We start from the raw sequence: 57,077 nt of genomic DNA, 5'->3' as shown, positions 1-57,077 counted from the left end.
TGTCGGTGTGAGCTCGATCCGCGAAATCGCGGACGCGGCCGGTGTGAAACCAAACACTTTCGTACGCATGGCCCGCTCCGTCGGGTTCGAAGGCTATGAAGACTTCCGGCACCCGTTTCGCGAAGCCATCCGCAGCCGCGGCACGGATTTTCCCGATCGGGCACGCTGGTTGCAGTCGCTCGCCAAAGGGGGGCAGCTTGGCAGCCTGTTTGCGGAAATGGCAGCTTGCGCAATTTCGAATATCGAAAACACGTTCGCCACCACCACCGCGGACGACATGAAGGCTGCGGCCGATGCGATCGTTAATGCGCGTCACACCTACGTGCTCGGTGTCGGCGTCAACAACTCGAACGCTCGCAACTTCACCTATCTGGCAGATATGGCCGTCGATACGATCTGGACCATTCCTCGCATGGGGTCTGTCGCCACGGATGACCTGGCACGGGCAGACGAGCGCGACGTGATCGTTGCAATGACCTGCAAGCCCTATCGGACAGACGTGATCAAGGCAGTAGAAGTTGCGCGTGAACAGGGCCTGACGGTCATCGCCATCTCGGACAGCCCCGCCTCACCCATCGTTGTCGGCAGCAAGCACTCCTTCATCGTCGATGCGGAAACACCTCAATTCTTTCCATCCTCCGTATCAACCATTGCCCTGCTGGAAACACTGCTTGCCTTCGTAATCGCCGACGCGCCGGAAGAGGTGATCTCAAGCATCGAACGCTTCCACACACGCCGTCACACCATGGGGCTCTATCAGGAAGAGTGGAAGGACCGCTCATGAACGTTCACAGCCAGCTCATTCATTCCCTCGAAGCCCGGTACTACACCGACCCGGATCACTACGAGCTTGAAAAAAGTGGCTTGCTGGCGCGAACGTGGCAATTTGCCGGACACTCCTCGCTTCTCGAAAAACCAGGAGACTACTTCACGATCGAAATCGCCGGCGAAAGTCTCATCTGCCTGCGCGACAAGGACAGCACCCTCAGAGCCTATTACAACGTTTGCCAGCACAGGGCTCACCAACTTGTGCAAGGCGAAGGCAATACCAAGTTGCTGGTCTGCCCCTATCACAGCTGGACATACGAGCTGACGGGCGGATTGCGGTCTGGCCCGAATGTGCGTTCAGTTCCCGGGTTCGATCGCAACAAGATCTGCCTCACATCCGTTCAGATTGAAGACTTCTGCGGTTTCCTGTTCGTCAATCTCGACCCGAACGCAAAACCGATGGATGACTGGTTCCCAAGTGTTCGTGAAGAGCTGCGTTCCTTCGTCCCGCACATCGACCGGCTGAAGCCGCTTGAGTGGGTGGAAATAGAAGAAAACTGCAATTGGAAAGTCTCGGTCGAAAACTACTCCGAGTGCTACCACTGCCCCATCAACCACCCAACCTTTGCAACCGGCGTCATAAGACCGGAAACCTACGATATTCAGCCCCAGGGATATTGCCTCCGGCACACAACAGAATGCCAGAACCTGGATCGGATGACCTACGACGTCGACCTTGCCTCGAATGAACATGCAGGCGATTACTCGTCATGGTTTCTCTGGCCCTTGTTTTCCTTCCAGGTCTATCCGGGAAACATTCTGAACACGTACCATTGGCGTCCGGTAGACGTTGACCACGTTGTGGTCTGGCGCGGCTGGTACACGGTGGATGGCGTCGATAGCGAAGTCATACGGCGGCTTGCAGTTCAGGACCGTTCGACCACCGTCGAGGAAGACATCTATCTCGTGGAATCCGTCCACAAGGGACTCAAGAGCCGCGGGTATACGCCCGGCCCCCTGGTCCTGGACCCTGCTTGTGGCGTGCATTCAGAGCATTCGATCAAGGCCCTTCAGAGCTGGATGAGAGAGGCCTGATGGCCGCACCGGCACCGAAGAAAAGCAGCATGCCGTTGCATTGGACAACGGATCAGAAGCTGTTCCCGCATCAGGTCGGGTTTACATGTCCGCCACATGATTGGGATGCCGCCCCAAGTGATTTTCTGCGCATCGCACCGCGCAGCGTTGGCGTTCACGGCTGGATGTTGCATGTGCCAGACTACGCACATCAATTGGATCAACGGGCGCAGAACTTCCAGATGCTGGAAGAATTTGCTGCGGTCATGGCCAACAACGGTGCAAATGCCTGCGGTCAGGTTGGCTCAAACTGGGTCCATGCTTCGGGTCTTGGTGTGCAGGGTATTGCAGATTTTTGCAAGAAGCTGAGCGACCGTCATGGCCTGGCTTTTCACATGGCCGGTTTTGCAATGGTGGAAGCGTTGCGCGCCATGAATGTTGAAAAGGTCGCACTGAACGCTGTCTATCATTGGCCAGATTGGTGGCAGGGCACCGTCGCCTTTTTGAAAGAAGCCGGGTTCGATGTGGTCTGGGCAGGCAATTTTGTCGATCAGGGCTGGTTTTCATCACAGGAAGATGTGAACGCAAAGAGGTGGATATTTGACGGCGACCTCGCCGCCAAGAGTTTTGCCTATGTCGCAGAGCAGGCACCAGGTGCGGATGCCTATCTGGCCAACGGAATGGTCAATTTCCGCAGCGGGGCGGACCATCTCCCGGAACGTATGCTGCATCTCACCCCAGAACTCGAAGCCATGCTCGGGAAACCGGTCATCGCCCACGACACTGCGCTTTACTGGCGGATTTTCAAATCATTGGAGCTTGCACCGGTCGGCCGGCATGGAATGTTGTTGGAGACGCTTCATGCATAAGATCATCGCGCTATGGGCCATCCCGCGGTCCACCTCAACGGCCTTTGAATGGATGATGCGCCAACGGGGCGATCTGGATTGCCTGCATGAACCGTTCGGTGAAGCCTGGTATCAGGGCGAGATACCGTTCTGGCCCCGCTGGCAACCTCACGAAAAGACGACGCCCGGGCTGACGCTTGAAAGCGTATGGGATGATATCCAGGCACGTGCTGAGAAGGCCCCGGTCTTCTTGAAGGACTTCCCGCACTACATCTGCCATATGTGGGATGAGCAGTTTTTGTCCAACTTCACACATGCCTTTCTGATCCGCGATCCAGCGCTGACCATCACATCTATGTATCACAAATGGCCAGACTTCGATGCCGCCGAAGTCGGCTTTCCCGAGCAGCGTGCACTCTTTGATCTGCTCACCGCGCTGAATGGCACCACGCCCCCTGTGATCGACAGCAACGACCTTTTGGAAAACCCGCATGGCACTGTCGATGCATTCTGCGCAGCCGTCGGCATCCCATTTTTGGAAAGCGCCCTGAGCTGGCAACCTAGCGCGGATACTGGTCAATACAGCTGGTGGGACGGCGGCTCTTTTCACGCCAATCTGAAAAACTCGACAGGCCTCGAACCGCAACCCCGCAAGTATGTCGAGATCTCGGAAGCACCGTTCAGGGTTCAACACGTCTATCGGCGCATGAAACCCCACTATGATCGTCTTCATGCTCACAGGATCAAGGTTCAGTGACAGACATTCCAGGCCTTTGGCAGAACTTCATTGGTGGCAATTTCGTAGGTGGTGGCGCAGGCCGTCTTGACGTTCTTGACCCGGCGACCGGCGAAAAGCTTGCTGAACAGGCATTGGCCGATGCAACCGATGTCGACCGCGCCGTAAGTGCAGCAAAAGCGCTAAGTGAGCATCGAGCCTGGTCCGGATTGCGCCCGGTCGAACGGGGGCGGATTGTGCGCCGAATGGGCGACTATCTTCTGGACCGGATTGATGAAATCGCCCCGATCCTGACAAGAGAAGCAGGAAAACCCTTGTGGGAAGCCAAACTGGAGATCGAAGGGGCTGCAAGGTATTTCGAGTATTACGGCAATCAGGCCGAAACCATGGAAGGCCGCTCGATCCCTCTGGGGGACGGATACTTCGATTTCACCACTCATATTCCTTTTGGTGTTTCTGCACAGATCATCCCGTGGAACTATCCGATGGAGATGACCGCCAGGTCTGTGTCCGCCGCTCTTGCCGTCGGTTGCTCCGTGGTTGTGAAAACGCCCGAACTCGATCCGCTCACCAACAGGTTTTTCGCCGACGCAGCTATCGCCTGCGATTTGCCTAGCGGTGCTCTCAACATCATTTGCGGGCTGGGCAAAGACGCAGGCGCAGCCCTTGCGGCCCATCCCGAAGTCAATCAGATCGTTTTCACCGGGTCTGTCCCGACCGGCGCAGCAATCGCCACCGCTGCCGCGCAGAACGTCGTGCCGTGTGTTCTCGAACTGGGCGGTAAATCGGCTGCGATCGTCCACGACGACGCTGACCTGGACTCCTTTCTGTCCGATGTCCGTTGGGGCATCTATTTCAACGCGGGTCAGGTTTGTTCGGCAATGTCCAGGGTCATTGTTCAGGAAACGATACATGACAAGCTTGTCGACGGGATCGTCGCAATGGCAGAGACGCTGCAGGTCGGGAACGGCATGGACTTTCCAGACTTCGGTTCGAACATGGGCGCGATGATTTCCGAAAACCAGTGTCAACGCGCCTGCGGCATGGTGTCTGAGGCTGAACGGGAAGGAGCGCGCGCTGCCACAGGCGGCAGGCGCTTGAACCGGCCTGGCTACTTTCTGGAGCCAACCGTCCTGACGGATGTGACGCCACAAATGGCCATTGCCCGAGACGAGGTTTTCGGGCCCGTGCTCTCTGTTCTGAAGTTCAGCACTGAAGACGAAGCTATTAACATTGCCAACGCCACGCCTTATGGGCTGGTAGGAGGGGTCTTTACTGCCGACATCGATCGCGCAATGCGAGCAGCCGATCGCCTGCGTGCCGGTCAGGTCTTCGTGAATGAATGGTACGCAGGAGGCGTCGAGACACCTTTCGGCGGCTTCGGTCAATCCGGATATGGCCGCGAAAAGGGCCGCGAGGCGTTGCTCAACTATGTTCAGACAAAAAACGTCGCCATCAAGCTGAGGTAAATCATGGATTGGGAACTGTTTGAAAAGGGTCTTGCCCAACGCAAGGCGACGCTCGGCGATGCCTATGTTGAAAAAAACCTGGCTGCGGCTGATGAGCTTACGAAGCCCTTCCAGGAAGCCATGACAGCCTGGTGCTGGGGCTTTGGCTGGGGCGATGACGTGATTGATGCCAAGACACGATCCATGATGAACCTGGCAATGATCGGCGCGCTCGGCAAAATGACCGAGTGGGAAATCCATTGCAAGGGCGCGATCAACAACGGCGTTTCAATGGAAGAAATTCGCGCAATCATCCACGTCGTTGGCATCTATTGCGGAGTGCCCCAAGCGCTTGAGTGTTTCCGCGTGGCCAGGAAGGTTCTGGAGACGCACGCTCCCGAACAAAGCCTTCACACATCCAATCAGGAGCCGTGATCAACATCCGAGCGACTGATTTTTGAAAGCGTCGTGGAAATTATTTTCGGCTCAAACGGACTTTGAGTTGGTTTTTTATGCATTCTACGTTATTTTTTCCCGAAGACTGGGAGGAATAGCACAAGAATGGACAGTTTCTGGGGTGCACTTGCTGGGGCATTCGGCCTTGTTTTCGCACTTGATCCGGACCTGATGGAGATAATCGGCCTGTCAATGCGGGTCACTCTGACGGCTGTTTTCTTTTCCTGCCTGATCGGACTGCCGCTTGGAGCTGCCGTCGGCACATTCAATTTCCCAGGACGCACCCTGATTGCCGTTGTCCTCAATGCACTGATGGGATTGCCCCCGGTGGTCGTCGGACTGATGGTTTACCTGATGCTTTCGGCCTCCGGACCGCTGGCCCCCCTCAGACTGCTTTATACGCCCACTGCAATGATCATTGCTCAAATGATCCTGGTAACACCGATTGTTGCCGCGCTCACCCGGCAGGTCGTTGAAGATCTGAACCGCGAATATGCAGAGCAATTCGCTTCCATGGGTGTTGGCGCTTTCGATCGCCTGACCGCAATGCTTTGGGATGCTCGATACAGCCTGATGACAGTCGCACTGGCGGGCTTTGGCCGGGCGGTAGCCGAAGTCGGTGCCGTGATCATTGTTGGCGGAAATATCAACCACGTCACCCGTGTGATGACAACAACGATTGCGCTGGAAACATCGCGAGGCAATTTGCAACTCGCTCTGGCGCTCGGTGTCATACTGCTTGTGATTGCCTTTGCCGTGAACGCAGGTGTCATGGCATTGCGCGCATCCGCAGTGAGGGCCGCCTATGCGTGATCTGGAGTTTCATTCCGCAGTCGGCAGCATTGCACCCCCGCGCCCGCAAGAGCCGTTGTTGGAAACGAAAGGCTTGAGTTTTTCTGCCGGAGGAGATCGGCTGCTCAGAGATATCAGCCTTGAAATTCGACCAGGCTCGCGCACCTTGATCATGGGGCCGAACGGAGCCGGAAAGAGCCTCCTCTTGAGGCTCATGCACGGGTTGCTGCGCCCGGAGACCGGCAACATCCTGTGGAACGGCGCTAAGCTCACTGCAGAAGCACGGCGCTCTCAGGCGATGGTATTCCAGCGCCCTGTGCTCTTGCGCAGATCGGTCTTCGCAAACCTGAAGTTTGCCCTCTCCGTGCGGGGGCTGAACGGCCGCATAAGATCGGAAAAGATCGAGCAAGCCTTGGCAATTGCCGGTCTCAGCCATCTTGCAAAACGGCCCGCCCGCGTCCTGTCCGGCGGTGAACAGCAACGCCTGGCGGTCGTGCGTGCACTTGCCTGCGAACCCGACCTGTTGTTCCTGGATGAACCCACTGCGAATCTCGACCCTGCGTCGACTGCCGCAATCGAACAGCTCGTTTTGGAAGCCAACACACGCGGCGTGACCATTGTCATGGTCACTCATGATGCCGGTCAGGCGAAGCGTGTCGGTGAGGATCTCATTTTCCTTCAAGACGGAAAGATTGCCGAGACCGGCGACGTTCAACAGGTCCTGAGCGCACCGAAAAGCGAACCGGTTCGCGCCTGGCGCGACGGGCGGATCTATCTCGGTGCCAACATCGAAACCATGTCGGAAAAATCCGGGAGAAAAGCGTGATTAAAAGGATCTTTCAGAGCACCTTGGCATCTTTGGTTGCTGGCATGCTTACGGTTCTACCGGCTGCTGCCGACGAGAATTTCATCATTGTGCAGTCAACGACGTCGACACAGAATTCAGGTCTTTTCGATCAGCTCCTGCCAGAATTTCAGAAAAAGACCGGCATTGAAGTCCGCGTTGTCGCGGTCGGTACGGGTCAGGCCATCAAGAATGCGGCCAATGGTGATGGCGATGTCCTGCTGGTGCATTCAAAACCATCAGAAGAAAAATTCGTGGCGGACGGCTTCGGTGTTGCACGAGCTGATGTGATGTACAACGACTTCGTCATCGTCGGCCCAAGCAATGACCCTGCAGGCATTGCCGGATCCCGGGATGTGGTGTCAGCGCTTTCGAAGATTTCCGAAAGCAAAGCACTCTTTGCCTCACGCGGCGATGACAGTGGAACCCACAAGGCCGAACTAAGACTTTGGAAAGCTGCCGGGATAGATCCTTCCGAGGATTCCGGAAGCTGGTATCGTGAGATCGGGTCCGGTATGGGCGCAACACTGAACACCGGCACCGGTATGAACGCCTATGTGTTGACTGACCGCGCGACCTGGATCGCCTTCGGCAACAAGGGCGACCACAAGATCACCGTGGAAGGAGATGCCAGACTGTTCAATCAGTATGGCGTCATCCTCGTAAACCCGAAGAAGCACCCGCATGTGAAAGCGGAATCGGGGCAAATCTTCATCGACTGGCTTCTGTCCCGGGAAGGTCAGCGGTCAATCGCCGACTTCGAAATTGACGGTCAGCAATTGTTCTTTCCAAATGCCAATGACGGTTCGAGCTGACAAGCTCGAACCACGACATCCCCCTTACATTTTTCGCAACCTGAGCTAGACTTCAGTCAAGGATGCGACAGCTTCAAACAGCCTGAAAGCTGCACCGGCCAACATCCCGGTGCGCAAGGATGAGACGAACTTGTGTGGTAGTCCGCCCGGTCTGACAACGAACGCGCAAGGATAAGTGCGGTGCTTTGGTTTCGCTCACTGATAACCGGATTGTCGATTCCGTGCCTGATGCTCGGCCTGTTGTTTTTTGCCGCGTCATTGACGCCGTCCCTGATCCCCCGCGATGCTCTTGTGCAAGGCATTCTCGGCGGCATCGTTGTCGCACTCGGGTACCTTCTTGGGAAAACAGTTGGACTGATCTGGTGGGCGGCGGACATGCCGCGACTGCCCCGGCAATTCGCCCGACTGCGCAACATTGTTTTGATCATCGTCGCCGTTGGCCTCACAGTCTGGATCTTGACCTTCAGCCTGGAATGGCAAAACGGCCTTCGGAGCAAGATGGGGCTGGAGCCGGCCGAAGCACAGCACATTGCGACAATTCTGATCTCCGCAACTCTGACCTTTGCAGGGGCCTATGTCATTGGTGCAATTGTTGCGACACTGTTTCGATGGATCAGAGGCCGCTTCTACCGGTTTATGCCTCCACGACGCGCAAATGTACTTGGCGCAGTCACCGTTGTTGTGATCCTGTTCGTTGTCACCCGTGACGGCATTCTTGATGGTGTCGTTCGCGGACTTGATGAGAGTTATGAAGCTGCACAGAACCTCTTCGACACAGCCCCGCCTCCACCGGACAAACCGAACCAGGCGGGATCTGCAGCATCCTTGATTGACTGGGCGGCCATGGGTCAACCAGGTCGGGATTTCATTACCAGCGGTCCGGATGCTGCCGCAATTTCTGCCTTTACCGGCAAACCGGCTCTGGACCCCATCAGGGTCTATGTTGGCCGGGCCGATGGCGAGACCCCGGAAGAGCGCGCGAAGCTTGCGCTCGCGGAACTCAAACGGCTCAAGGCTTTCGAACGCAAAGTGCTGGTAGTCACCAGCCCTACGGGCACAGGCTGGATGGATCCAGGGTCTCATGACCCTGTGGAGTACATGCACAATGGCGATATAGCCACCGTAAGCGCCCAGTATTCCTATTTGCAGTCCCCTCTTGCACTGATCCTCGAAACCCGCACCGGGCTGGATCAGGCAACGGCGCTACTGGAAGTGGTTCACAGCTACTGGAAAACGCTGCCCAAAGACCAGCGTCCAAGGCTCTACGCACACGGCCTCAGCCTTGGTGCCTGGTCATCCATGTATGCAACCAATCTGTTTCGTCTAATCGATGATCCGATTGACGGGGCCTTTTGGGCCGGGCCTCCCTTTCCGTCCGATCTTTGGCACTACGTTCAAACGTCCCGACAACCAGGCAGCCCCTGGGTTCTGCCAACCATTGGCGACGGGTCTGTTGTCAGATATGCCTCCCACTACGCCGATGCCTCCAAGGCCGAAGCCGACTGGAACGGAATGCGCATTGTTTTCCTGCAGTATTCCAGTGATCCAATCGTATTCTACGATCCACTTTCCCTTTGGCGTGCACCACCCTGGATGAATGACCCACCGGCCGAGGACGTGTCGGATCATCTGACCTTCATCCCGATCGTCACACAGTTTCAGCTTGCATTGGACATGGCCTTGTCATTCGGAGCTCCTCCCGGCCATGGCCACGCCTACTACGCACAAGACTATGTTGCCCCCTGGGCCGAAGTTACCGCGCCGGGGGACTGGTCTGCAGACGAGACAGAACGCCTGAAAGCTCACTGTAACCTCGGCCTGCAACTTGGTTGCGCCAATGGTGATCGATAAGGCTCAGGCACGACTGTCATGTGGCTCAATGGCAGGATAGTTTCACTCCAGCACTACCCTCGCGGCCAGATTGGATGATGGTCGTCTATGATGAAAACGTGCTTGTGTTTTATTCGCCGATGACGATGCAAAGACCCGGCAACTGCCATGCCGGCGTCGTGGTGAAGCCCGTCCTGCAAGTCGTGGCTGTGCTCAAGCTCGTCGTGTTCGTGCTCAAGGTCGCGTGGGTCGCGTGCCGGCCAAAGCGCCAACGCCAGCCCGAATGAAACAACAGACAGTGCACCCATTAGCGCAAACGCAGCCGAAAGACCCAGCCAGGCACCGACAAAGCCGGCCAATGGATAAGCAATCAACCAGGTGGAATGCGACAGAGCAAATTGCGCAGCGAAGACAGCTGGGCGATCCTGATCGTGGCAGGAACGCGTGATGACAAGACCAGAAGGTGTCTGGATCATTGATGCACCTGCTCCCAGCACGAACCACAGAAAGAGGGCCGCGGCGGGTGCGACCCCAATTGCGGACAGCATCAAGGCAACGCCTAGCAAAAGTGCCCCGGTCAGCATGATCGGTCGCGGCGCTTGATTTTCCAGAAACCGTGGCAATAGCACAGCGACAAGCATTGAACCGGCCCCGCTGGCTGCAAAGAAGATCGCAACCGTGCCGTCGCCGAAACCGAAGTCGGATTTGACCAGCACAACAGTGTTGACGATCACCATCGAGGTTGCTGAAGCCACTGCAATATAGAGCGCCAGCATTCCGCGCAACCGCGGCGTGGCAAGATAGATCCAAAGACCACGCGTAACACGTTTGGCAAATGGCGCGGCATTGGCGCTTGCAGTTCGTGACGGCAGGGATGCACCGGCCACCAGCAAGGCTGACGCGAGAAACCCCAGACCGGTTCCGGCAAACAGGCTGTGAAATGTGGCAACCGACAGCAGAAGGCCCGCCAGCATCGGGCTGATGAGGGCTTCAATATCGTAGGTCAACCGCGACAGGGAAAGTGCCTGCGTATAGGCTTTTTCATCTTTCAGAACATCAGGAATGAGAGCCTGAAAACTAGGTGTAAAGGCGGCTGACAATGCCTGAAATGCAAAAATCAGAACGTAGATCTGCCAGATCTGTGTGACAAATGGCAGCGTCAACACGAGCGCAGCGCGCGCGCAATCCAGTGAAATCAGAAAGGGCTTGCGGGGCAGTTTTACCGCCAAAGCAGCAGCGACTGGTGCCAATCCGACATAAGCAACCATCTTGAGCGCGAGTGCCGTACCCAGCACGGCCCCGGCATTTTCGCCAGCAAGATCGTAAGCCAACAACCCCAGAGCTATTGTCGCCAGGCCAGACCCAAGAACAGACAGCACCTGCGCCAGCAAGAGACTGCGATAGGTTGTGTTTGAAAGAGCAAGCAGCATGGCACGATCTTAACCGCTTCAACCTAAGGAACAATGGGTATAGTGTCGCAATTCTTGCTATGCTAAAGGTCGCCGGGTGTTTAGGAGACGGATGCCAATGAAACGGATGCCAAAGGCGATTTTGGGGACGCTGATTGCGTTCTCGTTGCTTTTTGCTTCTGTCGCGCGTGCGCCTGGAACGATGCTATCGTTCGATGGCGACAGCATCACGATCGAGATATGTACCGGCGCTGGTGTCAAAACCGTCATATTGTCGGCGGATGGCACTCCGGTCGAACCATCTGATGTCGACTGCGATTTCTTTGCGACGCAAATCGCTGCGTTGCTAAGCGGCGCACCGCCAGCTTCATTGAGTCTTGCGGACACAGGACCGACCCAGCTATTCAACATTTCCAACGTAGCCGTCAAACGACTGACACAGCAGTCCCATCTTATCCGGGGCCCACCCCTGGCGAGCTGATTTCACACCTTGAAAATCAACTCAGATGGAACACTTCAATGTCCAAATCCAAGATCTTGGCCACCTTCGCCGCGCTGGGGCTGCTCGCGCTGCCAACCACAACGCATGCCGTTGCCGAAACACATTTAACGGTCGCGGTCAAAGCGGACCGCTATAGTGTCAAGCCTGACAAGTTCACCTTTACGACCAGGCGGCCTGCTGCCCAGATCGCTGAAACTGCAGTCAAGCCGGACGCGAATTTCAACCCCTCACCGCTTCTGTTCAAGGCTTGGGACTACGAAGACGGCACGTACAAAGTGACCCTGCAAGAGGGTGTTACATTTTCAGATGGCACACCCTTCAATGCCGACAGCGCAATTGCCTCTCTCAAGCTGTACGATCAGAACAAATCCGATTTTCTGCAACTCGATCAAAGCAGCTTCAAAAAGCTGGATGACTATCAGATCTCGTTCAGATCAGAAGTTGAATCAGCCCTGGTGATCGAGAACATGACCCATCGGGGAGCATCATTGTTTCTGCCGACGGACGCCATGGCCGAATATCCGGTTGGTACCGGCCCATATGTTTTGGAGAGTTACGAACCCAAAAAGCAGATCACCGTAACCCGGAACCCCAACTACTGGGGACAAGCACCCAAGATAGACAAGATCACCTTTCTTTTCATCGGCGATGACAATGCCCGGCTGTTGGCACTGCAAAATGGCGAAGTTGATGTCATAGGCGAAGTAACCCCGCAAATGATGTTGTCCATGCCACAAGATGGTTCCGTCGTTTTGAATGAGAGCCGCCCAATCCGCTATGCAGCGCTTATGTTCAATATGCTCGGCAAAGCCCCCTTCGACATCACGACTGATATCAGCGTTCGACAGGCTCTGGCTTTGGCGATCGACCGCGAAACGTTGGCCCAGGTGCTTTATGGCGGACGCGGTCAGGCTGCCAAGACAATCCTGCCTGGCTGGATGTTTGATCTTGGGGACGATCATGCCAATGGCTTTGCATATGACCCGTCGAAAGCTGGCAAGATGCTCGACGAGGCCGGTTGGGTCATAGGCGAAGACGGCATTCGCGAAAAGGACGGTCGCAAGCTCAAGCTTCGCATGGTTGCCGCCTATCCGAACGTTTCAACGGTAAAACCGATGCCGGAAATGCTGGAGCAGATGTTTGCCGCCATCGGTGTCGGCACCGAAATCGTCGAAGTAACCGACAGTGGCGTATACAACGACACGTATTTCGGGCCCGGTCAGGCGGACATGTATCTGGAGTTTGCCTCCAACAACAACACCGACCCCACCTATCTTCTCTACAATGTCTTCACAACCATGAGTCCTTGGGGTTATGCCGTCACGTCGCCTGGAGGCAATGTGGATGAGCTGGCCAAAGCCTCTCGGGTGGCATCAAGCCGCGAAGAGGCCATCGATCTGGTGCGGCAGGCGTATAAGTCCATCGTAGACGAACATACATCCAGCATTCCGATCCTTCTGGTACCGAATTTCACCCTGTCACGTCCGGGTGTATCGGTACCGATCTCGGAATATGCTGACTGGATCGGCTATGGCGATGTCAGCTTCGACAACTGAAGAACGAAAGGGCGGTCAGTCGGCCGCCCTCTTTTGACATGCTCAAATTTCTGCTGACACGCCTGGCGATGACACTGCCCACATTGCTGGGCATGTCGTTTGTCGCCTTCGCAATCGTGGCGCTTGCACCGGGAGACCCGGTGCAAATGGAGCTGCGTGCCATGGGCATTGTACCCAAACCGGAAGACATAGCAGCGATCAAGGCCGAATATGGCCTCGATAAACCATTTTTCATTCGTTACGCACATTGGCTGGTGCGGGCTCTGCAATTCGATTTCGGCACCTCTGTTGCAACTGGACGGAGCGTGATCGCCGAGATCGGACTTTACTTGCCTGCCACCCTGATGCTCTCGCTAACCTCGCTTGTTGGCGCCATAGGCATCTCGCTTGCGCTTGGAACGCTGGCCGTCATGGCCGACCGCTATACAGCAAACTGTGTACGTGCGGTTTCGATTGTGCTGGTTTCCATCCCTTCGTTTTGGCTTGCTCTCTTGTTGATCCACGTCTTTGTCCTCAATCTCGGGTGGTCAAGACTGGTTGGCAACGGTTCGGCAATCGATCTGATCCTCCCGGCATTGACGCTCAGCATTGGCGCAGGCGCTGCGATGGGGCGCTTTGTATATGAACGTGTACGCGCCGAGGCCTGTGAGGACTACGTTCGCCTCGCGATAGCCAAAGGCGTCAGCCCTCTGGGCATCCTGTTGGGTCATGTCGGCCCGAGGATTATTGGTTCAATGACCACGGTCTGGTCCAATACACTGGGCGGGCTTTTGGGAGGCGCGGTGATCGTTGAAAGCATCTTCGGCTGGCCGGGGCTTGGACAGCTGATCCTGCAAGCCATCGGCCAGCGGGATTTTCCGATCATTCAAGGATATCTCGTACTTATGGGACTGGTCTTTTTCGTGACGTCCTTCTTGGCCGACATTGTTTTGGTGACCGCTGATCCGCAGCTCAGACGCGGGTTAGCCGATGAGTGATACAGTTCTTGGCAAACCCGGTTTCTCACGCAAATTCGTGCCTGCACATGTCGGATTGATCATCGGTCTTGTCCTGCTCTCCGGTTTCGCACTGCTCGCTCTGGTACACGGTGCTTTGAATTTGCCGGCTCCTGAAAAAATGGATCTTCTCTCGCGGCTCGCAGGCCCGTCCGAAAAACATCTCCTCGGCACAGATCATCTCGGACGCGATCTGCTGGCACGATTGCTTGCAGCGATTTCGATTTCACTCGGTGCTGCCCTCAAAACGATGGGAGCAATCCTGGCCATAGCGCTTCCCTGGGGATTGATCGCAGGTCTTGCAGGTGGCCGCACCGACATGCTGCTGATGCGGCTCGCCGATATTGTGATGGCCTTTCCGACACTTGTGCTGGCATTGGCTGTCATCGGCTTCATGGGGGCATCTCTGGAAGCATCGATCATCGGCGTTGCCGTTGCCTGGTGGCCCTCAAATGCGCGTCTAATTCGTGCACTTGTGTTGTCGGCGAATGAAAGAGACTTTGTAAAAGCGTCATATCTCGCCGGAGCGTCCCGTTCCAGGGTGATTTTTAGACATGTTCTGCCACAGATACTGCCACCGCTTGCCGTAATCGTCTCGCTGGAGACAGCATCGGTTCTGTTGGCATTGTCCTCACTCAGTTTTTTGGGCATCGGCGCGCAACCGCCCATGCCCGAATGGGGCGCCATGTTGAATGAAGCTCGACCCTTTTTTGCACAAGCTCCTCATATGTTGATCGCACCTGGTCTTGCGGTCGTCTGCGCGGTTCTCGCGTTCAATCTGGTCGGCGAAGGTTTGCGTGACCTTCTGGACAAGAGGAGGCCTTACCAGTGGTGAGCGCGATCTCAACGCGAGACCTGACTGTCACAGCACCGCACGGACAACGCCTTTTGAACAAGCTCAGTTTCGATTTGGCCAAGGGTGAACGCGTTGGCTTGATCGGCGAAAGCGGTTCGGGAAAGTCTTTGACCGCCGCTGCGCTGTGCGGTTTGTTGCGTCCGCCGCTGTCCATGACGTCTGGCGATCTCATTCTCAATGGCATCAGTATGCGTGGCGCGCCTCCCAGCCTTTGGCGATCTCATCGTGGACGGAATGTCTTCCAGATCTTTCAAAGCCCGGCGTCGGCGCTGACGCCCGCAAGACGCGTCGGTCCGCAACTGGAAGAAGCTGCAAGGATTGCCGGTGCGCGCGCCAGGGACGTGATCCCGAATGTGCTGGACAAGGTGGCCTTGCCTTCTGGCGTGGCGCGGCAGTTTCCCTACCAGCTCTCAGGTGGAATGAAACAGCGTGTGTTGATCGCGATGGCGCTGATCCTCCGCCCCGCGGTGCTGATCGCGGACGAACCGACGACGGGACTGGATATACTGACGGAACTGGACATTTTGACCGCGCTGAGCAGTGCGGTCACCGAGACCGGTGCGACCTTGCTCTTCATAAGTCATGACCTGCATGCGGTGCAGGAAGTTGCCGATAGGGTTCTGGTCATGCAGTCAGGTGAAATAGTTGAAGACGGTTCGATCAAGATGCTCGGTCAGTCAGGCGCGTCAGCTGCACGGCAACTGACGGAGGCAGCAGACAGATTGCGAACAAAACCGTGCTAAGCGTCACCAAGTTTTCCAAACGGTATTATGGACGCACAATACTGCGAGACATCAGTCTGACCATCGGCCAAGGCGAGGTCGTCGGACTGATCGGCCGATCCGGAGCGGGCAAATCAACGCTTGCCCGATGCCTTGTCGGCCTTGAAAAGCCTTCAACCGGCGACATCAGATTGAACGGTGCCTCCATCGTCCCGGGCAAAGGATCAGCGCGCAGGAAGTTGCAATACCTTTGGCAGGATCCAGTCCAGTCACTCAGTCCTTATCTTTCTGCACATGGCGCCGTTATGGAGGCACTGAACGGCTTTGCCATCGGCGCGCCGAATTCACGCAAGTCCAACGCATCAGCCTATCTGAATGATCTGGGCGTCACACCGGACATGCAGGCCCGTCGGCCTCATGCGTTGTCAGGCGGGCAATGTCAGCGCGTTGCCTTGGCACGGGCAATAGCTGCCGATCCTCAGGTCCTGATCCTTGACGAGCCACTTTCGGCGTTGGATTTTTCAACCCGGGTTCAAGCGATCGAGATGTTGCAGAAGCTTCATCAGGACACGGGCCTGGCCATGCTGATTGTCAGCCATGACCTCGCACCTTTACAGCATCTGGCGAGCCGCATTCTGGTGCTGGACGACGCGCAAATCGTTGAAGATATTCCGATGAAACACTTTGCGGAACGTGCTGCGCACAAGCTTTCACGCGCCTATATCAGGACACTGGCCACGGATCCGGCGACAGAGCACATTGACGGCAACCTGCCGTCAGACTAAATGTCTAATTATAGACATTATGTATAGAAGTCGAATGACTGAGCTGCACGCACTAACTCCGATCTGCAAGGCAATTTCCGCCCTTTTCCCTGGGCAGGTCGAGGTCGTTTTGCACGATCTCAAAACAGGCAGAATTTCTGCAATCGAAAATGGATTTTCACCAAGAAAGCAAGGTGACGACAGCCTGGTCGAAACGGCGGATTTCCAGTCAGAGCTCCGTCCGGACGACACGATCGGACCTTATCTGAAGTCGAATTCGGACGGTGCAAGACTGCGCTCGGTTTCAGCATTGCTTCGGGACGAGGCAGGTCGGCCGAGTGCTCTATTATGCCTCAATCTGCGCCTGACCGAACTGGAAGCTGCGCGCGATGTGCTTGCAGCTCTCACTTCGTTTCAAATGGACACTGGCTCCAACATGCTCAGGAACGACTGGCGCGAAGTCACAAATTCAATCGTGGCCTCCACGCTGAAAGAATTGAAACTCTCGTTCAATCAGCTGCGTCGTCCCAATCGGCTGATAATAGTCGAGCGCCTTGTCAGTGCAGACATCTTCGCCGCCCGCGGTTCCACTGACTATGTCGCCGAAGTCTTGGGGATTTCCCGCGCCAGTCTCTACGAACTGATCAGACAGGCAAAACAGTCACCAGATACGAAAGTCAAAAGGTGAGTTTGAATTCATGACGCAACCAAAACCCATGCGCGATTTCGGTTTGGAAGTCTTTTTCTCCGAATGGGAATTCAAGGCGCAGCACCACATGACCGCTTCGGATTTGGAAAGCATGCGGGTTTCCGACCTTTTGTCACTGGCAGCGCCCGAAGATCGCGAGGGTTTTGAAACTCTCTGGTTGGGTTATACGGAAACCTGGGGAGCCCCAGCACTTCGTGCTGAAATTGCGCGAACCTACGAGCAGATGAAGCCGGAAAACATTCTTTGCCTCGCAGGCGCTGGCGAAGGACTTTACGCGGTTTCAAAAGTGCTGCTCGAAGCAGAAGACCACGCCATCGTACCAACACCGAATTATCAAAGCGCTGAAACAATTCCGCTCTCGATTTGTGAGGTCACGGGAGTACCTTTGCTGAAAGGCGACACCAAAGCCGGGTGGCAACTGGATCTCGATCGCATTCGGGAGGCAATCCGGCCGAACACAAAACTGTTGTCCCTGAACTTTCCGCACAACCCGACCGGCATGCTGATCAATCGTGCAGATCTGGAGGCCCTTATTGATCTTTGTCGCAAACACGGCATCTGGGTCTTGAGCGATGAGGTCTATCGCGGGGTTGAGCTGGATCCCGCAGACCGGATGCCACAAATTGCGGATCTATATGAACGTGGCATATCACTTAATGTCATGTCCAAAGCCTATGGACTTCCAGGGCTTCGGATCGGTTGGATTGCAGCACGGAACGCGAAGCTTCTGCAGAAAGTTGAACGCTACAAGCATTATCTTTCTATCTGCAACTCCGGACCTTCCGAAGTCCTCGCAACCATTGCCTTGAAGGCACGTGAGGAAATCCTTGAACGGAACCGGGCGCTTTTGACAAAGAACGTGGTCGCACTGGAAAAGCTTTTTGAAGAATTTCCAGGTCTGATCGACTGGAAACGTCCTCAAGGTGGATGTGTCGCCTTTCCGCGCTACACAGGTCCCGAAGATGTTGAACTGTTTTGCCGCAGACTTCTGGAAGAGAGCGGCGTTCTTCTGTTGCCGGGTTCCATCTACGCCTCTGACCTCAATGATATGCCGAACGGTCATTTCCGCATTGGCTTTGGACGCGCAAAGGTGTTTGAGGATGGGCTTTCTGCCATGAGGGAACACTTCAGGGCGCACTATGCCGATTTTCAGATCTGAGGGCCAACCGTGCAGATAGTGACGCTGGATCAGATCCGCTCAATGATCAGCATGCCCGAGGCGATTGAGGCTGTGAGGCAAAGTTTCATCGACGTTTCGAACGGACTGATCGACCAGCCGGAGCCGATGCAGATCCTGTTTCATGACGACGCAAACGAACTTGTTGGCGACTGCCATGCCAAAGCTGCACGGTCGAAAGACAAGCCGTATTTCACCATTAAGATCGCAACAGGTTTTTACCGCAATCCCGAACGCGGCCTTCCCCCGAATGACGGCATGGTTCTTGTCCTGTCTTCGTCCACTGGACGCCCTGTTGCGCTTCTTCAAGACGAAGGCTGGCTGACACAAATGCGGACGGCTGCCGCCGGCGCGCTGGCCGCATCGCTGAAAGCGACCGGCTCGAACGGTTCCCTGGGCGTGGTTGGCACGGGAACCCAGGCTCGGCTTCAGGCTTTGGCCATTCGAGAATCCACGGGCCTGAACCGGCTCAGTGTGCTCGGAAGGCACAAGAACAAGATCGACGGCTACATCAACGACATGGAACAGCTTGGCTTTAGCGTCACTGGGGCTGCCAACGCCAAAGCACTTTGCGAACACAGCGACATTGTGGTGACGACAACCCCATCGACCTCTGCGGTACTTCACGCCGCAGATCTTAAATACCCTCTTCACATCATCGGTATGGGCGCTGACAGCCCCGGCAAAACCGAACTAGCGCCGGACCTGTTCGGAGCTGCGGATATCATTGCCACTGACAACCATGCACAATGTCTGCAACATGGTGACTTTGGAGTTGCTGTCAGGGCTGGCAGTGTTGAAGAAACGGCTGATCGGTCATTCTGTGACATCTTGGCGGGCAAGGCGCCGGATCTCGATTTTGAAGATGCAAGACTATCAATTGTGGACCTGACAGGCTTGGGTGCACAGGATCTCGCTTTAGCCTCGGCTGTCGTTTCCAAACTTAACCTCAACTGAAATCGAGGCCGCTTTAAATGGGAGCCAAAGAGGTGGAAATGACGCTGACGCAGATTGAAGAAAGTGTCTGGGAAACTCTTCACGCGGATGTCCAGCGGCCAGGCTCAAGTTTCAGATATTTGAACCTGTGTTCAGTGGATCACCGCCAAACACCAAAAGCGCGCATTGTGGTCCTGCGCAAGATCGATCCTCGCAAACGCACTCTTGAATTCCACACCGACACCCGCAGTCCGAAGTGGCGCGAGCTGACCGGCAACCCCAGTGCTGCAGTTCTTGGATATTGCGCTGAAACACGTCTCCAGTTTCGGTTCGAAGGTCATGTCACGCTCTTTGAGCCATCCTCCGACTACGCACTGACAGTCTGGTCGTCCCTGCCCCTTCATACCCGCGGCACCTATGCGGGCGGGCCACCTGGTGATGAATTGCCCGAACCTCATGCTCCAATAGAAGCTTTCCAAGACCAACCCGAAGGCCAACAAGGTCGCGATCGTTTTGGCATCATCGTCTTTTCAGTGACATCGCTCGACTGGTTCAAACTCAGCAGAGAAAGCAACATCAGAGCCCAATTCGGCTATGATGACAACGGCGGCCTCATGTCCAGTTCTTGGGTCAATCCATAAACACAGCCAACCGGCTGATACCCATGAAAACGCATCTTCAAGTAAAGCGTCTTGATCCGCACGCTCACGATGTTTCCTCTTATGGTGGCAAACTCACTTGACATTTAAGTGTATATACACATTTATAAGTGCAGTTACACATACAGAGAATTCACCATGGCAGAAGAATTTGGCGCCTGCGCCTGCATGAACCTCAGAATGACAACGAGATTGATTGCGCAGTTCTTCGACCAGCGCCTTCAACCAATCGGTCTGAAGAACACCCAGTTTACGTTGCTGGTGGTTCTGCGCCAGCATGCACCGGTCTCAATCACGAAGCTTGCCGAACTGCTTGGCATGGATCGAACCACCCTCACCCGAAACGTTAGACCTTTGAAAAACGACGGCCTGATTGATGAGCAGCCCGGGAATGATGCCAGAGTGCGTTTGCTCTCTCTTAGCCAGAACGGCGAAACTGCTGTAACCGAGGCCACACCCTACTGGCGAGAGGCGCAAACAGAATTCCTGAAACGATTTGGCGAGGGCCGCTGGCAGGCTTTGAAGCTGGAGCTTACCGACATCAACTATGTCGTGAGCTGACCATCTCCTAACAAATCCGCGCCCGCTCGCAGTCTCAGTCCCCGAAACACGGCAAAATAACTTAAATACGTGTAGTTACACCTAAATAAAGGAATTGTTATGCAGAGATCAGAGCAAAGTGCGGCCGACGCACTTTATTCTCCTGTCCGCGGCGACGATCCGACTGTTGACCGCGTGGACGCCGCAAAGCGTGAACTTTCCAGCGAAGGGATCGAAGTAAATGGGGCCTTGTCTATCGATTGTTTAAAGCCGACGAAAGAGTTCGAAGACCTCACGGCAGAAGATCCGGATCGTAGTTTTCATTCGCAGCTGCATTACTTCGAGACCCTCTTGTCATATGGGCAAAACCAGGATCCGCGGGTCACCATGCTGATGGTCAATGCCTATCACAACTCCAACCAGCAAGCGCACGGTATTGCGTTTTTTGAACGGCTTCTCGAAAGGTACGGCGAGGGATTTACCGATGACGTTCGTGCCGTCTATCTTTCAGCCTATGCCATTTTGCGTGCAACCCATGCTGAGCGCGTTCCACTCGTCAAGCGCATACCCTGGGTCTTGAAAACCTTTCAGCATCTGGAGGAAAGCCGGCGCCTTACAGGCGGCACTCACCCAATCGTGCGATGGGCGGCAGGGCAAATCTATGCGCAGGTTCCTTTTTTCTTCGGCAAAAGATCACAGGCCTATGAAGACCTGACATGGCTTGTCGAGAGACCTGAGACGGAACCGGTTTTCGGCTTCTATCGGGAAGTTTATCGGCAACTTGCGCGACTTTATGAGCGGGACGGGCATCAGGAGAAGGCCGACCATTTCTGGCACCACAGCGGCTATCAGTCCTATGTTCCCAAAGCGATGTTCATGGGTTGGTTCACTTCAACGAACGTCGCAGGTGCTTCGATGGCACCTGAACCCGTGTTGGAAGAAATCATTCCGGGCTCGATCTTCGCGCTCTACGGCTTCGGATTTTCAGATATCTACTTTGTCCTCTCAACAGATGGCACCGGGCTGATTGCCGTTGATGCAGGCACGCAGCCCCACTCCTTGAAGGCGGCACACGAGTTTCTGCTCCAGAAACATCCCTCTCTGCCTACAGTTACGCATGTGTTTGTCACCCATGCCCATTGGGACCATATCGGCGGTCACAGCTACTTTCGCAACCTGAACCCCGACGTGATCTTCTACGGTCGCGACAACTATCAAGCCGTCGTGGATCGTGTTGTTCGCAATCACAGTTATCGGCAATTCCGCGGCCAGGATTTCGATCATCACTGGGTTGAAACCTACGCACCGGATATTGCGGTTAGCGACGTGACCGTTGTTGAGGTCGCCGGGACGAAGATTGAACTGGTTCCCGTTACGGGTGGTGAAACCGAAGACGCAATGCTCGTTCATTTGCCCGACCTCCAAACGGTCTTCGCCGGTGACATCGTCATGCCGTGGTACGGCGAACCCTGGGTCAATGAAGGTTATCCAGATGACGCAGTCAGCAGTATGGATGAAGTTCTCTCAAGAAGACCGAAACACATTCTGCATGGTCATCATCCCTTGACGGCCCTTTACGGGCACGAACAGCTCAAAGCGTTTCGACAACACTATTGCTGGCTGGTCGATATGGTGCGCGTCCATGTCAAGAATGGCTTTTCAGCAAAAGACATCATTCGCCTGAACCTGATCCCGCATGGTCTTCAACATCAACCGGAGAACTACCTCTCATATCTGGCAGCGCGAGATAATGTGATCGCGCGTACTGCCGATCAGATGGTGGGAATTTGGCAGGAAGACAGGACCGGACAGGATCCGCAAGGTCTCGACGCTCTTACACCCGCAGAATTTGGCAGAATGCTGCAACACTATCTTGGGCTCACGGCCGCACAAGCCGCGACCACAATCCGAAAGATGATCGCGAACGGCGACAACGAACTTGCGCTCAAGATCGCGATCGCTGCCGAGCAGCGATTCGGCTCCACGCAAGTACTCACCGATCTCAAGGAAGAAGCCGGCGACCGGTTGAGAAGTGCCATACAGTTCTTCGACCCGTTCCGGTTTGTCACCTATACGGAAATGATCGGGCAGGAGCATCTACCGATTAAGGGCGTGAAGAGGATTGAGAGCGCACAGGCTCAATTCGAGCTTGGTGCCAGCTCAAACCCCACCATGAAGCCGCACTCTCTTTGAGGAAAATTCCATGAAACAGACAATGACGCCGCGCCTCTGGGCGGTGTTGCTGCTCACGGCTGCACTCTTTGGGTCTTCGTTTTTATTCATCAAGCTCACGGTGGAAAGCATTCCGCCCATCACGCTTGCGGCCGGACGAGCAAGCCTTGCGGCACTGGCTGTCTATTTTTTCATGAGGCTGTCCGGTGAACGCATGCCATCTCCAGGGAAAGCCTGGCAGCCAATTATCGTGCTCGGTGTCCTGACCGCCATCATTCCCTATATCGCTATTGCATATGGCCAAACCCATATTGCCAGCAGTCTGGGCGGAATTCTGTTTGCAACAATCCCGGTCTTCAGCGTTCTGATCGCCCCGACCTTTCTGCCGGAAGAGCACTTGACGAAAAGTCGCCTTTTCGGCGTCGCGCTTGGATTTGCAGGTGTGGTTCTAGCCATCGGACCCAGTGCCTTTTCACATCTGGACACACAGTTGGCTGGTGCCGGCGTCACTGTCCTGGCTGCCCTCAGCTATGCGACAGGAAACATATTTGCCCGGGCGAATGGCAAACTCCAACCCGTTGTTCTGGCAAGCGGACAGTTGATCGTCGCAGCTTTGGTCCTGACCCCGCTCAGCATGATCTTCGACCGTCCCTGGGCCTTGTCTCCCGGTCCGTCGCAACTGGGCACCCTGATAGTCGTTGCCTTGTTCAACACCGCCGTGCCCGTCATGCTGATGTTCTGGCTGATCCGGAACGCAGGTGCATCAAATGCGTCTCTGCTCGCGTTCTTCATGCCTGTGGCATCCGTACTGCTCGGTGTTTTTGTTCTTGCTGAAGGTCTGTCCTGGACGACAGGTATCGGGTTTGCGCTGATCGTTCTTGGCGCGGTCCTGGTTACGGGGAGTCTAAGCCTACGTCGGTCGTTTCAGCGCGCATAACCGGGTGTCAGGCCACGCAGAAGGACCAGATCGGCGTTGTGTCCTTTCAGCGAAGCCGAGCTGGAAGACATTCCTAATTGCCTAAACGTACGGATGAGCCTGTTGCCTGTTGAGCGCTGGAATAGCCCATTCGATCCAGGGTCAGGCTTGCTCCAACTGCAATCACTGCGGTTGCAACAAATGCCAGCAGCATTGCCTTCATTGGTCTTCTCCTTCAGAAGTGGCCCTTTTGAGGTAGTCGATCAGATCACTCCGGTCTTCCCGCCGTACAATTCGTTGCATCGGCATCTTGGAGCCTGGAATATAGTGGTCTGGCCCGTCCAGGAACAGTTGATCGATAGTCTTTTCTGACCAGACAATATCAGACCCGGTCAGGGTTTCAGAGTATGAGTAGCCAGGCAATGTGCCTGCCTGACGGCCAAACACATTATAAAGGGTCGGCCCCGCCTTGCGTTCGCCCTCCGCTCCAAGCGCATGGCAAATGGAACACTTGCGCGCGAATTGACGCTCACCGTTGGACATTTCTTCCGGCTTTTTTAGGAAATCAGGCGTTTTGGACGCCATCGGTTCCGCCGAAGACAGATCCGCTAAAGGCCAAGAGTAAACGATATTTTCAATGCCGCCAGCATGCAGCACGTCGCCGCTCCTGGAAAAGGCCAATGCCCAGATTGGGCCTTTCAGAGCCGCTCTGAAATCCGTCTCTATTGCCCAGGATCTCGTATCAACAACGGTGATGTATCCATGGCCGTCTCCCGTCGCAAGCTTTGTACCGTCATGGCTGAGATCAATCGCCAGAATGGGCCTGCGCTCAAACGAGAAATCTCGCAGTCGTTCACCGGTTTCGATGTCGACGATCCGGGTTACCCCGTCCTGAGTCCCGTAGGCAAGCCAGGTTTCCCTACCGTTCGTTTCGCCTCCGACAGCAAACACATTGATACCGAAACCATTGCGGTCGATGACCCGTGCTTCCTGTCTTTTCTCAAGATCCCAAAGTTTTATGGAACCATCGACAGACGCCGAATATAGCCTTTTGCCATCGGCAGAAAATGCGACTGCGTTTACACCCGACGCATGACCGTTCAAATAAACCGGCTCACCGCCATCTACGGGCCAGAGACCAATGCGGGTGTCCCAACTGGCACTGGCCACGAACTTCTTGTCCGGAGAAACGGCGAGCCCCATGATCTTGGCCGTATGCCCTTCCAGACGTCTGGACGAGCCATCTTCGATGTTCCAAAGCAGGAGATCGTTGTCGTCACCTGCTGAAACCGCGGTCTTGCCATCAACAAATGCAACGACTTTCACCGCCGCTTCATGGCCGTCCAGCCAGCGTGGTTCACGTTTGGACCAAACCGCAACGGAATTGTCGAAACTTGCTGTCGCGACAGTTCCCGTTTCTTCCGAAACCGCGATGTCCATCACCGGTCCGCCATGTCCCTTCAGGGTTTCGAATTCGGCGGCACTGGCCGCGCCTGCTGCCAGCAAGACAAGCAGCCCAAAAGCGCTCTGCAAAAAGGCAGGTTGGCAGAGCTTCACTTTCGGCACGGTTGATTGACAGCCAGACATCCCGCTCTGAGGCCTATTCCGCGGGAACCGCGTTCTTGGCTTCAGCGGTCTTTTCCGCGTCTTCAACTTCCTGAACCCAAAGTCCGTGGTGTTCGCGGGCCCACTGCAATTCGACTTCGCCCGACCCCATGGCGTCGTATGCGCCTTCCATGCCGACGGATCCGATGTAGATATGTGCAAGGATCATCGCCATCATCAGGAACGCGACAATGGCATGCCACAGTTGCGCGAACTGCATTTCCTCATGCGGGGCAAGCGCCGTCGGCAGAACACCGAGGCCGACAAGCTGCGGCAATCCAGTCGCATTAAGGATCTCAAAAGTCTTGGCGAACATCGGAAATTCAAATGGGAACAGCAGTGAGATCCCCGAAGCCGATATGGAGGCACCAAGGACAATCACCCCCCAGAAGATCATCTTCTGGCCGAAATTGAACTTCTTGGCTGGCGGATGAACACCCTTTTTCAGCAGTCCCCCGCCAACGGCGATCCATTTGAGGTCCGTCTTATTGGGAATGTTGTGCACCACCCACATCACGAACACCATCACGAGCCCAAGCATGAAGGCCCAGGCAACGTTGTTGTGGATCCATTTTGAGGCAAGCGCGACAGGTGCGTAAGCTTCCTTGCCGATCAAAGGAATAACCGCAAAGCGACCGAACAATGTTATCAGCCCGGTGATCGCCAGCAGTATGAACGATCCTGCAAGGAGCCAATGCCCAAAACGTTCAATCGCCTTGAAACGCGTGATCGTCTGACCGGTCTTTTCGCCATCGATGCGGATACGACCTCGTAAGAGATAGAAGAGACCCAGCAACAAAACGGTAGCGCCCAGAAGATACGAGCCATAAGTGGCCAGTGGCCCTTCACGGAAAGCCAGCCAACGCATTCCGCCGTCCTGCATCAGGACGGTTGCTTCCTCGCCACCTGACGACACCTTGATATCCGCGGACCCATACCTGAGGGCGCGCCAGAGTTCTGGATCGGACACACCGCCAAGTGTGCCGAGCTGCGAGGAGATACCAGCTGCAGTATCTGGATCTCCGGTCGCGTTGCGCCTGAAATCGCTGTCGATTTTCTCGCCGCGTTGCCGTTTCAGAATGTCTTCCAGAGTTTGCGCACCGCCGGTCGCGCTGCGGTCTGCAGGTGGTTGCTGGTCTTGTGCAACACCCGGCGAAAGGAGCCCGAAAAGAACCACGAATGCCAGCACCAGGCGTTTCATAACCATCCTCACACGTTCCATCACTGAAGACAGACAGGGCGGCACAGTTGCCGCCCCAGTCCAACTTTTTCATGTCGATCGCAATGGCTCACCTGCCCCGCCAGTTCAGGCCGGCAGGCGATACCAAAATCGATCAACCGCCTTGCCGACCGTAAGCGCTGCCCCAGCCCCAGGCACCGGAGCCGAAACCACGTGCGACAACGCGCTCGCGGTAGATGGCGGAAACGACATCGCCGTCGCCTGCCAACAACGCTTTGGTGGAACACATTTCCGCGCAGAGCGGCAGCTTGCCTTCCGCAATACGGTTGCTGCCGTATTTTGAGAATTCTGCGGTTGAATGTGTTTCTTCTGGTCCACCAGCACAGAAGGTGCACTTGTCCATCTTGCCGCGCGATCCGAAATTGCCCGCTTGCGGGAATTGCGGTGCACCGAAGGGACAGGCGTAGAAGCAATAGCCGCAGCCAATGCAAAGGTCCTTCGAGTGCAGGACCACACCTTCTTCATTCTGGTAGAAACAGTCGACCGGGCACACCGCCATGCAGGGCGCGTCCGAGCAGTGCATGCAGGCGACCGAGATCGACCTTTCGCCGGGCTTGCCATCATTGATGGTCACAACGCGGCGGCGGTTGATACCCCAGGGCACCTCATGCTCATTCTTACAGGCAGTCACACAGGCATTGCACTCAATGCAACGCTCAGCGTCACAAAGGAACTTAGCCCTCGCTTGTCCAAGTGGCATTACATATCCTCCTTACGCTGCCGAGATCTTGCAGAGTGTGGCTTTGGTCTCCTGCATCTGGGTCACTGAATCGTAGCCGTAGGTTTGAGCCGTGTTCGTGCTCTCGCCAAGGACATACGGGTCTGCACCCTTCGGATACTTGGAGCGTTGATCTTCGCCCTGGAAATGGCCACCGAAGTGGAACGGCATGAAGGCAACGCCCTCACCGACCCTTTCAGTCACCATGGCCATGACTTTGACCTTGCCACCCTCCGGACCTTCAACCCAGACCTGCGCACCGTCACGCACCCCGAGATTGTTGGCATCTCGCGGATTGATTTCGACGAACATGTCCTGTTGCAGCTCGGCGAGCCACGGGTTCGAACGGGTTTCGTCACCGCCACCTTCGTATTCCACCAGTCGGCCGGACGTCAGGACAATTGGATAGTCCTTGGAGAAGTCCTGCTTCTGGATGGACGCATAAAGCGTCGGCAGGCGGTAGAATTTCCGGTCCTCATAGGTCGGATAATCTGCCACCAGATCCCTGCGGTTCGTGTAGAGCGGCTCGCGATGGAGCGGCACCGGATCCGGGAACGTCCAGACGACCGCACGGGCCTTGGCGTTACCGAACGGAGCACAGCCATGCTTGATAGCCACCCGCTGAATACCGCCGGACAGGTCGGTTTTCCAGTTGGTCTTCGGACCGGCAACACCTTCGATCGACGCACGTTCTTCGTCGGTCAGATCGCCGTCCCACCCGAGGTCCATGAGCATCTGCATCGTGAACTCGGGATAACCGTCCTGGATTTCCGCACCCGGATTGGAAACACCGTCAGCGAGCAGATTGTCGCCGTCCCGCTCCACGCCGAAGCGCGCACGGAAGCACAGTCCGCCTTCTGCGACAGGCTTGGACATGTCGTAGAGGTTTGGTGTGCCCGGATGTTTCATGTCCGCGGTACCCCAGCACGGCCACGGCATACCGTAGTATTCGCCGTCATTCGGGCCGCCGACTGCCTGAAGCGTCGTCCGGTCGAATGTGTGCTGGTTTGCCATGTGCGACTTGATGCGCTCTGGCGACTGGCCGGTATAGCCGATTGTCCAAAGACCGCCGTTGAATTCGCGGGTGATGCTCTCGACGTTCGGTGTTTCCGGATCATCCATTTCGATGTTCCGGAAGAGCCGGTCGCCCCAGCCGAACTTGTTCGCGAACTTTGCCATGATCACTTCGTCAGGCAGGCTCTCGAACAGAGGATCGACTACCTTGTCACGCCACTGCAGCGAGCGGTTTGACGCGGTCACGGACCCACGGGTTTCGAACTGGGTACAGGCCGGCAGAAGATAGACGCCGTCCGTGCGGTCATGCAGCACGGCTGAAACAGTCGGATAGGGGTCGATCACGACCAGCGTATCCAGTTGTTCCATGGCCTTCTTCATTTCGACCATACGGGTCTGGGAGTTCGGGGCATGCCCCCAAAGCACCATGGCCCGAACCGCATTGGGCTGGTCGGTATTCGCCGGATCCTCCAGCACACCGTCAATCCAGCGGCTGACCGGAATACCCGTCAGGTTCATGAGGTTCTTTTCTTTGCCATCGGCACCTGTCGTGGTGGCAAATTGGCCTTTCAGCCAATCGAGATCCTCACCCCAGACGCGGGACCAGTGACCCCATGCGCCTGCGCTCAGCCCGTAGTAACCGGGCAACGTATGGCTGAGAACGCCGAGGTCGGTCGCACCCTGAACGTTGTCGTGGCCGCGGAAGATGTTGGTTCCACCACCGCTAGTGCCCATGTTGCCAAGAGCAAGCTGTAACACGCAGTAAGCGCGCGTATTGTTGTTGCCGTTGGTGTGCTGCGTACCACCCATGCACCAGATCACGGTGCCCGGACGGTTGTTGGCAAGCGTTCTGGCCACTCGTTTCAGCTGGCTTCCAGGTGTGCCCGTCACACGCTCGACTTCGTCGGGCGTCCATTTAGCAACCTCTTCACGGATCTGGTCCATGCCCCACACGCGGGTGCGGATGAACTCTTTGTCTTCCCAGCCATTGTCGAAGATGTGCCACAAAATGCCCCAGACGAGGGCAACGTCCGTCCCCGGACGGAAGCGCACAAATTCGTCGGCATGAGCCGCCGTACGGGTAAAGCGCGGATCGCAAACGATCACCGGCGCATTGTTCTGTTCCTTGGCGCGCAGGACGTGCAACAGCGAGACCGGATGGGCCTCCGCAGGGTTGCCGCCGATAATGAAGATCGCCTTGGAATTATGGATGTCGTTGTAGCTGTTGGTCATGGCGCCGTAGCCCCATGTGTTCGCTACGCCGGCAACCGTGGTCGAGTGACAGATACGGGCCTGGTGGTCGACATTGTTGGTGCCCCAGTAGGCCGCGAATTTGCGGAACAGATAAGCCTGTTCGTTGTTGTGCTTGGCTGATCCCAGCCAATAAACACTGTCCGGTCCGCTTTCGTCGCGGATTTTCATCATCTGGTCGCCGATCTCGTTGATCGCCTCATCCCAGCTGATGCGCTTCCACTCTCCGCCTTCCTTTTTCATAGGATATTTAAGACGGCGCTCTCCGTGAGCGTGTTCGCGAACCGCAGCTCCCTTGGCGCAATGGGCGCCGAGATTGAACGGGCTGTCCCAACCCGGCTCTTGGCCGGTCCAGACACCGTTCTTCACTTCGGCAATCACGGTGCAACCGACTGAACAGTGGGTGCAAACCGATTTCACCAAATTGACGGCTTCATCAGAAGATTGCGCCTGAGCTTTGGTAACAGTTCCGCCTGTGGCGGTAATAGCGGCCAAGCCGCCTGCGGCGATACCGGAGCCTTTGAGGAAGGTTCTGCGGTCTACCGATTTATGTGCAGCGTCTCTGAGGATACTTGCACCTTGGGGGCGTCGCGCAACCCCATTGGTCTTTTTCCTAAGCATTTTGCCCTACCTTGCTTGTATCGGAATCGATACGGCTGGGTGTGTCAGTGAACCGGCCATCGGGCGTCACGCAACCATCGGCCGGGTGTATTCACAGGGTCCAGTTAGAACCGGGCGCTGTCAAAGTAGGCGCGGGTATGCGCCGTGTCCTGCATCTTTTCAGATGTGAGATCAGGTTCTGCAGCCTCAGCCGTCCCCACAGCAGTGGTCGCAGCCACAGCAACAGGCGCTGAAATGGCAGCAAGTTTCAAGAAGTCCCGGCGGCCGGCCTCATCTTTGGGCTCCACCTGTTCGGGTCGTTTCATTGTTGCAATCCTCCTCTCCTTGCAGCGGCTCCGCCGCCTAAATTGACAACATGAAGTCTAGTTGGGCAGCATGCCGAAGGCCTCGGCTTCAATCTCCATGAATTGCCGCCCGAGAGATCCAACAGCACCGTAGAAGACAGAGCTGGCGGATGTTTCAAGATCGGTGAAAAAGTGGATCGCCCATGGTTCGACATGAGCGCTGAAGAATTCTTTCTGTTCAGACACGGATGTCACCTGGCCGAACCGGCCCATGATCATACCGGCCATCATCTCCATGAGAGATGCGATATTGTCTTCCGGCTCACTCTTGTCTTCCGCGCGCTTGATGCCACGCTTGGCCATATCGGCGCGCAGGTTGGCAAGCGGCTTTTCGTTCAAGAAACCGGTGAGATAGTGGCTCGCATAGGGCAACAATTCTCCGCGGCCGAGACCGATGAATAGGATGTTGTACTCGCGCTCCGCTGTCTCGGCGGAGGTCACGCCAGCAATTTTGGCAAGAGTATTGAGTGTTTCACCAACGGGTGTGTCGTCACCCTTTAAACCGGCGACCTGGGCCAGGAGGGAGGCGTCAGCAGGCGTGGCCAGCAAGAGCCCTATGAAATCGTATAGTTCTGCGCGTGCCCGATCCTCCGGATCGATCACGTATTCCTTGACCACAGCGGACATCCGCAAGGTTCCTCCCTCGTGCGCGTCGCAATCAATCTACATAACTCAAGTCTTCGACTTTAGTATTAGGTATAGTCGAACCGCATTTTCCGCCTCGTTATTCGAGGTTCTTCTTGCGACTCACCTGCACCTGTTTCTTGCAAATCAAGAGAGACAACGCTTTCCTCTCCAGATTGGACGACGGAGTCACCTTGCGTCAATTGAAAAGATGTTTTTCCGTCATGTAAATAATCGTTTTGCGTCGCGATATTTTCTTCGCACTGCAACTCCGACTGAGCGTCCTCGACCAACTCCGCCTGCTCGCCATCGGCAACTTCCGTGGCTTCCGTTTCCGTCTCGGCAAGTTCCGCGAACTTATCGAACATGCCCTTACCAACTTGATAAACCGTTTGGAGGTTTTCGACGACAGTCGCAGCGTCGGTAAAATCTTCCCCATAGTCGACAAGGCCATCAATATTGGCCAGAACCGGGTTCAACGTCCACAATCTGCGCAAGGCGCGCCGCCGCAATCGCTCTGGCACGGCTGCTGAAAGAAATTTCGAGAAGTCGTCATTTTCAGCAAGATCATCTGGATTGGGAAGACCGAGTTCTTCCAGAATTTCTTCGTCGGACTTTTCTTCAAGTGCTGCACGCACCTCTGCCTGCTGAGCAGCCTCAAGATCTTCGCGCTCTGCCGCCTCTGCAGCTTTTACAGCAGCCTTTCGCCGGGACCAGAAGTCGGAACCACCATCGTCCTGCTGGCTCATTGCAGCGTGTCCTTCGGTTTTCTCAAAGGCGCACGGTAAACGTCACTCAGCTGACGTATGCGCGGGTCGCCCACGCCATCTTCCTGCAAATCGATTCGTTTTTTGTCACGTTTGCGTTTGATGAATATCTCTTCCTCGTGGTGGATCTTGACGAAGTCCCGGATCCAGGCCACCAGCCCTTCAGGCATTGGGAGCTTTTCCACCATGACTTCGCTGGAATCCGCGTAGTCTTGCCCCTCGTATGCAGAGGCGGTGACGAGCATGACATCGAGAGGCACATCTCTCTCAACCTCGTCGGCAGGACGCAGAACCACATAAACAGAAGGCACCTTGTCGGACAGCGCGGTCAGGTAGGCTTCCGTATCAGCGCGATGCAATTCCAGTGGAAGCGTTGCGGCATGGTATTCAACCGCCTCGCCCTCTTGTCTGAGCACTTTCCAATCGGCAGGCCCTGCACCGGGCAACAGCGACACAGGTCGCCAAGACCACTTTTGCCAACGAGTAACGCCGGGCAATCGTCTTACAACGACCCCGACAGGCATTGTCTGAGTTTTCTCCGCGGTCACGAGCGGCGGTCCTCCCACACCCCGGCTTTGAATCCGGCTGTTTTGTTTTCCTCTTTAAGCTGCAGCAATGCGAACAAATTTCAAGCCCGGCAGAAGTCGAACTTGACGTACGCCGAAACGCGCCCTTGTTATGGTACGTGGAGAGCTTGAGATGCCGCATGCGAAGATGGCAGCAGGCGATCCCTGGGGAGAGGACGCGCAGACAATGACGGAACCGAGGCTGCTGCTGTGCGATTGTCTGAAGAGTCAGACAATCGATGCAGAGCGGATTGAACAGGCGACAGGCATTTCCTGTTCGAAAGTTTACACCGAACTTTGCCGGAAAGAGGCAGCCATCGCGGAGGACGCGCTTCAAAAGGGGGGCGTTCTGATCGCGTGTCAGCAGGAACGCACAGCTTTTGAAGAACTTGCTGCCGACATAGAAGCTGAAGACCCCGGTTTCATAGACATTAGAGACCGGGCCGGTTGGACCAACGACACCCGGAACGCCTCGGCCAAGATGGCGGCCCTGGTTGCAGAAGCATTGATCCCATCCCGCGGTGACAAGGTGATGGATGTCACGTCTGAGGGCACCTGCCTGATTTTTGGCGAATCAGAAGCTGCCCTGAGCGCTGCCGAACAGCTTTGCGAAATATTGAGCGTCACCGTGTTGCTGGCCCCTGAAGCTGAAACACCGATGACCGATGACCGGCGATTCGACATCGTACGCGGTCGCATCAACACCGTCACCGGAGCACTGGGCCAATTCAATCTGTCCTTTGACGCCTTGCAGGAACGTATCCCGGGGGGACGCGGACCGATGACATTCAGCGAGCCTCGCTCGGGAGGCAGGACACAATGCGATGTCGTACTGGATCTCAGCAGAAATGCGCCAATGGTGCCAGCCCCCGAGAAGCGCGAAGGATACTTGCGCGCCGACCCCGGCAATACCGGCGCAATGACGAAAGCCATACTCGAAGCGTCCCAGCTGACTGGAACGTTTGAGAAGCCGATATTCGTCAAATTGAACGAACAATTATGTGCACACTCGCGGGCAGAAAAGACCGGATGCACCCGGTGCCTCGATCTGTGCCCGACCGGGGCGATCACACCAGCCGGCGATCATGTTGCCGTTGACGCCTTGATCTGTGCCGGATGTGGCAGCTGTTCGTCGGTCTGCCCCTCGGGTGCCATCTCATATGATGCCCCATCGGCTGACTTTACCTTCAAACGTGTCCAGACGCTTGCTGCGACGTGGCGCAAGCTTGAAGACACGGAACCTCGTCTTCTTGTGCACGATGCCGGACACGGGGCGGAGCTCATTCGTATGAGCGCTCGGTATGGGTCCGGCCTTCCTGCCGATGTTTTGCCCCTGGAAGTGGATGCTTTGGCAAGCTTTGGGCATGCTGAAATTCTGAGCGCGCTCGGCAGCGGCTTTGCCGGGGTCACCATACTGCTGTCACCGACCACCGAGACCGACGGCATTCCGTTCCAGTTAGACCTTGCCAAAACGATCGGTGATCCAGAAAGAATCAAGGTCATCGAGCCACGGGACCCGGACCAGTTGGACGAAGCACTCGGACAGGCGGACACTGAAGCTCTTCAAATTCAGCCAATCCTACCGATCGGGTCCAGACGACAAGTCACCCGCTTGTCGGCAAAAGCGCTCAATCCGGACGAAAAAATGATTGAGCTGCCGGCGGGCGCACCCTATGGCGCGGTTCAACTGAATGTGGACAGCTGCACCTTGTGCCTATCCTGCGTTTCGCTGTGTCCGTCTGGTGCGTTGAAGGAGAACCCGGACCAGCCTCAGCTGCGCTTTCAGGAAGATGCCTGCCTGCAATGCGGCATCTGCGTGAATATCTGCCCGGAGAGCGCCTTGACGCTCGATCCCCGTTTGAACTTGACCGACGACGCTCTCAGACCGCATGTGTTGAAGGAAGAGGAACCGTTCAACTGCGTGGAATGCGGCAAACCTTTCGGCGTTCGCTCAACGGTTGAACGATTGACGGAAAAGCTCGCCGGAAAGCACTCGATGTTCCAGAACGAAAAGGCTGCCCGCCTGATCCAGATGTGCGACGATTGCCGTGTCAATTCGGTGTATCACTCCGAAAACAACCCATTTGCCCATGGCGAACGGACACCGGTACGCACCACGGACGACTACATAAGCAAGCGGCGCGACCATTGAGGCCTGACAGTCAAACTCACTGGTACTGGATAGGTGCGCCGAGATCAGCTGGAGGGATCTGGGTCACGAAGGCCAGGATCGCTTCCAGGTCGGTGAGCGACAATTCGACCGGCACCATTGGCGGCGGCCTGGCTTCGTCAAACGGTTCGGTCACTCCGTCGATGATGGTGAAAGAAGGGTGCGGATTGAGCGCGAAAAACGCCTCAAAACGGGCTTGCCAGTCGGCGAAGCTGCGCATGACTGCAAAGGATGGCGACGAACCGATTGTCGACAGCCTTGTGGCTTCATTGACCATGTGGCAGCGCCCGCAATGGATCACAGCCAATTTTTCGCCTTGCACAATGTCACCGGTCACTTCAATGGGCCCGGTATCCTCGACCTCTGCAACCGCCGCCACAAAAATGGCCCCGCTTTCCGCCTTGAATGTTTCGATAGTTCTGCGACCGACGTCGCTGGAGAGCCAATCGGTAAAGCGCGCCACCAGATCATTGTCTGAAACTTGCGCTTCCAGAAACCACGTTTCGCCTAGACCGGAAAAGACCGGACGGCCGATGTTCTCGGTCGACAGGTGCACTTCAGCTTCTGAACCCACCGCAACAAGCTCGATTCGGATGCTGTTCTTCAGCGAAAAGCGCGGGAGCAGGTGTTTCAGAAAACCGCTCGCGACAAGGGTATCCGGAACCGACATGCGGAATGACCGGGACTGGGCCTCACCCTGGTTCTTCCCCGTCAGAAGAACCAGAACACAGGACAGCACAATTAAGATACGGCAGCACACGCGCTCCTCCTTCACGCCGCTGGCTAATGCCCCAAGGTTAGGTGCGAAATCTGCTGCCCGTCAATCCACTCACGATTGCGGAGGAGAATAAGATGAGCGACGATTTCAACATGTCGATGAGAAAATTCCTGAAACAGGTCGGTGTGACCTCGCAGCAGGCTATTGAAAAAGCCGTTCGCGAGGCCGATTCCTCCGACGGAAAGACTTTCAAGGTCAAAGCCGTTGTGACAATAGAAGAACTTGGCATGGAACATGTCGTGACCGGTGAGATCGAGGGGTAACCGAAACGTGCCTTTGACACGCGAAACCGTTCTGGCCGCCCTCGGGACAGTCAAGGACCCGGCAAGTGGCGAAGCTATCGCAGCTTCAGGCATGATACGCTCCCTTCAGGTGCGTGACGCCTCGGTCCGGCTTGTCTTGGAGATCGACCCGAAACGCTTGCCGGAAATGGAAAAGCTCGAGGCGCATGCCAGTCAGGTGCTGAAGGCGCTGGAAGGGTGCGACGACGTCCAGATTGTCATGACGTCCCATTCCGAACAGCCGGAGCCCAAACAGGATCCGCAGGAACCCAAACCGATCAAACCCATTCCGCAGGTACCTGGCACTTCAGGGCCGCAAAGGGTTCCAGGCATTGACAGGGTGATCGCGATCGCGTCCGGAAAGGGCGGCGTCGGCAAATCGACCGTCGCTGCAAACCTTGCCTGTGCGCTTGCAGCTGAAGGACGCAAGGTTGGACTGCTGGATGCGGATGTCTATGGTCCCTCGCAACCAAAGATGCTCGGCATCTCCGGACGACCGACGTCACCTGACGGCCAGATGATCCTGCCGCTCCGCAATCACGGAGTTACCCTGATTTCCATCGGGCTGATGACTTCCGGTGATAAGGCCGTTGTCTGGCGTGGTCCAATGCTGATGGGCGCACTTCAGCAAATGATGTCACAAGTTCAATGGGGTGCATTGGATGTCCTGATCGTCGATTTGCCGCCTGGCACCGGCGATGTTCAGATGACCCTCAGCCAGAAGTTCATTGTCGATGGCGCCATCATTGTCTCCACGCCTCAGGACGTGGCACTGCTGGATGCCCGCAAAGGCATCGACATGTTTCAGCAGATGAATGTGCCGATCGTCGGAATGATCGAAAACATGTCGACTCATATCTGCTCCAAATGCGGTCACGAAGAGCACGTGTTCGGTCATGGCGGCGTCGCCGCAGAGGCAGAAAAGCTGGGCGTCCCGCTTCTGGCCGAAGTACCTTTGCACTTGAACATTCGCCTTGCCGGAGACGGTGGCACACCGCTTGCCGTCAAGACGCCGGACGCGCCTGAAGCTTCCGTGTTCCGGCAGCTGGCAAAAACTTTGGTTGAGGGAGGCAACGCGTGAGCGAAGTTCAGCTGCCCCCCTTGTTTCAGGGCGAGGCCGTTCCGGGCGCTATCGATCCCTTTGAACGCGCAACTGCCCTGGCCGTTGCCGGCACCGATGCAGGAACTGTTGTTTACAACCTCTCCGGCACTGTCTTTAAGGCAAGTCTGATCTTCACACCTGAAATGCCGCTGGAGCCGGCCATGACTGCACTGCCGGTTTGCGGCCTCGGACTTCAGGCAGCCCTTGGAGCATTGGCCCCCCCGGAGGTCGCCGTTCACCTGCAATGGGATGGCGGCATCAGGGTGAATGGCGCCATATGCGGGCGATTCCGGGTCAAGGCGTCCACGACACAGCCAACCGAAGAACCCGACTGGCTTGTTGTCGGACTGGAACTCAACATGTCGAGTTCCGACGGGAACCCGGGAGAAGCGCCCGACAGGACGTATCTGACCGAAGAAGGCTGTGCGGAAATCACCGCGACCGATCTCCTGGAGGCCTGGGTTCGCCATACGCTTTACTGGATCAATCGTTGGCTGGAAGATGGTCCACGGCCGGTTCACACCGATTGGCGTGCCCTTGCACAGAATATGGGCGAGCAGATCGACGTCGATGGCCAATCCGGAACATTTGTCGGCGTCGACGAACATTTCGGTTTGCTGCTTCGCGTCGATGAGGACACAAAACTGATCCCGCTCTCAAGTCGGCTGGAGACCTGAACCATGAAACTTGCCCGTGCCATTCATCTCGATGACAGTGACCGCAATGTTTTCTTTTCACCCGCACGAACAGGTGAATGGTGTCTGTCGGGAGGGTTTGAATTTTCAGACTGGACCGAAGCTGACCTGTCCGGCAAAGCCCGTCAGGCATTTTCAAATGGCTGGCTCGGCCTAGAAACCTTCGGACGGGTCACCTTTGTGGCCATCACGCCTATTGAAGACACTGAGTTCGCCAGTCTCGCTGACGGGCTGGCCCAGCATTTTGTCGATGTTTATGGGGCCCCTTCCGTAGAGGCAGCAAGAGGCGTGGCGACAGAAGAGCTGACCTATATGGCTGAACTCTGTGAAGAGCATCCTGAAAACACACTCATTGCAGTGCAGCGAGAGCTGACAGACGGCGGTGTCAGAGAGAGCTTTCGAACCATTGAAGCCCCCGCTGCAGAACTGGATATGGTCGCCATGCACGGAGATATGGAGTAAGCCCGGGCCAAACAAAGCCGGTCTGGAATATCTGTTTCGTAGTGAAATTCAGACGTGGCAAGAGTGTTCCGCGCTAGGACCCACAGCCCGAGCGCGGCAAACATCCCCCTAGTAAATTCTAAACAAAAACTTAATTCAAAAAGAAATTTACCTAATACGAATTGGCAAGCACTGCGTCACTTCTGAGTTGATTGGCATCAATGCTTGTCGCGATCTTCCGTGTTACCACCTCGCCATTCAGATGAGGAGACACACGTGACAGATACGCAGACAAAGAAAACCACCCCAAAAAACGGCGCTGCACAACCCGCCAAACCAACCGCCACAAAGGCAGCAAGCAAAAGCAAACCGCGCCAGCCTCCAGTCACTCCAAGCACACAACCCGCAGCCAACTCCAAAGCCACGTCCACGGGCTCGGCCCTACGTCATCACCTTGCTGAAATGCGTCATAACTCCGAGGCGATCTCTCACGTCTTTGAAACAGGGGAATACCCCTATGCCACAAAGATGCGGCGGGCCGCCTATGAGAAGCGCAAGGCGAAACTCCAGGCTGAGCTTTTGAAGGCGCAGAAATGGATCCAGGAAACGGGTCAACGCGTGGTGATCTTGTTCGAAGGCCGCGATGCCGCAGGCAAGGGAGGCACGATCAAGCGCTTTACCGAACACCTGAACCCGCGTGGTGCAAGTGTTGTCGCTCTGCAAAAGCCAACTGAAAGTGAAATGAGCCAGTGGTATTTCCAGCGCTACATCGAGCACCTGCCGACGGCCGGTCAGATGATCTTGTTCGACAGGTCCTGGTACAACCGCGCCGGCGTGGAAAGAGTGATGGGATTTTGCTCCCCGTCTCAGTATCTGGAATTCATGCGCCAATGCCCGGAAATAGAGCGCATGTTCGTCCGTGACGGTATTCTTCTCTACAAATACTGGTTCTCGGTGACCCAGACCGAACAGCGTCGCCGCTTCAACCAGCGGAAGACCGACCCGCTGAAACAATGGAAACTGTCGCCGATCGACATGGCGTCCCTCGACAAATGGGACGACTACACGGAAGCAAAAGAGGCAATGTTCTTCTACACAGACACTGCTGATGCGCCGTGGTCCATCGTCAAATCCGATGACAAGAAACGCGCAAGGCTCAACTGCATGGAGCACTTTCTGAATTCGCTTCCCTATCCGGACAAGGACAGACGGATCGTTGGCGAACCGGATCCGCTCATTGTGGGTTCAAGCCAGCACGTGATCGGTAAGGACACTCATATTCTCGGCAAAACGCTTCACCCGGAGCTAAAGGACAAGCGTGTCGTTGATGGATCGGAACTCACCGTCCTATGAAGCCATAAACTGCCGATAGCAGAGCCGGATAAGGTGCGCTGAAGGAAGTTCTGGCCAAGCAGATCGGCGACGACCGCACCAAAGAACCGGCTCTGAAGCAACTGCGTCTGAAGCTGCAACTTGAAAGGTCCACGAAGAGGAAAAATTGCCTTTGTGGGCCTTTAAAGTCTGCTTTGACAAACCCCTGTCAAAGGACGACGTCACCGGTCATTCGCAGCGCTGCATAGCCTCCAACACTGACATCGGTAATCTCACCGTTTGAAGTGTTCAGCACTGTGCGGACAATGCTCGGCCTCCCCATTTCAACACCTTGTTCTGCAACGACAACTGCTTGACCAGATGCCCCCGGTGTCAGGTACCTGGAGCGCACCAGTTCACAAGCAAGAGCACTGTTTGTCGTGCCGCTGGCTGCTTCCTCCGGATCCCCGACCCCATGGCAAAGGTCTCTCAAGCGAAGTTTTGCCTTCCCAAGTCCCTTATAGGTGGAGCACCAAACCCCGATAGTGTCGATGGCAAAATCCCGGCAGAAGCCACGCAGCGCGGCGTCGTCGGGACGAATGCTTGCAAGGGTTTCCAGGTCTTCAAGTTGCACAAAGACATGACGCAGCGCGGTCGACGCGGTGGAAACACGTTTGAGTGCGTCAGCTTCCAGACCCAAATTTGCAGCAAGGTCGCCTGAGCCAACTTCGCACAGATCAAATTTCGGCAATGGCTGACGCATCGTTACGAAGCCGTCTGAGGCGACGTCGACAACAATACCACCTGCCGAAGTCTGTTGAATGTAGGTGTCAGGCTCTATCCTTTTATCATCGCGCAGGGCCGCAAAAACTGCGAGCGTCACATGTCCGCACATATCTATTTCCGACCATGTGGAATGAAACCTGGTCTGAAACTCTTTGTCTGAAACCTTGCGTACAAATCCGGTCGTGGGAGCACCCAGGTCACTTGCAATTCTCTGGCGGGCATCGGGCCAAAGCGGCTCGTCTTCAAATACCACTGCCCCGATATTTCCTCCCCGCTCATCGGCGGCGAAGGCGGCATATAGACGGACGGGCAGCTTGTCCATGAACCAAGACTTCCGGGCTACAGGTTTGGCTTTGAAAATATGTGCATCATCAGCGTTGAGGTGAAATCCCAACCCGGTCAACTGCTCTGACGAAATTGAAGCGGATATCCGCAGGTAAACTTCCACTCACAAACTCGTCACGGAACAGGCGTTCTATTTTATTTCAATGTTACCGGCAGCATTCCCAAGTAACGAGTGCACCGAAATTCACAGTCTGGAAAGAGAACGCAACATGACGACCATCACTTCAGAAAGGAACCTGTCAGCATCCTTGCCGGCAATCAATTTCAACACACTCGGCCTGATGTTCATCTCTGGCTTTTTTGCAACTGTAGCCTTTGACCTTTGGGGCCAGGTGATCAGCCCTGCCCTTGGGTTTGCAAAGCTGTCACCCCATGGTCTGGCGCAAAGCCTTCTTGGCAGTCTCGGTCTGCCCAATACCGCTTTTGCTGGCTACTTTGTGCATTTTTACATTGTCGGCCTGATTGGTTACCCGATTGGCTGGATGTTCATTTTCGCACCGCTTTGGCAGCGCGTTGTCGGAGATACACACTGGTTCGTTCCGTCCGCGATTTACGGTTTCGGCCTTTGGGTGTTTGCGATTGGCGGCATCACATCGCTCGCAGGATTGCCGTTCTTCCTGAACTTCAGCGGCATCGTCTGGGTCGCGCTGATCGGCCACGTGCTTTATGGCATCGTCATGGTTGCCATGCTCAAGCTGGTCGAAGGTCAGCAGAACCGCTGACAAAGCTAAACTCTGACAATCTCCAGAAGCTTCGGGCGTGCCTTCGGGCGCGCCTGCTTCTTTTTTGGGCTCTGCAATTGCCGGAGGTTTTCAATTAGCCGGCCAGCTTGACCGAAAAATATCGACACCCTTTGAACCGGCATCCAGGATCGCATCAGCGGAAGCATCGGTGTCGGCAAGACGTGCAAGGGTCACTGTCCCAAGCATGAGGGCAAGCATGGCAATGCCCTCAGACTGATCCTCACCTTCCTTCAACAGAGCTGCAACACGTTCTACAGCGTTAAACCCTTCGTGCCGCGCATCACTCGCTCCCCGCGACAAATCCCCTGCCAGCGCTGCCAGCGGGCAACCTTCACCACGGTTCTTGACGTGGCATTGTGACAGGTAAGTCTCAATGTAGCTGTCCCGCGTCGCCTGAAGCTGGGCCTTTGACGACGCACTTTCCATCTCCGCGAGCACATTGTCGACCGCGTTTTTGAAAGCTGCTGCGACAAGTTCATCCTTTGAGCTGAAGTGCCTGTAAAAACCGCCATGCGTGAGACCAGCTGCCTTCATCACGTCGGCGACACTTGTGGTTTCCGTTCCTTGTTCGCGAAACAGATATGCCGCCGCATCCAATATCCTTTTGTGAGATTTGCGCTTTTCGGCTTCTGTCATTCTCGGCATGAGGGCAGTTCTTTCCTGGGCTTGACAATTTAGATTTTAGTTATCATCTATATTTATAGATTACAATTATCATCTAAAAGGTTACCCATGCCCCTCAAACCCAAGATCCTCGTCACAAGCGCAGGAGGAAAAACCGGACTGCCTGTCACCTTGCAGCTGCTTGAAAAGGGATTTCCGGTCCGCGCCCTTTTAAGAAGACGCGACGGGCGCGCTGAAATGCTGGAACGCGCAGGCGCGGAAATATTCGTCGGCAACCAGTATGCCCTTTCAGACATGCGAACCGCCATGGAGGGCGTTAACCGAGCCTATCAATGCGCCCCGACAGCGCCTAACGGTCTGCACTTCAATGCGGTCTTCACGGTGGCTGCCAATGAGGCAAAGCTCGAACACGTTGTCACGCTTGGTCAGTGGCTGACATCGGTTGATCACCCATCCCTCTTCACAAGAGAGGTCTACCTGTCTGATGCGATGGTGCGCCTGCTCGGGAGCACCAGTGTAACATCCGTTAATCCGGGCTGGTTCGCAGACAACTATCTGATGGTCATCGACATGGCTGCTCACCTTGGCGTCTTCACCATGCCACTTGGCGAAGGTGGAAAGAAGAAGAACGCAGCACCATCGAATGAAGACATTGCCAGCGTTGTTGTCGGCTCCCTTGCCGACCCTGAAACCCATGCAGGCAAATCCTATCGCCCCACAGGTCCTGCACTCCTGTCCCCTGACGAAATTGCGCTCGCCATGGGTAAAGCCCTCGGACGACGAGTTACCTACAAAAACATTTCCGAAAAGATGATGACCAAGGCGCTCCGGGCTTTACCGCCTTCCAACTATTCGGAGGCGGCCGTCTCCCAACTGGCAATTTATGCTGAAGAATATCGACGCGGCAGTTTCGCTGTGAACGCACCGACCAATGATGTGCAGCTGGTTGGGGGCCGAGATCCAGAACAGTTTGAAAGCATTGCCCGGCGGCTGGTCGCATCCCGCCCTGAGCTACGGCGAAGCGTGAGCGGCACCGCACGCGCAATGGCAGGATTTCTGAAAATTGCACTGACCCCGGCTCTTGACCTCAATCGCATTCAGTCAGCCCGCGACTATGTGCAGATCGCAACACCCAGGTTCAGCCAGGACACGCCGGAGTGGCTCCAAACCCACGCTGCCCAACAGAAAATAGCAAACCAGGCACGTGTTGCCTGACCGCCAGACGAACAAAGGAAACACCATGTCTGAGAATTCCGTTCTTTATGAACGTAATCGTCTGTTCGCCGAAGACTTCGCAGCTTCGGAATTGCCCGTTCTTCCGAAACTCAACACTCTGGTCCTGACCTGTATCGACGCGCGCGTTGATCCTGCTCATGTGCTCGGCCTGGAACTCGGTGATGCCGTCGTTCTGCGGAACAATGGCGGACGGGTCACGCGATCCGTAATCGAAGAGATCGCAGCGCTGTCCATGATGGTGGCCGAACTCACACAAGACGAGACGCCAGCTTTCAATGTCGTCTTGATGCAGCATACGCAATGCGGTGCTCAGAACTTTGCCAACCCCGACTTTCAGGACGCCTTGAAAGACAAACTCGGCATCGACGTTTCGAGCTATGCTATCACTGACCAGCCAACGGACCTGCAGACCGACATCGTCCGACTGCGGGATGCTCCCGAAATTCCGGGAACACTAGTCGTGTCCGCGCTGCTTTATGATGTGAAATCAGGTCGTGCGACAGAGATAGCAAGCCCTGCAAAACTTTCCGACTTGCGGGCCTGAAATCATCTGAAAAGCTCGTCGACCGGCCTCACTTGACCTTAGAAAAACTGCTTCGAAAGAGGTCCACGATTGTTTGCTCAAGCTCCTCGTGAAGCGCAGCGCGTGAGCGGCTCCCTTCGTCTGAGCACAATGGGTCAGCTTCGCCAATCGCCTTCATGAAGGCTTTGGCACCTTGTCTGCAGACAGGAAGAAAACTGAAATGGACTGCGTTCTCGATATGGGTGAGCGAGCCGTGGGAAACGCGTGAGGCCAAAGTGTCGGATCTGACGGCAATCGGAACGGTTTCGTGCGCGCCAAGATTGACAAAGTGAAGCGCCGACTGAACATCTTCAAGACTTTCCAGGTTGAACGCGGTGGCCAGGGCGGGGTCTACGGCGACCACCGTTTGAAGCCTGGCATCAAGATTTGACTGCTCAAAACGCGCCAGGTCGACATTCCGCAAGTCATATGGTTCGACCTGAACCTCTGTCTGGTCGACATATGCCCTTCCCCCGGCGAACCAGCGGCAATCCGGCATGTCAGGATAGGTGTCGCAATAGCGGACATAATCGTCAAGCCGCGCTCTTGCGCCAGCCAGCTGCAGAACCGCGGCACCACCGAGAGAAAATCCGAGGGCGCCAATTTTGTCAGGATCGATGACGGACCGGAATTTCGGTTCGGCGAGCAGAGCGCTCAATACCGTGGAGAGATCGTCAGTACGCTCCCAAAGTTTTGGCGTATCCTCCGGCGTGGAATCACCACTGGTCGTTCCCGGATGATTGGGCCCGGCAACAACGAACCCTGCATCGGCAAGTGCGGTCGCGATCCAAGCCATTTTTTGGACTGTCGCGCCAGAGCCGTGGGACAGCAGGATTATCGGATGGTCGCCACCAGCAACTGGTGCATCGGCAAATGCCGGGGTTCCTTCGAAGATCCTGTCTTCGCCGACCGGTACGGCCTCTCCACCGGCAACTGCAGGGTACCAGACGAAAACGGCGAGGTCCTTGTTTCGCGCCTCGGAGTGAATTCGAATTTCCTTGAAACCAACACCCTCCGGAGTGGCTCCAGCCGCGCTCAATGTGGTCGTCAACGCCAGGGAAAAGACAAGTGAAAGAAGTCGCATGATCGGCCTCACAGTTCATTGGATCAATGGCTTCACACTTGCTAAGTAGGATCGCAAAATCGTCCTGTTTCGCGATTCAGTCATTCCGAAATCGTGAAAAAGGACTCACGCTACCGCTTCTTCGGTGATCCGCTGTGCTGTTCGTCCCCCTACCTTTTGTGAATGCGCTATTGCTTGCGCTTGTGTTTGTGATGCTTCGCCGAAGTAACGATCACGCAACAACGCGTGCATTCCTGTTGCTCATCGCCTTGTGCTGCCTGCAATCGATCGTTCTGGGACTGCGCTGGGGTTATCAGCTAGACGCGCTTCGTTTCGTACAGCCCATTCTGGCAGCAGTACTGCCACCACTCACTTATGAGAGCTTTCGCAGTCTACGCGATCGACTGAAACCAGGTGCAATGCGTCTTGCATCTGTGCCCCTGGCAGCCTTCGTCGCAGTCTGCTTGCTGTTGTTTGCTCCCCAATTCATCGACAGCTTTCTGCTCTTTCTCGTTCTTGCTTACGCGCTTGCCTTGGCGATTTTGGCCCGGACCGGACCGGACGGTCTGGAACTGGCCCGACTTGACAGCGCCGCCCTTGCCAATCGGGCGGTCTGGTGGGCGGCAGCCTGCCTGTTGGCATCAGCTGGCTTTGACTTGCTCATCTTGTTGGATTTCGAGCGTTCCGGCGGTTCAAATGCCGCCATGCTGGTCAGCAACGCCAACATCATTGGTTTGCTCATTATCGGATTGGCTGCCCTTGCCGCGGGCAAAACGCAGACACTTCCAGATGAAGACGTTGAAAAGTCCACACCGGCACCCACAGATGCTGATGCGGAGATTGTTTCTCGTATCGACACAATGATGCGTGAGAAGCGCCTCTACCGCGATGAAAACCTGAACCTGTCCAGGCTTGCCCGATCGGCAGGCCTGCGCTCCCGCCAGGTTTCGCAGGCGATCAACAGGGTCCGTGGCAAGAACGTCTCGCGCTATGTCAACGACTTCCGCATCAACGAAGTCTGCCGGTTGCTGCGTCAGGACAACCTCACTGTGACGGAAGCAATGTTCAGATCCGGATTTTCAACCAAATCGAATTTCAATCGCGAATTCCTGCGCGCGACCGGCATGACCCCGGATGCCTGGCGTAAGTCAGACGATTGGCACAAGAGGAATTGATGTCGCTGGCTTGCAACGTAAGGTCAAAAAAAGCGCGCCAGCATCCGGCGCGCTTTTTGGATGCGGTCCGGCCAAGAACTAGTGCTCCGCCAGTATCATAGGCTGCCATTCCATTCCAAACAGGTCGCGGACGTTGTCGACTTTCGTGTCACTTGCCGAAGCGCGCCTGAGTATCTCAATCAGTCCAGCACGCACCGGTGTTCCATCCAGGGCCTTAAACGCGATGGATTGCAGTTTCGGATCAAGATGGTTCTTGACCTTTTGAGCGAATTCTTTTCGCGGAAGATGGCAATTCTCTTTTACAAAGCGTCCGATTTCGACCTCCCATTTGCGAACACCAGAAAGAACACTGTCTTGATACTCTTGAACAAAGAGGCCTGCTTTAGGTGACAGAAGAGGTATCACATCGTCTGTTGCGCCAGTTGCAACCCAAGCAAGCAGGTTTTTTTCGTGTGCCAGACCTGTCAAGGCCTTATGCCTCAGAGCATAGGCATCGGTCTTTATCTTCAATCGATGGCCGTCATCAAACGCAATAACGTAGCCCTCAACACCTTCTTGGGCACGGGCGTTCGACCAAAAAGCCTTGTAGTCTCGAACAGAAGAAAAAGCCTTGGCCACAGGCAATCCGTACTTGTCGGCTACTCGAACCAGTTCCCGATGAGGCATGTAGGCACCCGTACGAATATGCCGAACCGCTAGCAAAGTAAGCTCTGACTTCTCATATGCCAGCACAATCCGGTTATCTGGTGAAGTATATTCGAAGATTGGTGTAAATCCTGCCGCAATCATGTCTGCACATAGGTCACACACGCTCTGTGTGGCAACTTTCAAAGCTTGCACTGACGGAGCAGAAACACCCATCCTTGTCATGAAGACCAATTCACCTCTGACATAAGCTGGATGGATCATCGATCCATCCAGCTTATCGAGCACAATATGTTCTGACTGCCACGGCTCCTCCTCAGCAGCTCTCTTCTCCCCCAGGTTGAAAAACTTATGAAATGGCCGGGCTATCAAATTGCCATCTAGATCGAACTTCAAACCGCGACATTCGCGCGAGAGCGCTGAGTCGAACGTATTTTCAAGCGTGTAAACATAGTTGATGACTGAATAGCCATCGTGCTTGGAATGAATAATCCCGGTATCCGGCAGGATATACGGGAGAACGTCATCCAACGTTTCAAGAACGAGATCCATCATATGCTCCAAATAAAAAAGCCGCCTCGGATGAGACGGCTGACATCGGGTGGGAATGTTATTGGACTAGTTTAATCCATCCTCCGGAGAACGACCGTCATTGTTCGCCCGCGCGCGGTAGCGCGCGTTCGCCCGTGTATGAAAATGTAAGAAACCAAACTGCATAACGTTTTCTCCGGACGCGAAAAGATATCAAATTCAACCTTAAGTCAACCACTCAAGCGAACGCATCACCTATACAAAAGTGGCGCGCTCTGAAGCGCGCCAATTCGATTGCAAAAGTGCAGGTCCTCAGACCGTGCCTAACTGAGCCTTGTCAAAGATCTCCAAAGCCCCGTCCTTGGTCAGCTCGACCGGGTTGCCTCCTGCCGTCGGATCGACAATCGCCATCTCTGCGATCAGATCGCGCTTGCTGGTGTCGACGTTCAGCCCGGAAAGCGTGTGCGGTACGTCAAGGTCCGCCCGCAGTTTCAAGACGGTGTCCAGGACCCCCTGATAGCCACCGGCAATGCCGAGGAACCCGGCCAGGCGCTCAAACTTCTGCTCGATCGCTGATCTGTTGAACTGCAAGACGTAAGGCATGAACACAGCGTTGGTCATGCCGTGATGCGTATCATAAAGTGCGCCAACAGGATGGGACAGCGAGTGGATCGCACCAAGGCCTTTTTGAAAGGCAACAGCGCCCATTGCAGCCGCGCTCATCAAATGACCGCGGGCTTCAAGATCAGATCCGTCGGCGGCGACCTTCGGCAAGTTTTCAAAAACCAGCCGCATTCCTTCCAGCGCGATGCCCTCCGACATCGGGTGATACATCGGCGCCGAATAAGCCTCCAGACAATGCGCCAGCGCGTCCATGCCTGTGCCAATCGTGATGAAACGCGGCATGCCAACCGTCAGCTCCGGGTCGCAAATAACGATTTCCGGCAGCATCTTCGGGTGGAAAATGACTTTCTTCGTATGCGTCGCTTCATTGGTGACAACACCCGCACGGCCGACTTCGGAGCCGGTTCCCGCAGTTGTCGGCACGGCAATAATCGGTGCAACTCCGTCAGGATCCGCACGCTTCCACCAATCTCCGATGTCTTCAAAGTCCCAGATCGGACGAGACTGACCGGACATGAAGGCGATCAGCTTGCCGGCATCAAGCCCGGAGCCACCGCCAAACGCGATGACACCATCGTGGTTACCTGCCTTGAAAGCGGCAACCCCAGCAGAAATGTTGCTGTCGACCGGGTTTGGCTTGACGTCGGAAAAGACCGCTGCCTTGAGGCCTGCAGCTTCCAGGTCGGCAATCGCTTCTGCGACCATCGGCAAACCGGCAAGCCCGGGATCGGTCACCAGCAACGGGTTGGTCATGCCGACGGCCTTGACCGACTTTGGCAACTCCTTGATGCGACCTGCGCCAAAACGTACGGAGGTCGGATAGGACCAGTTAACGGAAGGAAGTGAGCTCATGTTCGTCTCGTTGGTTTGAAACTCTGTGGCTTTGCTGAGCCCCTGATTCACAGGGGCTGGATTTGATTTTGCGGGTGCCCGCACTCCGGCCATTAAGCGGATGGACCCTTGCCGCGCTGACGTTTGCGCAACCAAAATTCGCAAGCGACGAGGCGTCCAATCGTGCCGTTAATGCTCCACACGGAAGTGGAAGGATCTCGGCTGGGTCAGATTGTGAAAACCGATCTCCGAGAGCGCCGCACCCTTCCCGGTTTCCTTGACACCGGTCCAGACAAGCGCCGGGTCGAGATAATCGCATCGGTTCATGAATACTGTCCCGGTTTCGATCCGGCTGCCGATATTGGCTGCCGCCTGGACGTCTTCTGTCCAGATTGAAGCCGTCAGGCCGTAGGGACTGTCATTCATGAATTGAAGCGCTTCTTCGTCATCCTTCACCTTCATGATGCCGACGACAGGACCGAAACTTTCTTCCCGCATGACGGACATCTGGTGGTTTACGTCCGTCAGGACCTGCGGCGCGAGGTAGGGCGTGCCGTCTTTGTCTTCAGAAAACTTGGACACATCGATATGCGATCTTGCGCCCTTCCGAAGGGCTTCTTGTGTCTGTTCGCGTACCCAAGCGGCAAACCGCGCCTGGGCCATTGGACCCAGTGTCGTTGCCTCATCGAGAGGGTTACCAAGCTTGTACTGGCTCGTCAGATCAACAAATCCATCGACAAACTTGTCATAGAGGCTTTCGTGGACATAAACGCGTTCAATACCGCAGCAGCATTGTCCGGCATTGTAGAACGCACCGTCGACAAGGTTCTCAACAGCATAGGACAGATCAGCATCAGCCCGCACATAAGCAGGGTCCTTGCCGCCAAGCTCAAGACCGAGCGTCGCAAAAGTACCGGCCAGCGCCTTTTCAATTGCCCGTCCACCGGCGACCGACCCGGTGAAATTCACATGATCAATCTGTCCCGAGCCGAGCAGCTTCTCGGTTCCCTGGTGCGTAAGCACAATGTTCTGAAAGACGCCGTTGGGCAGGCCCGCGCTTTCAAAGGCCTTTGCAAGCCGCTCACCGACCAGCAGTGTTTGTGCGGCGTGCTTCAGGACAATCACATTGCCCGCCATCAAGGCCGGCATGATGGTGTTGATCGCTGTCATGAATGGATAGTTCCAGGGTGCGATCACCATGACGATCCCCAGTGGCACACGCTTCAGATACCGTTTGAAACCCGGCTTGTCGGTCCTCTCAATGTCGGCCAGGGCCTCTTCGGCAATCTTGGCGCAATATTCGGTCCGCTCGATTGTGCCACCTAATTCGCCGCCATACCGGATTGGACGTCCCATCTGCCAGGCAAGCTCGGGCACGACATCGTCATTCATGGCCTTCAGCGCTTCCAGTGCCTTCTGACAATAGGCAACTCGCTCGGCAATCGGCGTGGCCGCCCAACTGGACTGGGCCGACCGTGCCGCCGAAATGACCTTTTCAACGGCCGCTCCATCCAGTGCAGGCCGCTCCGCATAGACCGATCCGTCAACCGGCGAGATCAGCTTGATCACATCTGACATTTTGAACCTCTCATATCCGCATCTTTCCGTGCGGCTTTTTCGAAAGTGACTGGCTCTTTGTTTTGGTGTTTTCGACTTCGCAAACTCTGAAAGGTCCCCTGACGGAGACCGATATCGAAGGCTGCCAGGTCGTCACGCACGCTCGAATCCGCGGGCAATCTCGTAGTCCGTCACCGCTCGGTCGAACTCCTCGACTTCCCATTCGGCCGCCCTGGCATAGTGATCCACCACGGCGTCGGAAAAGGTCTCGCGCAGGAACTTCGATTTGCGCATGGTCTCGCGCGCCTCGCGAAGCGTGTGAGGGATTTCGCGCGCGCGTTTCGCCTCGTAGACATCGCCTGTGGTTGGTGGATCGAGCGGCAATTTTTCTTCAATTCCGCGCAGTCCGGCTGCCAGCTGGGCAGCCAGCGCCAGATAAGGATTAAGATCGGATCCACCGATACGGCACTCGACCCTGAGCGCTTTGGTGTGCTCTCCGCACAGGCGGAAACCGGCTGTGCGGTTGTCGACCGACCAGACGGTCTTTGTCGGCGCGAAGGTTCCCTTCTGGAAACGCTTGTAGCTGTTGATGTAGGGCGCCAGAAAATACGTATAGTCCGGCGCATATTTGATCAGGCCAGCCAGATAGTGGCACATCGTTTCGGACATGCCGTAGTCGCCCTTGTCGTCGCAAAAGACGTTGTTGCCCTTCTTGTCGAAAAGCGACTGATGGACGTGTGAGGACGACCCCACCTTGTCACTGCGCCACTTTGCCAGGAAGGAGGCTGAGCGTCCCTTGGCCCAGGCAATCTCCTTTACGGCGTGTTTGGCAATGGTGTGGTTCTCCGCCGTATCCATGGCCGGAGCGTATTTGATGTTCAGTTCTTCCTGCCCAGTCTCAGCTTCACCCTTGGTGTTCTCCACCGGAATGCCCGCACCATATAGACCGTTCCGCAAGGGCCGCATGACGTCCTCCTCCTTGGTCGTCTGCAGGATATGATAGTCTTCATTGTAGCCGGAGATCGGTTCTAGATCGCGAAAGCCGGATTTGCGCATATCGTCGAAGCTTTTCTCAAACAGGAAAAACTCCAGTTCCGTTGCAGCAATCGGCGTCAGTCCCTTTTCGGCAAACAGGCCGACGACCTTTTTCAGCATCGCACGCGGCGAATGCGGGACTTCCTCATGTGTATGGTGATCGAGCACGTCACACATCACCATGACCGTACCTTCAAGCCAGGGTGTCAGCCGCAAACTGGCCAGATCCGGCTTCATGACATAGTCGCCATAACCACCCGACCAGCTCGTCGCAGCGTAACCTTCAACCGTGTACATTTCGATATCGGTCGCCAGCAGATAGTTGCAGCAATGGGTCTCTTCAAAGGCGGTGTCGACAAAATGCTGCGCATGAAAACGCTTGCCCATCAGCCTGCCCTGCATATCGGTGATACACACAAGCACAGTATCGATCTCGCCGGATGAGACACGAGTTTTGAGTGCTTCGAAGGTTAGGTTGCCAGGCATTATTGTTTTCCGCTGGTTCGTGGACTTGGACTATCTGAAGTTCATTGAATGGACTCCGGAGAAAGTCTTCCCCGAAGCCCGCAGGAACTGATCTCACCCGAAATTGTAGGGAGGACCTGCCTGGTTGATAACGTCATTATATTCCTGGAAGATCGAAATGATCTTGGCTTGAAGTTCACCTTCTGCGGCGATCTCTTTCCAGAAATCCTTGGCAGCATCTTCGACTTGTGCCCATTCGGCAGCCGGAACGGTGCGCAGTTGCAGTTTGTCACCCTTCGCACGAAGACGCGCTTCACCGCCCCAATACCACTGGTTACGATAGGTATGACCGGCCTCGGTCGCAGCCAGAACAAGTTGCTGGAGATGTGCTGGCAGATCTGCCCAACGCTTCTGGTTGACGAACCATGAGCCGATCCAGGCACCGGAAATATTGTTTGTCAGGAAGTAGTCCGTGACGTCAGCCCAGCCGACCGTGTAGTCTTCCGTGATCCCGGACCATGCCATCCCGTCCAGTTCACCAGTTTGCACAGCAACTTCGGCATCTTCATAGGGTATTGACACAGGTACAACGCCGAATTTTGACAGGAAGCGACCAGCTGTCGGGAACGTGTAGAGCTTCAACCCCTCAAGATCTGAAACCGACTTGATTTCCTTCTTGGTGTTGAAGTTGCACGGATCCTGACCGGCGGCGGAAATCCACGCCACACCGACCTTTTCGTATTCTGAACGCCAGATATCGGCGAGCCCGTACTGATTGAACAGAACTGGCACATCAAGAATATGCTTGGTCGCAAACGGGAAGTACCCGCCGAACTGGCGCAAGGGTGTCGGTGAGGCCATGGAGTCGTCATCGGAGTGGACGGCGTCAATTGTGCCGCGCTGCAATGCTTGAAACAGCTCGCCCGTCGGCACGATCTGATCGGCATAGAATAGCTCGATCTGCAACTCGCCGTTTGAGGCGTTGTTTACGTAGTCCACCATCGGCTTCGTCACTTGCTCGCCTAGCGCACCACCAGCATAGGTCTGCAAACGCCATTTGATGGGTTCCTGGGAAAGCACAGCGGGCGCGGCCAATGTCGTTGCGCCGGCGGCAGCAACGGTACCTAGTCCCGCATTCTTGAGAAAATTACGTCTATTGGTCATTTCAAGTTCCCCTACTTTCAGTTTACGGTCTGTGCGGTTCACCGTTTTCCGGTTCTGGGTTTTAACCGCTGCTCATAGTCCGTTTCCTCCAGACTTTATTGTTGTTGTCTCGCGTGTCGCCGCTACTTTCCGTAGATCAGATTGGGTAGCCAAAGTGCGATTTGCGGGAAAACCATTACGATCACGAGTGCCAGGATCATCACCAGAACAAAAGGCGTGATAGATCCGTAGATGTCACGCATCGTGATGCTCTTGGGCGCCATCGCCCGCATCAGGAAAAGATTGTAACCGAAGGGTGGCGTCATATAGGCGATCTGCGTCGTTATCGTATAAAGCACGCCATACCAGATCAGAATGTCACCGCGCGGCATGCCGAGGTCAAGCGACCCGACCAGAGGTACATAAAGCGGCGCAACAATCACGAGCATCGCAGTGTCGTCCAGGAATGTTCCCATAACCAGGAACGACAGTTGCATCAGGATCAGGATCATCCAGGGCGACAGGCCAAGCTGTTCCGTGAACAGGCTCTCAATGGCCTTGACGGCACCCAGACCATCAAACACCGCACCGAAGCCTAGGGCCGCCAGGATGATCCACATGAACATGCAGGAGATAGCGAGGGTGTTCTTCAGGCAAAGAACCAGAATGGCCAATGTCATCCGGCGCTTGAGAACCGCCGCGATCAGGGCCGTGAGGGCGCCGACAGCCGATGCCTCGACCAGGCTGGTTTTCCCCATCACGAAAGGCACCATCATCATCGCAAAGATGATGAGCGGCAAAAGTCCTGCCAGCAGCAAACGGTATTTTTCGCCCCGGGAAACATCCCGTTCGTCTTCGGAAAGCGCCGGCCCGAGTTCAGGCTGTATACGGCATCTGATCGCAATATAGACAATGAACATTGCTGCCATCATCAGGCCTGGTACGGCGCCGGCGAGCCATAGCTGGCCAACCGGTGCCCGGGCGATCATCGCGTAAAGCACTAGCACGACAGAAGGAGGCACAAGGATCCCGAGTGAAGATCCGGCCTGAATTACGCCGGTCACCATCCGTTTGTCGTATTTGCGTTTCAAGAGCTCCGGCAGCGCAATCGTCGCGCCAATTGCCATGCCCGCGACGGAAAGTCCGTTCATGGCCGAGATCAAAACCATCAGCAGAATCGTGCCAATCGCCAGACCGCCATTGATCGGCCCCATCCAGACATGGAACATCTTGTAAAGATCGTCTGCAATCTTGGTTTCCGACAGGACATAACCCATGAAAATGAACATCGGCAGCGTCAGCAGCGGATACCATTTCATCAATTTCATTGCGGCCGAAAACGGGATGTCTCCACCACCGGTTCCCCAGAGCATTATCGCTGCAATGGACGCAATGCCGCCAATCGCGCCAAAAACCCGCTGACCGGTCAGCAGCATCAGCATCATCGACGAGAACATCAAAAGAGCGATCATCTCATATGACATCAGATCGTCTCTCCCTTGATACGGGCAATGTCTTTCAGGAACTCGGCAAAAACCTGAAGGAGCATAAGAAAAAATCCGATGATCATGACCAGTTTGATTGGCCAGACATATGGTCGCCACGACGTTGGGCTGCGTTCGACAAATCCAAGAATTTCACTCGCAGCTTCCGGACCACCTGTCACGAATGCAACGATCAGGTCCCGATAAAAGACAAATGGTTCCTGCGTGAAGTGCCCCAGCGAATAAGCAAAGGAATTGAGCGCGCCGTAGAGAAGAACCCCGAGGTAAAAAAGTAGAAGCAACACGGTGAAGGCATCGAACCAGGCTTTTTTCTTCAAGCTCCAGTCCGCGTAGAAAAGATCCATGCGCACGTTCGATCCGAGTTGTATCGAATAGGGCCCTCCCAGAACGTAATAGGCGACCATAGCGAACTGCGCGACTTCCAGTGTCCACAATGAGGGACTGAAGAAAGTCTTTGAGACAGACGACCAGAGCAAGATGGCGGCCATCACGAAGATGCCCCACATGATGATTCTGCCAAGACCCCGATTGAACCCGTCGACAAACCGGACGTAAAGGCGGGCCGCCTTAAGCATCAGCACCTCCAGATAAGTCCGCTGTCCCCGTTTCAAGCGCGCCTGAAAGTACCGGGGCGAGCATCTCCGCCCAATGTCCTTCCTGCTCGCTTGTCTTCACCTCATCGTTTCTGATTTCAATCATCAGGCACGGCAATTGCCGGCTCTCACCGTGTCGACGAATGGTGTAGTAAACGCCATCGGACGGTGCATAGGGCTGGTTGTCGCCAACAGTCAGATCACCGCGGATCCTGAGCGCTTGAAGCACAGGATCAGCAAGGCTCCGGTCGCTTTCCGAAATCAAGCCGATTTCCCACGGCCTTGCTTTTCCTTTGTAGACCGGCGTGAAGGAATGGACGGATACAAGCGCGGTTGGAATGCCACGATCGAGTCGCTGGTTCAGCACCTTGTCGATCGCCTTGTGAAAGGGACGATGCACCAGATTGAGCCGGAAGGCCTTTTCATCCGCCGAGAGGTCACGATTGCCTGCAATCTGTGTGGTTTCACTCAGGCAGGGGATCAGGTCCGCGCGGGTTTCCTCACGGTTGCAATCGATGACCAGCCTTGAGACGGTTGTGAAGACCAGCGGGGCATTCAGGCTTTTCGACAATTGCCTTGCAACGCCAAGTGCGCCTGGGTCCCACGCGATATGCTCTGCCTTTTCCGCCTCCGACAGACCAAGACTGGTGTCGTAAGGCGGCGGGAAATGATTGGAGGCGTGATCGCAGACAAAAACGAACGGTCCATTGCCTTCCGCGTTTTCAACCGCAACAGCCCGGGTTACCCCTCCTGCCTGACCATTTTTTTGGCCGCCGCTTTGAGGGCTTGCACCCATTCCCAACTCCCTGAAAGGCTCACCGGAAAATTGTAATGTTTATTACAGGATTGCCGACTTAACTAAGTTCTGTAATATTTGATACGCAGATTGGGGCCGCTGTCAAATGAAAATCGGCGTCAAATTTTGTGAACAGGTTACGCCCATGGAACGCCCGCTTCTGGAAGACATTCGCGACCGGCTAGACGAATTCACCGCAACGGAGAAAAAGGCGGCCCATGCTTTGCTGGCCAATTATCCGATGCAGGGCCTGGGCACGGTTGCGCAGTTTGCAGAAGCTGCCAGCGTCAGCTCTCCAACCATCTTGAGATTCATTGCCAGACTGGGGTTTCCCGGTTTTGCCGAGTTTCAAAAGAAACTCCGCAGCGAACTTGAGAGCCAGCTCAATTCACCACTGGCGCGCAGCACCAGCATGTCCGATGAAAAAGCGTCCGACCCGCATGTCGGACAGCTGTTGGACAACATACGCGAAACCTTTGATCACTTGCCGAAAGGCGAGCTGGAAGGACTGACCAATCTTCTCTCGGATGAACGCAAGACCATTCATCTCATCGGTGGCCGGTTCACTGATGGTCTTGCGCGTTACATGGCAGCCCATTTGCGCATTGTCCGTCCCAATGTCACCCATGTTGCAGGCCAGCAGGGAAACTGGCTGGATCAGCTTATCGGGATTGGCCCCAAAGACGTTGTCGTCGTCTTCGACATCCGCCGGTATCAGGCTGAAATTATTCAGTTTGCCGAAGCTGCCGCGAAACAGGGCGCAACCGTTGCACTGGTGACGGACAGCTGGATGTCACCGGTCGGCAGGATCGCGAGCTATGTGCTACCTGCCCGTGTTGCAGTCCCGTCTCCCTGGGATTCCTCACTGGCGCTGATGGCAATTGCGGAAGTTCTGATTGCAGGCGTGACACGACAGAACCAGACCCGTGCCCAGGCCCGGATGCGGTCGCTGGAAACTCTGCGCAACGAAATCGACCCCTCAACGGAAGACGGTCGCAGCGGACCGGACATCTGACGTCTCAGCGACGTGGGACCATATCTATTCCAGCCGATCAGGCCGGTCTTGCCTGGCGCAGGTCGCTTGGCACGCTGCCATAGACGGACTTGTAGTTGTCATAGAACTGACTGGCGGAAGAAAATCCGGCCTGGAATGCGGCTTCCGACACAGAAACGTCGGAAGACAAAAGAAGTTCTCGAGCCCTGATTAACCGCATGCGAACAATGAATTGCTTGAGCGTGATCCCGAGCGTCTTCTTGAACATGTTGGATGCGTAGTTGGCATTCAAACCGCTTATCGTTGCGATCTCCTGGGTCGATACTGGCAATGATGTGTTCTGGATGACGGCCTCGATCATGCGCACCACATGCTCGGTCGGTCCCGACTGCCTGCCATCATCCCTGACCGGCCGGAAGTTGTTGCGCAAGTCCTTGATGCTTTCTTCAATGGAAAGCCGTCGCATCAATGCATGGAGTTCCATTGTCAGGCATTCGAACCGACCGAGATCCTTTGATTGATAGTCCTGATGCCAACGGCCCGGAATATCTCTGATCGCGAGATGTTCCGGCACAACCAGAACAGCACCGGACAGCAGTGCGCGCTGAATGCGACCAATTCCACGAAAAGACAAAAAGACATCAAGTGGAAAATACATGTTCGTAAGCTGGTAGTTGGAAGCCTGGACAGGGTTAAGATCGACAGTCTGATGCGGAATTCCAGCCCAGAAGAAACACATCTGACCCTCCGGAAGCACGACCTTGTCCGTTTC

57 protein-coding genes (2 of these 57 cut by a window edge) are annotated in these 57,077 nt (G+C 55.6%); 34 read left to right on the top strand and 23 right to left on the bottom strand.

Features of this window, described 5'->3' with window-relative positions; all coding sequences use genetic code 11:
• The 10 genes from K1718_RS06465 to K1718_RS06420 all read left to right on the top strand — a co-directional run.
• Positions 1-784: the 3' portion of a MurR/RpiR family transcriptional regulator gene (locus tag K1718_RS06465; RefSeq protein WP_152500151.1), read on the top strand. Its footprint begins 125 nt before the window's first position; 784 of the gene's 909 nt are visible here — the last part of the coding sequence; its start codon lies beyond the left edge, outside the window; the stop codon is at positions 782-784.
• Entirely contained in the window at positions 781-1,863 is a 1,083-nt protein-coding gene (locus tag K1718_RS06460; RefSeq protein ID WP_265683175.1) for an aromatic ring-hydroxylating oxygenase subunit alpha, read from the top strand. The genes K1718_RS06465 and K1718_RS06460 overlap by 4 nt, the downstream gene beginning before the upstream one ends.
• Positions 1,863-2,711, top strand: a complete 849-nt coding sequence (locus K1718_RS06455; RefSeq protein WP_265683173.1) for a hypothetical protein — start codon at positions 1,863-1,865, stop codon at positions 2,709-2,711. The genes K1718_RS06460 and K1718_RS06455 overlap by 1 nt, the downstream gene beginning before the upstream one ends.
• A complete protein-coding gene (locus tag K1718_RS06450; protein WP_265683172.1) occupies positions 2,704-3,447 on the top strand; it encodes a sulfotransferase-like domain-containing protein in 744 nt (247 codons plus the stop codon). Before K1718_RS06455 ends, K1718_RS06450 begins: the two co-directional genes overlap by 8 nt.
• Positions 3,444-4,895, top strand: coding sequence for an aldehyde dehydrogenase family protein (locus tag K1718_RS06445; RefSeq protein WP_265683170.1), 1,452 nt, complete (start codon positions 3,444-3,446; stop codon positions 4,893-4,895). The genes K1718_RS06450 and K1718_RS06445 overlap by 4 nt, the downstream gene beginning before the upstream one ends.
• A 3-nt stretch (positions 4,896-4,898) precedes the next feature.
• On the top strand, positions 4,899-5,309 hold the full coding sequence (locus K1718_RS06440; protein WP_265683168.1) for a carboxymuconolactone decarboxylase family protein: 411 nt from the start codon (positions 4,899-4,901) through the stop codon (positions 5,307-5,309).
• 126 nt (positions 5,310-5,435) lie between these two features.
• A complete protein-coding gene (locus tag K1718_RS06435; RefSeq protein ID WP_265683166.1) occupies positions 5,436-6,143 on the top strand; it encodes an ABC transporter permease in 708 nt (235 codons plus the stop codon).
• Positions 6,136-6,948 (top strand): ATP-binding cassette domain-containing protein, encoded by an 813-nt coding sequence (locus K1718_RS06430; RefSeq protein ID WP_265683164.1) that lies wholly within the window; start codon positions 6,136-6,138, stop codon positions 6,946-6,948. The genes K1718_RS06435 and K1718_RS06430 overlap by 8 nt, the downstream gene beginning before the upstream one ends.
• A gap of 44 nt (positions 6,949-6,992) precedes the next feature.
• A complete protein-coding gene (locus K1718_RS06425; RefSeq protein WP_265684670.1) occupies positions 6,993-7,781 on the top strand; it encodes an ABC transporter substrate-binding protein in 789 nt (262 codons plus the stop codon).
• 180 nt (positions 7,782-7,961) lie between these two features.
• Complete coding sequence (locus K1718_RS06420; RefSeq protein ID WP_265683157.1) at positions 7,962-9,632, top strand: alpha/beta hydrolase; 1,671 nt, start codon at positions 7,962-7,964, stop codon at positions 9,630-9,632.
• 53 nt (positions 9,633-9,685) lie between these two features.
• Here the strand turns inward: K1718_RS06420 and K1718_RS06415 are convergent, their stop codons facing one another.
• Complete coding sequence (locus K1718_RS06415; protein ID WP_265683155.1) at positions 9,686-11,041, bottom strand: MFS transporter; 1,356 nt, start codon at positions 11,039-11,041, stop codon at positions 9,686-9,688.
• A gap of 97 nt (positions 11,042-11,138) precedes the next feature.
• Here K1718_RS06415 and K1718_RS06410 point away from each other — a divergent pair, with 97 nt between their 5' ends.
• The 13 genes from K1718_RS06410 (at position 11,139) to K1718_RS06350 (ending at position 23,545) form a co-directional block, all read left to right on the top strand.
• Complete coding sequence (locus tag K1718_RS06410; RefSeq protein WP_152500143.1) at positions 11,139-11,501, top strand: hypothetical protein; 363 nt, start codon at positions 11,139-11,141, stop codon at positions 11,499-11,501.
• Positions 11,502-11,539: 38 nt separating this feature from the next.
• On the top strand, positions 11,540-13,078 hold the full coding sequence (locus tag K1718_RS06405) for an ABC transporter substrate-binding protein (protein ID WP_265683153.1): 1,539 nt from the start codon (positions 11,540-11,542) through the stop codon (positions 13,076-13,078).
• A 38-nt stretch (positions 13,079-13,116) separates the two neighbouring features.
• The gene (locus tag K1718_RS06400) at positions 13,117-14,055 is read left to right on the top strand and encodes an ABC transporter permease (protein ID WP_265683151.1); all 939 of its coding nucleotides are present in this window, start codon (positions 13,117-13,119) and stop codon (positions 14,053-14,055) included.
• On the top strand, positions 14,048-14,908 hold the full coding sequence (locus K1718_RS06395) for an ABC transporter permease (RefSeq protein ID WP_152500140.1): 861 nt from the start codon (positions 14,048-14,050) through the stop codon (positions 14,906-14,908). The genes K1718_RS06400 and K1718_RS06395 overlap by 8 nt, the downstream gene beginning before the upstream one ends.
• Positions 14,905-15,672, top strand: a complete 768-nt coding sequence (locus K1718_RS06390; protein WP_173005908.1) for an ABC transporter ATP-binding protein — start codon at positions 14,905-14,907, stop codon at positions 15,670-15,672. Before K1718_RS06395 ends, K1718_RS06390 begins: the two co-directional genes overlap by 4 nt.
• Positions 15,666-16,436, top strand: a complete 771-nt coding sequence (locus tag K1718_RS06385) for an ABC transporter ATP-binding protein (protein ID WP_173005907.1) — start codon at positions 15,666-15,668, stop codon at positions 16,434-16,436. The genes K1718_RS06390 and K1718_RS06385 overlap by 7 nt, the downstream gene beginning before the upstream one ends.
• Positions 16,437-16,470: 34 nt before the next feature.
• Positions 16,471-17,103, top strand: a complete 633-nt coding sequence (locus tag K1718_RS06380; RefSeq protein ID WP_173005906.1) for a helix-turn-helix transcriptional regulator — start codon at positions 16,471-16,473, stop codon at positions 17,101-17,103.
• A gap of 10 nt (positions 17,104-17,113) precedes the next feature.
• Positions 17,114-18,283: an aminotransferase class I/II-fold pyridoxal phosphate-dependent enzyme gene (locus K1718_RS06375; protein WP_265683147.1), complete on the top strand. Its 1,170-nt coding sequence runs from the start codon at positions 17,114-17,116 to the stop codon at positions 18,281-18,283.
• A 9-nt stretch (positions 18,284-18,292) separates the two neighbouring features.
• Positions 18,293-19,258: a Rossmann-fold NAD(P)-binding domain-containing protein gene (locus tag K1718_RS06370; RefSeq protein WP_265683143.1), complete on the top strand. Its 966-nt coding sequence runs from the start codon at positions 18,293-18,295 to the stop codon at positions 19,256-19,258.
• A gap of 38 nt (positions 19,259-19,296) precedes the next feature.
• A complete protein-coding gene (locus K1718_RS06365; RefSeq protein WP_265683141.1) occupies positions 19,297-19,878 on the top strand; it encodes a pyridoxamine 5'-phosphate oxidase family protein in 582 nt (193 codons plus the stop codon).
• Between the two features lie 156 nt (positions 19,879-20,034).
• A complete protein-coding gene (locus K1718_RS06360; RefSeq protein WP_265683139.1) occupies positions 20,035-20,457 on the top strand; it encodes a MarR family winged helix-turn-helix transcriptional regulator in 423 nt (140 codons plus the stop codon).
• Between the two features lie 99 nt (positions 20,458-20,556).
• Positions 20,557-22,629, top strand: a complete 2,073-nt coding sequence (locus K1718_RS06355; RefSeq protein WP_265683135.1) for an MBL fold metallo-hydrolase — start codon at positions 20,557-20,559, stop codon at positions 22,627-22,629.
• Positions 22,630-22,639: 10 nt separating this feature from the next.
• Positions 22,640-23,545: a DMT family transporter gene (locus K1718_RS06350; protein WP_265683134.1), complete on the top strand. Its 906-nt coding sequence runs from the start codon at positions 22,640-22,642 to the stop codon at positions 23,543-23,545.
• A 73-nt stretch (positions 23,546-23,618) separates the two neighbouring features.
• Here the strand turns inward: K1718_RS06350 and K1718_RS06345 are convergent, their stop codons facing one another.
• From K1718_RS06345 to K1718_RS06305, 9 genes are all read right to left on the bottom strand, one after another.
• Positions 23,619-23,747, bottom strand: coding sequence for a hypothetical protein (locus K1718_RS06345; RefSeq protein ID WP_256366677.1), 129 nt, complete (start codon positions 23,745-23,747; stop codon positions 23,619-23,621).
• On the bottom strand, positions 23,744-25,111 hold the full coding sequence (locus tag K1718_RS06340; protein ID WP_265683132.1) for a c-type cytochrome: 1,368 nt from the start codon (positions 25,109-25,111) through the stop codon (positions 23,744-23,746). The genes K1718_RS06345 and K1718_RS06340 overlap by 4 nt, the downstream gene beginning before the upstream one ends.
• 13 nt (positions 25,112-25,124) lie before the next feature.
• Positions 25,125-26,330 carry a formate dehydrogenase subunit gamma gene (locus K1718_RS06335; RefSeq protein WP_265683129.1) on the bottom strand — a complete coding sequence of 402 codons (1,206 nt, stop codon included), beginning with the start codon at positions 26,328-26,330 and terminating at the stop codon, positions 25,125-25,127.
• A gap of 133 nt (positions 26,331-26,463) precedes the next feature.
• Complete coding sequence (gene fdh3B, locus K1718_RS06330) at positions 26,464-27,069, bottom strand: formate dehydrogenase FDH3 subunit beta (protein WP_152500131.1); 606 nt, start codon at positions 27,067-27,069, stop codon at positions 26,464-26,466.
• Between the two features lie 12 nt (positions 27,070-27,081).
• Positions 27,082-29,973 carry a formate dehydrogenase subunit alpha gene (locus K1718_RS06325; RefSeq protein ID WP_152500130.1) on the bottom strand — a complete coding sequence of 964 codons (2,892 nt, stop codon included), beginning with the start codon at positions 29,971-29,973 and terminating at the stop codon, positions 27,082-27,084.
• 104 nt (positions 29,974-30,077) lie between these two features.
• On the bottom strand, positions 30,078-30,278 hold the full coding sequence (locus K1718_RS06320) for a twin-arginine translocation pathway signal protein (RefSeq protein WP_265683126.1): 201 nt from the start codon (positions 30,276-30,278) through the stop codon (positions 30,078-30,080).
• A gap of 57 nt (positions 30,279-30,335) precedes the next feature.
• Positions 30,336-30,944 (bottom strand): TorD/DmsD family molecular chaperone, encoded by a 609-nt coding sequence (locus tag K1718_RS06315; protein ID WP_265683124.1) that lies wholly within the window; start codon positions 30,942-30,944, stop codon positions 30,336-30,338.
• 65 nt (positions 30,945-31,009) lie between these two features.
• Positions 31,010-31,690 (bottom strand): DUF3306 domain-containing protein, encoded by a 681-nt coding sequence (locus tag K1718_RS06310; protein ID WP_152500127.1) that lies wholly within the window; start codon positions 31,688-31,690, stop codon positions 31,010-31,012.
• A complete protein-coding gene (locus tag K1718_RS06305; RefSeq protein ID WP_265683122.1) occupies positions 31,687-32,256 on the bottom strand; it encodes a DUF3305 domain-containing protein in 570 nt (189 codons plus the stop codon). Before K1718_RS06305 ends, K1718_RS06310 begins: the two co-directional genes overlap by 4 nt.
• Positions 32,257-32,407: 151 nt before the next feature.
• On the opposite strand from K1718_RS06305, the gene K1718_RS06300 reads away from it, so the two are divergent.
• On the top strand, positions 32,408-34,426 hold the full coding sequence (locus tag K1718_RS06300) for a 4Fe-4S binding protein (RefSeq protein WP_265683121.1): 2,019 nt from the start codon (positions 32,408-32,410) through the stop codon (positions 34,424-34,426).
• A 16-nt stretch (positions 34,427-34,442) separates the two neighbouring features.
• Here the strand turns inward: K1718_RS06300 and K1718_RS06295 are convergent, their stop codons facing one another.
• A complete protein-coding gene (locus K1718_RS06295) occupies positions 34,443-35,204 on the bottom strand; it encodes a c-type cytochrome (RefSeq protein ID WP_265683120.1) in 762 nt (253 codons plus the stop codon).
• Between the two features lie 92 nt (positions 35,205-35,296).
• Between K1718_RS06295 and K1718_RS06290 the strand changes: the two genes are divergently transcribed.
• From K1718_RS06290 to ppk2, 5 genes are all read left to right on the top strand, one after another.
• Entirely contained in the window at positions 35,297-35,485 is a 189-nt protein-coding gene (locus K1718_RS06290; protein WP_152500125.1) for a DUF6494 family protein, read from the top strand.
• Between the two features lie 7 nt (positions 35,486-35,492).
• Positions 35,493-36,584, top strand: coding sequence for an Mrp/NBP35 family ATP-binding protein (locus tag K1718_RS06285; RefSeq protein WP_265683116.1), 1,092 nt, complete (start codon positions 35,493-35,495; stop codon positions 36,582-36,584).
• Positions 36,581-37,282, top strand: a complete 702-nt coding sequence (locus K1718_RS06280; RefSeq protein WP_265683113.1) for a biotin/lipoate--protein ligase family protein — start codon at positions 36,581-36,583, stop codon at positions 37,280-37,282. The genes K1718_RS06285 and K1718_RS06280 overlap by 4 nt, the downstream gene beginning before the upstream one ends.
• Before the next feature lie 3 nt (positions 37,283-37,285).
• Positions 37,286-37,762: a DUF6505 family protein gene (locus tag K1718_RS06275; RefSeq protein ID WP_152500122.1), complete on the top strand. Its 477-nt coding sequence runs from the start codon at positions 37,286-37,288 to the stop codon at positions 37,760-37,762.
• A gap of 255 nt (positions 37,763-38,017) precedes the next feature.
• Entirely contained in the window at positions 38,018-39,094 is a 1,077-nt protein-coding gene (gene ppk2, locus K1718_RS06270; protein WP_265683112.1) for a polyphosphate kinase 2, read from the top strand.
• 187 nt (positions 39,095-39,281) lie between these two features.
• Here ppk2 and K1718_RS06265 read toward each other — a convergent pair whose 3' ends face one another.
• Complete coding sequence (locus tag K1718_RS06265) at positions 39,282-40,160, bottom strand: PhzF family phenazine biosynthesis protein (protein ID WP_265683109.1); 879 nt, start codon at positions 40,158-40,160, stop codon at positions 39,282-39,284.
• A gap of 232 nt (positions 40,161-40,392) precedes the next feature.
• Here K1718_RS06265 and K1718_RS06260 point away from each other — a divergent pair, with 232 nt between their 5' ends.
• Positions 40,393-40,905, top strand: a complete 513-nt coding sequence (locus K1718_RS06260; protein ID WP_265683107.1) for a hypothetical protein — start codon at positions 40,393-40,395, stop codon at positions 40,903-40,905.
• A gap of 90 nt (positions 40,906-40,995) precedes the next feature.
• On the opposite strand, the gene K1718_RS06255 is transcribed toward K1718_RS06260, so the two are convergent.
• Complete coding sequence (locus tag K1718_RS06255; RefSeq protein ID WP_265683105.1) at positions 40,996-41,571, bottom strand: TetR/AcrR family transcriptional regulator; 576 nt, start codon at positions 41,569-41,571, stop codon at positions 40,996-40,998.
• An 87-nt stretch (positions 41,572-41,658) separates the two neighbouring features.
• Between K1718_RS06255 and K1718_RS06250 the strand changes: the two genes are divergently transcribed.
• Both K1718_RS06250 and K1718_RS06245 read left to right on the top strand, forming a co-directional pair.
• Positions 41,659-42,765 carry an NmrA family NAD(P)-binding protein gene (locus tag K1718_RS06250; RefSeq protein WP_265683104.1) on the top strand — a complete coding sequence of 369 codons (1,107 nt, stop codon included), beginning with the start codon at positions 41,659-41,661 and terminating at the stop codon, positions 42,763-42,765.
• Between the two features lie 25 nt (positions 42,766-42,790).
• Positions 42,791-43,330: a carbonic anhydrase gene (locus tag K1718_RS06245; RefSeq protein ID WP_265683102.1), complete on the top strand. Its 540-nt coding sequence runs from the start codon at positions 42,791-42,793 to the stop codon at positions 43,328-43,330.
• A gap of 28 nt (positions 43,331-43,358) precedes the next feature.
• Here K1718_RS06245 and K1718_RS06240 read toward each other — a convergent pair whose 3' ends face one another.
• Positions 43,359-44,432, bottom strand: a complete 1,074-nt coding sequence (locus K1718_RS06240; protein WP_265683100.1) for an alpha/beta hydrolase family protein — start codon at positions 44,430-44,432, stop codon at positions 43,359-43,361.
• 134 nt (positions 44,433-44,566) lie between these two features.
• Between K1718_RS06240 and K1718_RS06235 the strand changes: the two genes are divergently transcribed.
• Positions 44,567-45,586 (top strand): helix-turn-helix domain-containing protein, encoded by a 1,020-nt coding sequence (locus K1718_RS06235; RefSeq protein ID WP_265683098.1) that lies wholly within the window; start codon positions 44,567-44,569, stop codon positions 45,584-45,586.
• 78 nt (positions 45,587-45,664) lie between these two features.
• On the opposite strand, the gene K1718_RS06230 is transcribed toward K1718_RS06235, so the two are convergent.
• The 8 genes from K1718_RS06230 to K1718_RS06195 all read right to left on the bottom strand — a co-directional run bounded on the left by K1718_RS06230 (position 45,665) and on the right by K1718_RS06195 (position 55,311).
• Positions 45,665-46,786, bottom strand: a complete 1,122-nt coding sequence (locus tag K1718_RS06230; protein WP_265683096.1) for an RNA ligase — start codon at positions 46,784-46,786, stop codon at positions 45,665-45,667.
• A gap of 288 nt (positions 46,787-47,074) precedes the next feature.
• The gene (locus K1718_RS06225) at positions 47,075-48,238 is read right to left on the bottom strand and encodes an iron-containing alcohol dehydrogenase (RefSeq protein ID WP_265683094.1); all 1,164 of its coding nucleotides are present in this window, start codon (positions 48,236-48,238) and stop codon (positions 47,075-47,077) included.
• Between the two features lie 168 nt (positions 48,239-48,406).
• Positions 48,407-49,795 carry an aldehyde dehydrogenase family protein gene (locus tag K1718_RS06220; protein ID WP_152500114.1) on the bottom strand — a complete coding sequence of 463 codons (1,389 nt, stop codon included), beginning with the start codon at positions 49,793-49,795 and terminating at the stop codon, positions 48,407-48,409.
• 132 nt (positions 49,796-49,927) lie between these two features.
• Positions 49,928-51,295 (bottom strand): glutamine synthetase family protein, encoded by a 1,368-nt coding sequence (locus K1718_RS06215; RefSeq protein WP_152500113.1) that lies wholly within the window; start codon positions 51,293-51,295, stop codon positions 49,928-49,930.
• Positions 51,296-51,388: 93 nt separating this feature from the next.
• A complete protein-coding gene (locus K1718_RS06210) occupies positions 51,389-52,438 on the bottom strand; it encodes a TRAP transporter substrate-binding protein (protein ID WP_152500112.1) in 1,050 nt (349 codons plus the stop codon).
• A 122-nt stretch (positions 52,439-52,560) separates the two neighbouring features.
• A complete protein-coding gene (locus tag K1718_RS06205) occupies positions 52,561-53,901 on the bottom strand; it encodes a TRAP transporter large permease (protein ID WP_265683091.1) in 1,341 nt (446 codons plus the stop codon).
• Complete coding sequence (locus K1718_RS06200; protein WP_152500110.1) at positions 53,901-54,497, bottom strand: TRAP transporter small permease subunit; 597 nt, start codon at positions 54,495-54,497, stop codon at positions 53,901-53,903. The genes K1718_RS06205 and K1718_RS06200 overlap by 1 nt, the downstream gene beginning before the upstream one ends.
• A complete protein-coding gene (locus K1718_RS06195) occupies positions 54,490-55,311 on the bottom strand; it encodes an N-formylglutamate amidohydrolase (RefSeq protein ID WP_265683088.1) in 822 nt (273 codons plus the stop codon). The genes K1718_RS06200 and K1718_RS06195 overlap by 8 nt, the downstream gene beginning before the upstream one ends.
• Before the next feature lie 145 nt (positions 55,312-55,456).
• Here K1718_RS06195 and K1718_RS06190 point away from each other — a divergent pair, with 145 nt between their 5' ends.
• Positions 55,457-56,326 carry a MurR/RpiR family transcriptional regulator gene (locus K1718_RS06190; protein WP_152504145.1) on the top strand — a complete coding sequence of 290 codons (870 nt, stop codon included), beginning with the start codon at positions 55,457-55,459 and terminating at the stop codon, positions 56,324-56,326.
• A gap of 37 nt (positions 56,327-56,363) precedes the next feature.
• On the opposite strand, the gene K1718_RS06185 is transcribed toward K1718_RS06190, so the two are convergent.
• Positions 56,364-57,077 carry the 3' portion of a helix-turn-helix domain-containing protein gene (locus K1718_RS06185; RefSeq protein ID WP_265683086.1) on the bottom strand. It continues 189 nt past the right edge of the window, so 714 of the gene's 903 nt are visible here — the last part of the coding sequence; its start codon lies beyond the right edge, outside the window — the gene reads right to left on this strand; its stop codon occupies positions 56,364-56,366.

The sequence above is a fragment of the Roseibium porphyridii genome (genome assembly GCF_026191725.2).
Lineage (GTDB): Bacteria > Pseudomonadota > Alphaproteobacteria > Rhizobiales > Stappiaceae > Roseibium > Roseibium porphyridii.
This window is presented reverse-complemented; position numbering and strand designations above follow the sequence as displayed.

What these genes read in the sequence shown, in the direction of transcription:
- K1718_RS06460 (WP_265683175.1), top strand. Translation starts at nt 781, where the DNA reads ATGAACGTTCACAGCCAGCTCATTCATTCCCTCGAAGCCCGGTACTAC.
- K1718_RS06455 (WP_265683173.1), top strand. Translation starts at nt 1,863, where the DNA reads ATGGCCGCACCGGCACCGAAGAAAAGCAGCATGCCGTTGCATTGGACA.
- K1718_RS06450 (WP_265683172.1), top strand. Translation starts at nt 2,704, where the DNA reads ATGCATAAGATCATCGCGCTATGGGCCATCCCGCGGTCCACCTCAACG.
- K1718_RS06440 (WP_265683168.1), top strand. Translation starts at nt 4,899, where the DNA reads ATGGATTGGGAACTGTTTGAAAAGGGTCTTGCCCAACGCAAGGCGACG.
- K1718_RS06435 (WP_265683166.1), top strand. Translation starts at nt 5,436, where the DNA reads ATGGACAGTTTCTGGGGTGCACTTGCTGGGGCATTCGGCCTTGTTTTC.
- K1718_RS06430 (WP_265683164.1), top strand. Translation starts at nt 6,136, where the DNA reads ATGCGTGATCTGGAGTTTCATTCCGCAGTCGGCAGCATTGCACCCCCG.
- K1718_RS06425 (WP_265684670.1), top strand. Translation starts at nt 6,993, where the DNA reads ATGCTTACGGTTCTACCGGCTGCTGCCGACGAGAATTTCATCATTGTG.
- K1718_RS06415 (WP_265683155.1), bottom strand. Translation starts at nt 11,041, where the DNA reads ATGCTGCTTGCTCTTTCAAACACAACCTATCGCAGTCTCTTGCTGGCG.
- K1718_RS06410 (WP_152500143.1), top strand. Translation starts at nt 11,139, where the DNA reads ATGAAACGGATGCCAAAGGCGATTTTGGGGACGCTGATTGCGTTCTCG.
- K1718_RS06405 (WP_265683153.1), top strand. Translation starts at nt 11,540, where the DNA reads ATGTCCAAATCCAAGATCTTGGCCACCTTCGCCGCGCTGGGGCTGCTC.
- K1718_RS06400 (WP_265683151.1), top strand. Translation starts at nt 13,117, where the DNA reads ATGCTCAAATTTCTGCTGACACGCCTGGCGATGACACTGCCCACATTG.
- K1718_RS06395 (WP_152500140.1), top strand. Translation starts at nt 14,048, where the DNA reads ATGAGTGATACAGTTCTTGGCAAACCCGGTTTCTCACGCAAATTCGTG.
- K1718_RS06380 (WP_173005906.1), top strand. Translation starts at nt 16,471, where the DNA reads ATGACTGAGCTGCACGCACTAACTCCGATCTGCAAGGCAATTTCCGCC.
- K1718_RS06375 (WP_265683147.1), top strand. Translation starts at nt 17,114, where the DNA reads ATGACGCAACCAAAACCCATGCGCGATTTCGGTTTGGAAGTCTTTTTC.
- K1718_RS06365 (WP_265683141.1), top strand. Translation starts at nt 19,297, where the DNA reads ATGACGCTGACGCAGATTGAAGAAAGTGTCTGGGAAACTCTTCACGCG.
- K1718_RS06360 (WP_265683139.1), top strand. Translation starts at nt 20,035, where the DNA reads ATGGCAGAAGAATTTGGCGCCTGCGCCTGCATGAACCTCAGAATGACA.
- K1718_RS06355 (WP_265683135.1), top strand. Translation starts at nt 20,557, where the DNA reads ATGCAGAGATCAGAGCAAAGTGCGGCCGACGCACTTTATTCTCCTGTC.
- K1718_RS06350 (WP_265683134.1), top strand. Translation starts at nt 22,640, where the DNA reads ATGAAACAGACAATGACGCCGCGCCTCTGGGCGGTGTTGCTGCTCACG.
- K1718_RS06345 (WP_256366677.1), bottom strand. Translation starts at nt 23,747, where the DNA reads ATGAAGGCAATGCTGCTGGCATTTGTTGCAACCGCAGTGATTGCAGTT.
- K1718_RS06340 (WP_265683132.1), bottom strand. Translation starts at nt 25,111, where the DNA reads ATGTCTGGCTGTCAATCAACCGTGCCGAAAGTGAAGCTCTGCCAACCT.
- K1718_RS06335 (WP_265683129.1), bottom strand. Translation starts at nt 26,330, where the DNA reads ATGAAACGCCTGGTGCTGGCATTCGTGGTTCTTTTCGGGCTCCTTTCG.
- fdh3B (WP_152500131.1), bottom strand. Translation starts at nt 27,069, where the DNA reads ATGCCACTTGGACAAGCGAGGGCTAAGTTCCTTTGTGACGCTGAGCGT.
- K1718_RS06325 (WP_152500130.1), bottom strand. Translation starts at nt 29,973, where the DNA reads ATGCTTAGGAAAAAGACCAATGGGGTTGCGCGACGCCCCCAAGGTGCA.
- K1718_RS06320 (WP_265683126.1), bottom strand. Translation starts at nt 30,278, where the DNA reads ATGAAACGACCCGAACAGGTGGAGCCCAAAGATGAGGCCGGCCGCCGG.
- K1718_RS06315 (WP_265683124.1), bottom strand. Translation starts at nt 30,944, where the DNA reads ATGTCCGCTGTGGTCAAGGAATACGTGATCGATCCGGAGGATCGGGCA.
- K1718_RS06310 (WP_152500127.1), bottom strand. Translation starts at nt 31,690, where the DNA reads ATGAGCCAGCAGGACGATGGTGGTTCCGACTTCTGGTCCCGGCGAAAG.
- K1718_RS06300 (WP_265683121.1), top strand. Translation starts at nt 32,408, where the DNA reads ATGCCGCATGCGAAGATGGCAGCAGGCGATCCCTGGGGAGAGGACGCG.
- K1718_RS06290 (WP_152500125.1), top strand. Translation starts at nt 35,297, where the DNA reads ATGAGCGACGATTTCAACATGTCGATGAGAAAATTCCTGAAACAGGTC.
- K1718_RS06275 (WP_152500122.1), top strand. Translation starts at nt 37,286, where the DNA reads ATGAAACTTGCCCGTGCCATTCATCTCGATGACAGTGACCGCAATGTT.
- K1718_RS06265 (WP_265683109.1), bottom strand. Translation starts at nt 40,160, where the DNA reads ATGGACAAGCTGCCCGTCCGTCTATATGCCGCCTTCGCCGCCGATGAG.
- K1718_RS06260 (WP_265683107.1), top strand. Translation starts at nt 40,393, where the DNA reads ATGACGACCATCACTTCAGAAAGGAACCTGTCAGCATCCTTGCCGGCA.
- K1718_RS06255 (WP_265683105.1), bottom strand. Translation starts at nt 41,571, where the DNA reads ATGCCGAGAATGACAGAAGCCGAAAAGCGCAAATCTCACAAAAGGATA.
- K1718_RS06250 (WP_265683104.1), top strand. Translation starts at nt 41,659, where the DNA reads ATGCCCCTCAAACCCAAGATCCTCGTCACAAGCGCAGGAGGAAAAACC.
- K1718_RS06245 (WP_265683102.1), top strand. Translation starts at nt 42,791, where the DNA reads ATGTCTGAGAATTCCGTTCTTTATGAACGTAATCGTCTGTTCGCCGAA.
- K1718_RS06240 (WP_265683100.1), bottom strand. Translation starts at nt 44,432, where the DNA reads ATGCGACTTCTTTCACTTGTCTTTTCCCTGGCGTTGACGACCACATTG.
- K1718_RS06230 (WP_265683096.1), bottom strand. Translation starts at nt 46,786, where the DNA reads ATGATGGATCTCGTTCTTGAAACGTTGGATGACGTTCTCCCGTATATC.
- K1718_RS06225 (WP_265683094.1), bottom strand. Translation starts at nt 48,238, where the DNA reads ATGAGCTCACTTCCTTCCGTTAACTGGTCCTATCCGACCTCCGTACGT.
- K1718_RS06220 (WP_152500114.1), bottom strand. Translation starts at nt 49,795, where the DNA reads ATGTCAGATGTGATCAAGCTGATCTCGCCGGTTGACGGATCGGTCTAT.
- K1718_RS06215 (WP_152500113.1), bottom strand. Translation starts at nt 51,295, where the DNA reads ATGCCTGGCAACCTAACCTTCGAAGCACTCAAAACTCGTGTCTCATCC.
- K1718_RS06210 (WP_152500112.1), bottom strand. Translation starts at nt 52,438, where the DNA reads ATGACCAATAGACGTAATTTTCTCAAGAATGCGGGACTAGGTACCGTT.
- K1718_RS06205 (WP_265683091.1), bottom strand. Translation starts at nt 53,901, where the DNA reads ATGTCATATGAGATGATCGCTCTTTTGATGTTCTCGTCGATGATGCTG.
- K1718_RS06200 (WP_152500110.1), bottom strand. Translation starts at nt 54,497, where the DNA reads ATGCTTAAGGCGGCCCGCCTTTACGTCCGGTTTGTCGACGGGTTCAAT.
- K1718_RS06195 (WP_265683088.1), bottom strand. Translation starts at nt 55,311, where the DNA reads ATGGGTGCAAGCCCTCAAAGCGGCGGCCAAAAAAATGGTCAGGCAGGA.
- K1718_RS06190 (WP_152504145.1), top strand. Translation starts at nt 55,457, where the DNA reads ATGGAACGCCCGCTTCTGGAAGACATTCGCGACCGGCTAGACGAATTC.